We start from the raw sequence: 57,671 nt of genomic DNA, 5'->3' as shown, positions 1-57,671 counted from the left end.
TTAGTTGAAAGGTTGAATTTAGTCACTTTCATATGTCTGGTTGCCAAAAACACAAATAATGGTTTGCAAAAATAAGATTTCCAAACAAAAAGCGACTATCCGTTGATAATTCTTCTGTTTATTTTTTTATTTCTATCCGATTCTTTTTTCCCTTGATATGCAGAGAGATTTCAGCATCAGGTGATAACTCAAGATCTGTCCCGTTCAACTTTAAAAAATTATACCCCTGATTTTCCAGGTTAAACCTTATCTCCCAATCTTCCTGATCCTGGGAGATTTCAGCAATCAATCCTTCCGAAGATTGAGAATAAGTCACATTTAAAACATTTTCTCCAATAATTACATTTTCCAGACTTACCTTGTTCCAGGTTTCAGGTAACTGTGGCCGGATATTCACCATCTTAAGATGGGCCTGTGGCTGAATCCCAAAGAATTGAGTAATAATTGGAACTGCATAGGAATAAAGGTTCCATGCCTGGGTCATCATGCCATAGTCAGGTGAGACTTCATAAATTGATCCAGGCAAAGCAAACCCAAAAGACCTGGTAATTCTTTGAAGGTAATCCAATGCCTTATCCGGTCTTCCATAATTATTCTCTGCTATGGCTTGGACACCTGTGGGCAAAGTCATGACAGCCCCTGTATAAGAAAATACTTTGCTCCCTGCAAAAGACCCATCTTCCTTTTCTGCGGATTCATCGCGGTCGATCCCGGTCACAAAGACACCAAAAGGATTGACAAACCTACTTCCCTTATCCAATGCCCTTATGGCTTTTTCTTTATCTGCAATACCCATTTCCATGGGGGTATTCACTACCCAGTTATGAAAAATGACAAAGCCCTGTTTTTTGTCTTTGGGATACTTGCTGATTCTTTTTTTGGTGCTCAAAAGTTCTTCGACTGCCCAGGGCTTTTTCAGGGTATCTGCCCTGACAATGGCTGCATCAATCAAATGAAGCGCTTGAGAGGTGGTTCCGATAAAATCTGCAAAGGAATTGAATGCTTCCACCCAAAACTCCTCATTAATTTTTTGCGCTAATTTATCTGCAACCGCTCTGTATTCTTTTGCCTGCTCTTCTTCTCCCATGAAGGCTGCCATTTTTGAAGCATCATCAAAAGCCCTTTGTGTATAGGTGGCCACATCTATCATTTCAGATTCCAGGCCATGGATTTCCATCATGCCATAACCATCTGGGAATAGATTGCCATCTTCATCATTTTCTTCCATTAACCATTTGAGGCCCTTTTTTATGGTTGGATAATACCTGGCAAGGAATTCTTTGTCGCCAGTCCATTGAAAAACCCACCAAATCAGAGAAGCAAACTGTGGGGTCTCATTGATATTCCCCGGATTAAAAACCACTCCATTGGTGCTGACTTCATGGATAATTCTACCATTTCCATTGGATTCGGAAAGTTTGTGTATCAATTCGATGGTATTATAAACCAAATCCTTTCTCCCTGTAGCAATGGCGCCTTTGAGCGTATATTCATTGTCAACGCCAAACCACCAAGGGTAATCAGGCATACCCGCTCCCAATCCCCTTCCAAATTCAGGTACTTCTCTCACCAACCATTCTGTATTGTACTTGACCCATTCAAAGGCTTGTTCGAGTTTTTTATCTTCAATTGTCAATTTGGATTTCCCTGAAATCTGTTGGTAATGTTGGATCTTATCGTCTAAATAGTGCTCCGCATTGGCCCTTAACAGGTCAAAAGTTTTTTCAAGTTCCTGCTTCTTTTTGTAAGAGCCTGCTATAAAAAAACGTAGGGTTTGAGAACTCCCGGGATTTAACTTCAGACCATACAATAACTTTCCTGTTGAGCCTTTTCCACGGGGATCATAATTACAGTATGTAGAACTCTCCTTATCATATGCCTTGGGTTTTGAATTTGCCCCGAATAAAACATACCATTCATTCCCTTGGTCTTTGCCTCTCCAGGCCTGACGGGAGGCGTCAAATTCCAAAATATCCTCATGATCTACCATATTTGCGCGCTCTCCCAACCAAACAGGCATGAGGTCAGTATGGCCCGTAAACTCGAAATCAAAGTTTAGGGTTTTGTTATCCACATTTCTAAAAGTGAAATCTATGATAAGTCCTTCCTTACCATCTGGTACAAATTGAAATCGCTCAACCTCAATTCCGGGAATTGTGTTGAAAAAAAGGTGCTTGTTGCCTATTGGATAGTTGATAAAAAGATTTGCATTGTCTAAACAATACTGCTGGTTTTCCAATAATACTGCTGCTGTAAAACCATCCATCAATTTGATGGGATGGTTCCAAATACCTCCCATTTCCCCTTCCACATGCCAACCCAAATCAGGAAAACTTCCATCCTGATGACCAACCATATAAACCCTGTCTCCTGCAGCAAAAAATGGGGAGGACAAATATTCCTCATTGCCTTCTATCCCTTGTAAATCTACCAGCTTACCGCTAAGAGGAGAGATGGTTTCTTTACAGGAAAACAGCAGTAGAAATAAAAATAAAATCGGAATGTGTCTTACTTGAATCATGAAAGGACAGCTTTAAAATTAAAAACCCGTCTTCAAACTAAAGAAAAATTTTTAAAAACGAAAAAGATGCCTTTAGGCATCTTCCTGTTAGTTTTGTGCTGGTCTGGCAGGGACCAATAAAACATCCACCGCATTGGACTCCATGACAGTACCGTCTGCAAAAACAAATTCCATCCTTATCCGGTGTAGCCCTTGCAATTCAGGGTTTTGATTGAAATAAAAATACAACTTAGTGAAATTGGATTCATTGACATAAAAATCCAATAATTCCTGTTTGTTGATAAATTCTCCTACTCTGGTATTCGCTCTCGATGAGAATAAGATAATGGAAGAGAGATCATTTCCTGAACTTATTCCATTAAAGGAGAGATTGCTGAAAATTCTGATATCCCTGACCGGATTTTCGTTTAAATATTTTCCAAAACATCCCCTACCAATTTCCGGAAGGGTCCTGAAAAACTTGGAAAGCTGCATCTCCATTGTAAGAACTATGATCGGCAATTCTTGAGAATTGTCCCAAGGTTCTGTTTCCCCGATATTTGTCTCAGGGAACCACCTCCTAGGTTCAATTTTCATTTCATTGATGGTGAAAAAGCCATCATTACAGTCTTTTGAACAAGAACCACTGATCAAAAGCACCGCAATCAAGCATAAGGAAAGAAAGATTGACCGCTTGTTCATGTAATTATCTTTGTGGCAATATTAATTCATTACTTACCAAATTTCCAATTTCTTTCCATGTTATCAAATGAATCTTATTTTCTTTAAGCAGCTGCCTGACTTTTTCTCCGGTAAAAAAATCAAAATCTGCCTGTCTCCAGGCAGCATGCCAATGGGTAAATCGGGTAGTAATGGCACGCATCTCTTCATCATCATAAGCAATATGATTCAATAAAACAGTCACACCCGGTTGCAGGTTATTGAGCAATTGGGTATAAAAAGCATCCATTCCCATTTCGTCATAAGCTTGAGGAGTAGCTATAGCTGTATGGTCTATCAGAACAACTTTATCCATATCCACATCCTTAAACAATTCAGGGTTAGGCTTAATCACTGCATCTACAATCTGCTGGTTCATCATGGCAGGAATGCCATATTCCTGGGCCAATTTGAGATATGAAGCTACATATTCAGGTCTTCCATAGAAGACACAGCCCATATGGGAGTCCAGATGTGTCGGCCGGATTCCGATTTTCAAAGCCGCTTCAATCTGAGCCCTCATTTCTTTTTCAACCTCTTCAGGGGTAGCATTTTTGGCAACAGAAGCACAGTCTTTGTACATATAGCCATCCGGCCCAACCAAGCCAGGAACTTCTGATTTGGAAGCAATAGGTCCATATTTATAGGTATGCCATTCATTGGTAAGGGTAATATGGACTCCTATATCCAGACCAGGCATATCTTTGATCAATTCTGCCACCTCTGTAGACCAAGCACAGGGCATCATGATGCTCGTAGAATTGACCACCCCATTCTTTATCGCCTCTATGGTGGCACGGTTTTCCGAATTTGCCATTCCCAAATCATCGGCATGGATGATGAGGAGTTTGTCATTTTTGGAATAACCCAATCTTTCAGCCAAGGTTTGCTCTTGGGCTAAACAATATGTGCCGAGCAAACTTAATAGAAGGAGCGGTAGTTTTTTCATATAATAAATCATTTATTATTTGAATCCAGGATTGATGTCTTTCCAAGTTATCAACTTAATATTGTTTTCTTGAATCAATTTATTTGCTTTCTCACTTGTAAAAAATTCAAAATCATCGTTTCTCCAAGGAGAATGCCAATAATCGTGTCCCTCTGTGATAAGTTTCATCTCCTCATCATCAAATGCCGTGTGAATAAGTAAAACTGTAATTCCTGGTTTAAGATTATTAATGATGTCTGTGTAAAGTTGATCCATTCCTTTTTTTTCATAATCTTCTTCAGAAGCAATTAGGACCCTGTCTACATATGGGATATTTTCAATATCGATGCCTCTGAAATATTGTGGGTTCTTCTTGATCTTATTTTTGTAAATATCCCTACTTACCATAGGAACAACCCCATACTCAGCAGCAAGTTTCAGGTAGGAAGCTAAATACTCAATTCTACCTCTAAAAATACAACTCATATGGGCGTCTAAATGTGATATATTTATTCCAGCTGTCAATGCTGCCTCAATTTGGGCCCTTATTTCCAATTCCACCTCTTCAGGTGTGGCATTTTCCGAAAAACTTTTGCAGTCAGGATACATAAATCCTTCTTCATTAATAAGACTTGGTACTTCAGCCATTGGTGAAACAGTTCCCCATCGATAATTATACCATTCATTGGTAAATGTCAAATGAACACCAACATCCAGGTCAGGATAATCCTGAAGCAAAACTGCGGCATCCATAGCCCAGGAACAAGGCATCATAATAGCTGCAGAATTAACGACACCTTCCGTCATTGAAACAATCGTAGCCCTATTGTGTGATTTAGATAAGCCAAGGTCATCTGTGTGGATGATTAATAATTTATCTTTTGAAGAGTAACCGAGTTTTTCAAGTAAAGGATTGGTTGGATTACATTGAATAAAAATAAAAGCCAAAAGGACCGCAAAAGTCCTAGTAAAAAGCAGGGTTGTTTTTCTTTTTTTCATACAACTTGATGGTAAACAAAACATTTCCCTAATATAAAATATCTTTTAGAGAGCAGATGCAAAAAATTGACAACAACTTTAAAATACCAGAAATAATACTTAAGATTCTTAATATGTAAAACAATCAATTGACTATTTGTCCAGGTGAAAATATTTACCAACCCCAGGCAGGCCCGGGACTTTCCACCTCTTTGGTCAGATCAAACTTTACAGAGAAAAAGCGTTCTGAACCTATTCTTCTTAAATTATAGGTAAAGGAGGTTTCATCAATGGTTATCCACCAGACATTATTGGCAGCATAGGGAATCAGATCTGCTGTTTCCTGGTCAGCCGGGAAAAACTGGATACCTGCCATTCCGGTATTGGGAGCAATTCCTCCATATTGGGTGATTTCATCCTCTGACCCGTCCTCATGCCTATGGTCATGCTTCAATTTGATCCTATCATTTTCCAAAGTAAGGACCCAGGTCCTGGATTTATCTTCTCCCACAAAAAAAGGGATGTGGATAAAATTATCACCACAACCAACAACGTGCATAATCAAGCGCTTACCGGAAAAAGGATCATTTTCAGAAGGAGTCATGATCTCCCCCTCATAAGCTTTTCCACAATGCAGCTGTAAAGTCTGCCAAAAAACCTCATTAGGCTTCAATTCCTGTGCTTTGGTTTGAATTGCTATTAAAATCAGGGATATCACTAAAAGGTTTTTCATAATTTGAGTTGCTTCTGATATATGGGAATGTAAGAAAAGATAAATTATCGGAATCCCCAAACACTTTTATTTAACAAGCTGTTGGATTACCGCATGATGTTTAAAAGAGTTATAGTTTGGTTTAGGAATGATTTAAGGGTGCATGATCATGCACCCTTATTTAACGCGGCCCAAAAAGCCGAAGAAGTTATTCCCGTTTATTGTTTTGACCCCAGATCTTTTTCCAAAGTGGAACTGGCCCTTGAAAAGACGGGTAACCACAGGGCAAAGTTTCTTTTGGAAGCTGTGGATAACCTGCGCAAAAATCTTAGGGACCGAGGCGCTGACTTGCTTTTATTCCTGGGAAAGCCGGAAGAAATACTGGTGGATTTTGCTGCCAAAATTCAGGCTGATGCCATCTTTTTTTCTGAAGAAGTAACCTCAGAAGAAAAAAAAGTTGAGTCCAAATTGGAACAGCAGTCATGGAAACTTGGGATCAAAACCAGCTCCTATTGGCAAAGTACACTTTTCCACATTCTGGATCTTCCTTTTCCATTAAGTCAAACTCCTGAAGTCTTTACCCAATTCCGTAAAGAGTGTGAAAAATTTGGAAAGATCCAAAAAACATTGCCCTGTCCCACAAAAATACCTTTCCCAAATGAGACATTTGATACAATTGAATTGCCTAATTTATCCACATTTGGCCTGAAGGAACCTTTAAAATCCACTCGAGCGGTGTTGGAGTTCATAGGTGGTGAGACCGAAGGATTGGATAGACTTCAGGCCTATTTTTGGGATAGCGATCGATTGAAGGTATATAAAGAAACAAGAAACGGTTTATTGGGTTCAGACTATTCTAGCAAGTTTTCCCCATGGCTGGCCTTGGGCTGTCTCAGCCCAAGATTTATCTATGAAGAAGTCAAGCGGTATGAACAAGAGAGGACAAAGAACCAATCTACCTATTGGCTCATCTTTGAATTAATCTGGAGAGATTATTTCAGGTTTATTGCAAAAAAGCACGGGAATAAAATCTTTAAAGTTCAGGGCATTAAAAACAATGAGGATAACTGGATAAGGAATGAATCCCTATTCTGGAAATGGGCCCATGGAGAAACAGGTATTCCTTTCATAGATGCCAACATGAGGGAACTGAATGAAACTGGTTTTATGTCAAACAGGGGCAGGCAGAATGTGGCTTCTTTCTTGGTCAATGACCTGAACCTTGACTGGCGATGGGGAGCCATGTACTTTGAAAGCATGTTGATAGACTATGATGTCTGCAGCAACTGGGGTAACTGGATGTATGTAGCAGGAGTAGGCAATGACCCAAGAGAAAACCGTTATTTCAATATTCTAAGACAGGCGCAAAATTATGACAAGAAAGGGGATTATATCCGACATTGGATCCCGGAATTAGCCGCTATTCCGGGTTTTGATATCCATCAACCCTTTGAGTTATCCACAGCCAATTTGAAAACATTTGGAATTTCACTGGGCAGCACTTATCCACATCCAATGGTAAAATTCAAAGCCTGGGTTTAAAAGTTTTTCCAGAAAAAACGAATTCCCTTTCAATTTGGCACTCACAAGTCCCAAAGCAGCTTTAACCAGCTGCTTTTTTTGGTTATCTTTAGAGAAAACCACAAGATTGTTCAGATGAAAAATACCATCTTCCTTATTGCTTCATCAATACTTTTGATGGCCTGTACTCCATCAGAAGACCAAAGCTTAAATCTTCAAATAGGACATTTGGAAGCTTTTGCAGAAATGGTGGAAGCTGATGTAAAACCTATTGCCTTAAGTGAACCCATGTTCAAAGAAGAGGTGGATAAAATCTGGGAAAAAGCCCAGCAGATAGCTTCAAAGCATGGTGTTGGAGTTTTTCGGGAAACCAATCTAGTAGTTACCCAACTCTTTCCGGCAGGGATAGCACAAAATAAAGAAGTATTGATTTTTCATAAACCTGAGGCGCTACAAGCCTACAGAGACTTAAAAAAAACTGTACGGTCCGGGCAAAATGGTGAAGCTGAGGCCAGAAGATTTGGCCGTCTTTTAGGTTATCCTAGCCATTATATTAACCAGTTGCTTTCAAAAAATACTGATTTCAGAACTTTACCCGATTTTGGTCTTAAGGGCAGTAATGTATTTCTCTATTATCAAGATTTAGAGGGTGCCAAAAAGTTTTACGGAGAAACATTGGGGCTTGAAGTCCTATCCGATTACGGATTTGCAACGACAGTAAAAATCACAGAAAAAGCCTGGCTAACATTAGTCGATGCAGCCATCGGAAGGCATAAAGCCGATGAGCCCAAGACAGTGGCCATTGCCCTACTGACCAATAGACTTCCTGAATGGTATGCATATCTCCAGGAAAACAAAGTGCCAATTAAATATGAATACAAGCCCAGGGAAAACAATGCCCATGACGGATTTGTGGCTATAGATCCTGAAGGATACCTTCTCGAGTTTGAACAGTTCAAACAGCATCCTGAAAATGAAAAATTGATGCCACAATTGCCCCAATACGATGCGATCAGCGGGGCAACATCACAATGGTCAAAAAAAGAAGGGTTTTATGGAGCCGTTACGTGGTTGTATTATGAAGACATGCAAGAAGCCCAACGATTTTATGAGGAAAAAATTGGTTTCAAACTATTGGTAGATCAGGGTTGGGCAAAAGTCTACCAGATATCAGAAACAAGTTATTTGGGTTTGGTGGATGGCAGACGGGGTATGCATAGCTTCACGGACCTAAAAGGAACAAGCGTTTCCTTCATAGTCAAAGACCTTGAGGCTTGGTATGATTATGTCAAGCAACATCAGCCTTTCCCTGTGAAACAAGAAATTTATACTGGAAAAGAGGACCGCTATAAGGCTTTTGTAGGTCAGGATCCCGGTAAATACTTCCTGGAATTCAACCGGTTCTTGGAGCATCAAGACAACAAAGGGATAGATAAAATAATAAATAGTCTCGATTAATGTTGGGAATAATTTCCTAACAATTTCATCCTTTCAATGGCATTGACTTCAAATTTAGGTGAAAAATCATACCAAGTCCGAAATACGCCTTTCGAAATCTACCTTTTCTTTATTTTGCAACGTGCTTTAGGAATTTAATTACCATGCCCAAAGTCTTTTCCGGTTCCTCAAACATCCCCATGTGCCCTGTTCCAATGAGTTCATAATAGTGTGTGGCATAAGGTTGATGTTTTCTACTCGCTTCAATTTTGACGGCAGGGTCAAGCTCTCCTGCTATCATTAATTTCGGTAAAGGAAAAGTTTTCCACAATTCAAAACGGTCTTTTCTATCCCTCATGGCAGCCGTAAAGGCAATCATCCCATTTTGGGAGCTCTTTTTCCCGAATTGGATCAATCCAGCAATCTGATCTGCTTGCTCAGCCCTATGTTGATCTGAAAACAATGGAGGAACAAATGACTCTACAAACTTATCCACACCATGTTTTTTGATAAATTCAATGGTCTTGTTGCGGGTTTGTTTTTTCTCTTCATCATCAGGAAAAGCAGTTGAATGGAATAAGCCTATAGCCTTCAATCCATCCCACATCAATTCTGCCAAAGCCAAGGTCACATATCCACCTAAAGAATGACCAATGACAATAGGCTTGGTGATGTTATTTTCCTCCATCCAATCCTGAAGGAGAACAGCAGCCTCTTCCATCGAAATGTGGGGTTCAATCAAAGGACTTTCACCAAAGCCCGGAAGGTCCGGACAATATACGGTGTAGTTGGCCGATAAGTCTTCGGAAAAAGTTTTCCACATTTCCTTAGATTCGCAGAATCCATGGATCAAAATCAATGCCGGCCCTGAGCCTTGTTGGGTAAATGCAATCATGATGATGGGGCTTTGATATATAACAAACAATCAAAAATTGAAAAAGCCCTGCTGAATTACAACAGGGCTTCACCTAAATTTTTGAATTGTACTTTGATAAAAGCTTCTATCAATCTAATTACTTGTTGGGTAATTCAACCTCTGCAAATGCCCTGACGGCATTGGCGATTCCTTCCGGATCAAATCCACATTCTCTATGTAGCTCAATCTGCTCACCATGTTCAATGATGGCATCAGGAATACCCAATCTTTTCACTTGAGCCTGATAGCCATGATCAACCATCCATTCCAATACCGCAGACCCGAATCCACCCATCAAACAGCCGTCTTCAACAGTGATAACTTTCTTGTATTTACCAAACACCTCATGCAATAGCTCCTCATCCAAAGGCTTAACAAATCTCATGTCATAATGAGCAGGGTTGAGTCCCTCCTTGGCCAACTGCTCACAGGCGGTCACTGCATAGTTTCCAATGTGTCCAATAGTTAATATGGCCACTTCTTCCCCTTCCTTCACTATTCTTCCCTGCCCGATTGGAATTTGACGCATGGGTGTTCTCCATTCCGGCATTACACCTTGACCTCTTGGGTACCTGATGGAGAATGGGCCCTCAAATTTGGTAGCAGTATACATCAAATTTCTAAGCTCCTCTTCATTCATCGGTGCAGAAACGACCATATTTGGTACACACCTGAAATACGCAATATCATAAGCGCCATGATGGGTAGGCCCATCCGCACCGGCAAATCCTGCCCTGTCCAAACAGAAAACGACCTGTAGGTTCTGTAAAGCCACATCATGGATCACCTGATCATACGCCCTTTGCATGAAAGAGCTGTAAATATTACAGAAAGGAATTAAGCCTTGGGTCGCAAGACCTGCGGAGAAAGTTACTGCATGTTGCTCGGCAATACCCACATCAAAAGCCCTGTCCGGCATCTCCTTCATCATGATGTTCAGTGAAGAGCCGGAAGGCATGGCAGGGGTAATACCCATGATTTTATCATTTTCCTTTGCCAGTTCAACAATGGTATGGCCAAAGACATCCTGATATTTAGGAGCCTGAGGTGAAGTAGGCGTCTTTTTATAGATTTCACCGGTTACTTTATCGAAAAGTCCAGGTGCGTGCCAGGTGGTTTTATTACCTTTCTCTGCCGGTTCATAACCTTTACCTTTGACAGTTACACAATGTAGGATTTTTGGACCTGGAATATCCCTCAAATCATCAAGGATTTCCACCAAATGATTGACATCATGACCATCTACCGGTCCGAAATATCTCAGGTTTAGAGATTCAAATAAATTGCTTTGTTTTAAAACAGCGGACTTGATAGCCCCCTCCACTTTGGAAATCACCTCTTGGGCAGAAGCGCCGAATTTGCTGAATTTTCCCAACAGGTTCCAAACTTCATCTTTGACCTTGTTATAGGTATGGGAAGTAGTGATATCTGTCAAGTAATCCTTCAATGCCCCAACATTGGGGTCTATGGACATACAGTTGTCATTCAGAATAATCAGCAGGTTGGTATCTGAAACACCGGCATGGTTCATCGCTTCAAAGGCCATACCTCCTGTCATAGAACCATCTCCAATGACTGCTACATGCTGTTTTCTTTGCTCTCCTTTGTATTTGGAAGCAACAGCCATTCCAAGCGCTGCAGAAATGGAAGTACTGGAATGACCTACGCCAAAAGTATCATATTTGCTTTCTTTTCTTTTTGGGAAACCCGATATACCCCCATAAAGCCTGTTGGTGTGGAAATTATCCCTTCTTCCGGTTAAAATCTTATGGCCATAGGCCTGATGTCCAACATCCCAAACCAATTGGTCATCAGGCGTATTGAGCACATAATGCAATGCAACAGTAAGCTCGACCACACCCAAGCTGGCGCCAAAATGTCCTCCAAAAACCGAAACATTATCAATAATAAAATGCCTGAGTTCATCACAAATCTGAACCAATTGGTCTTTTGAAAACTTCTTCAGATCATCAGGAGAGTCGATCTGTGCAAGTAATTTACCGGGTTTTATTACCATTTGAGAAATGTTTCTTTTTAAAAGCATTCAACATTTGAATCCTGGAAATTGTTTTTAAGAAATGCAATCTTTTTGATATCGCTTTTTCACAAAGTCTTTTCAGTATCCGAATGCTTAATTTACCATTAATTAAATATCTTTGGGTTTAATTCCGTGGTAAAAATAGCATAAAAATTTTCAATCCAGTGAGTTTCGAGATCAAATTGCCTTTATTCGAAGGTCCCTTTGACCTGATGCTTTTCTTCATCGAAAGGGATGAGCTGGATATTTATGACATTCCCATTTCCAAAATCACCCAGGATTTTTTGGATTACATCCATCAATTGGAGAAAATGGAAATAGAAGTGGCCAGCGAGTTTATCCTCTTTGCTGCCACATTGATGAAAATCAAATCCAAAATGTTGCTCCCCCGTCCAGATCTTGATGAAAACGGTGAAGAAATTGACCCAAGGGAAGAACTGGTAAGGCACTTGCTGGAATACAAAAAGTACAAATCGGTGATCGGCGAACTCGCCCAGATGGAAGAGGAACGCCTTTCGAAAGAAAAGCGCGGAAATATTCTCTCAGAATTGAGGCAACTTTCAAAAGCAGATGACGTAGATTCTGAAATGCAGGACCTGGACCTCTATAAGCTGTTGAAAGTTTTCCAAAAAGTAATGTCCAAATATGCCTCAAGAACAGATGAAACAAAACATACAGTCATACAGTACCCCTATACCATCGAGCAACAGAAAGATTTCGTCATGGAAAAAATCAGCTTCAAGGACAGGGTACCCTTCTCTGACTTTATCACTTACAAGCCGGATAAAATCTTTGTGATTTACACCTTTTTGGCCATTTTGGAACTCTTGCAACTATCTCTTGTCACGATCACTATCGGTGAGGGATTCAACAATTTTTGGGTTGAAAAAATTGAAAAAGTGCCTGCGGCATAAGCTATGAAGTTAGATAACAAAAAGATTTTTGAGACCCTGAACCCCAACAAGGTGTGGGTACCGGTTCTGATCGGTGTGGGTATCGTCTTTCTGATGTTCTATCTGGATCCCAATGTCAATACGAAAACGCTTAAGGGGGTCTTTGATGCTTCTGCCTGGGGAATTTTCCTGGCGATTTTGGTTATTCTTGGCAGAGATGCCGGTTATATATACAGGATCAGGGAAATTACCGATCGACAGCTTACCTGGACCAGGGCTTTGTATGTGATTATCCTTTGGGAATTTGCTTCTGCCGTGACACCATCAGTGGTAGGGGGAACAGCAGTGGCTGTTTTTATTCTGAACAAAGAAGGCATCAAACTGGGAAAGGCAATCGCCTATGTCATGGTCACTGCTATTCTGGATAACCTATTTTTTGTAATAGGCGCACCCATTATTCTTTTCTTTGCCCAGGGAAATATTTTCCCTGCCAGCAGGGTAATGGAAATGAGATTAGGCCGAAGTCTGGAAGTGCTTTTTTGGACCAGTTATGCCCTTTACGCATTTTATTCCCTGGTCATGGCCGCAGCCTTATTTTATAGACCCCGCGTTTTCAAATGGGTTTTACTGAAAATTTATTCCGTTAAATGGCTGAGGAAATGGAAGTATTCTGCCAATGAATTTGGCAATCAGATCATTGAGGCTTCCAAAGAGTTGATCGGGAAAAATTACAGGTATTGGTTACCGATCATTGGGGCAACCATCTTTATCTGGAGCTCCAGATACCTTATGCTGAATGCCCTTATCGGTGCATATGATTCTTTGACCTTTTCAGAGCATATCATCGTTTTTGCCAGACAGGTCATCATGTGGATCGTGATGATGATTTCCCCTACACCTGGAAGTAGCGGCACAGCAGAGTTTTTCTTTGCACAGTTCTTCCAGCAGTTTTTGCATGGTTATACCTTCGTGACCAGTATCCTTTGGAGGTTACTATCTTATTATCCCTACCTTCTTTTGGGCGCTATTTTCTTGCCGCGCTGGGTCAAGCAGGTATTTTTCAAAAAGAAAGAAGAATAAATTCAAATCCTTATTTTTAGAATATGATGCAAAACCTTTCATTGGATCAATTGGTGGGTCTGGTACATGCAGAAAAGCATGGGCCGTTGGATGATATTGAAATTTCCCAGATAGCCATTGATTCAAGGAATATTCTTCAGCCTGAAAACACCCTTTTTGTAGCACTAAAAGGAGCAAAATTTGATGGACATGAATTTATCCCTGAACTGATGGATCAGGGGGTAAAAGCATTTTTGGTCCGGGACGATTTTGAACTCCCCTTTTCACTTACAGGTCAGGCCTGCCTCATCAAAGTCAAAAATACCCTAAAAGCCCTACAGGAATTGGCTGCTTACCAACGGACCCTATTTAAGGGCCCTTTGGTAGGCATTACTGGAAGCAATGGCAAAACTATCGTCAAGGAATGGCTGGGACAGGTCCTTTCCCAAAAATTTGCTGTGGCCAAGAGCCCTAAAAGTTATAACAGTCAGGTTGGGGTACCGCTTTCTCTTTTTGGAATTGATCCCGGGCATCAGGTGGCTGTAATGGAGGCCGGCATTTCAAAGCCCAATGAAATGGAGACCTTAACGGCCATGTTGATGCCACAATTGGGCATTTTCACCAATATCGGTACAGCCCATGAGGAAGGATTTGAATCCATGCAACAAAAACTGGAGGAAAAGGCCAAACTCTTTGTTTACAGCGATTTTATTATTTTCCGGAAAGAGCACATCCTGATATCGGATTACCTAAAAAAGAATTTTCCTTCTGACCGCTTAATTGAATGGTCCGACAATATTGGATCAGATTATTCCTTTACGGTCAAGAAAGAGGAACAAAGTTCAAAAATCCTTTTGATGAGACCTGACCTCCGTGTATTTACATTTCAGGTCCCCTTTTCGGATGAGGCTTCCCTGGAAAATATCCGGCATGTCATTACCGCAGCACTGACTTTGGGCATGGAACCCCAGGCCATTCAGGAAGGCCTAAAACACCTGAAAGCCATTGACATGCGGCTTACTTTGAAGCCTGGCTGCAACGAAAGTCTGATCATTGACGATACCTACAACAATGACCTGGCAGGATTGAGGCTTGCTTTGGATTTTATGGCAGCTCAAAGGCCTAAAAAAAGAAAGGTACTGATCATATCCGATCTCCTTCAGGTTGGAAATACCACTCAGGTTTATGCGGAAGTCGGCAGGTTATTGGAATTTTATGGCATTGATTACCTCATTGCAGTGGGAGAAGACATCCAAAGGCTAAAAGGAGAAAACCCTATTCAGCAGGAATTTTACAGCTCCACAGAAGAATTGCTCCAAAATCTTCAAACAGACGTCTTTGACAATGACCTTATCTTGGTCACCGGAGCAAGGAAATTTGGATTTGAGGCCATAGTTAACCGGTTGCAGCAAAGAATTCACGGGACAACCTTGGAGATCAACCTGAATTCCCTGACCAACAATTACAATTTTTACAAAAGCAGGCTAAAGCCCCAAACCAAAATTATGGTCATGGTAAAAGCTTTTGCCTATGGCGGGGGAGCTTCAGAAATTGCCAATCACCTGCAACAGCTCAAGGCCGATTATCTTGCTGTTGCCTACACAGATGAAGGGGTAGCGCTAAGGGAAGAGGGAATCAGGCTGCCCATTATGGTCCTGAATCCTGTGCAGGAATCTTTTATCCACCTGAAAGCGTACCAATTGGAACCGGTGGTTTACAGCCCGGGATTTTTCAGGGAACTTGCCAAATTCTGCGAGGTCCAGCAAACCCACATGAAAGTCCATTTGGATTTGGATACAGGCATGCACCGACTGGGATTTGAGGAAACTCACATGGATGAGCTTATCGGATTGATCAAAGCCAATCCGCAATTGGAAATTGCCAGCCTATACACCCACCTCGCTGCAGCAGATGAATCTGAACATGAGAATTATACCAGGGACCAATTCCAGGCCTTTGATCAGATGTGCGCAAAGATCATGGAAAATCTGGCTTATAAACCAATCCGTCATGCCCTTAATTCTGCTGGAATTGCAAAATATCCAGAACACCAATATGATATGGTCCGATTGGGGATTGGACTTTATGGCATAGAAGTTACTGGAAAATACGACAAGCAACTCAAGCCCATCAGTACCCTGAAAACTACCATTTCCCAGGTCAAAAACCTTAAAAAAGGCCAGACAATAGGATATAGCAGGAAAGGTATAATGCCAGAAGATGGGCAAATCGCCACTATTGCATTGGGGTATGCCGATGGATACGACCGAAGGTTCAGTAATGGGAGAGGATATGTTCTCATCAATGGCAAAAAAGCGCCTGTAATCGGAAACGTATGCATGGACATGACCATGATCAATGTCAGCGGCTTAAATGTCAAAGAAGGAGACGAAGTCATCATCTATGGACCGGGCATTTCTCTCAAAGAACTGGCAGAAAGAATAGGCACCATCCCCTATGAACTCCTGACCAATATCAGCAGCCGTGTGAAAAGGGTATATTATTTGGATTAAGATCCATGCAATTTCCCTTTTCAGAAGGGTGGTTTTCATTAACATGTTTATCTTTGTCCCCAACACTTATTTTCACATCAGACTATGCTACTTGTCAATACCATCAGGGATAATTTTGAGATAGTTTTGGAAGGTTTGCAAAAACGCAACTTCCCGAATGCCGAAGCAGTTCTGCATCAGGTTTTGGAATTTGATAAAAACAGGAAAGAAACACAGCTTAAGAGAGATAACCTTCAGGCCGAATCCAATAGCATTTCCAAGCAGATCGGCATACTGATGAAAGAAGGGAAAAAGGAAGAGGCAGAGAAAATCAGAACCAGGACCACGGAAATCAAAGAACAGATCAAAGCCTTAGAGGAAGAGTACACTACCTATGAGGAGGACCTCAGACAATTGCTCTACACCATTCCCAATGTTCCCCATTACTCTGTGCCGAAAGGAAAATCAGCTGAGGACAATGAAGTAGTCTTCCAACATGGGGAAATCCCGGTTTTACCGGAAGATAAACTCCCCCACTGGGAACTGATAAAAAAATACGACATCATTGATTTTGACCTGGGGGTAAAAATAACCGGAGCCGGATTTCCTGTCTACAAAGGAAGAGGAGCAAGATTGCAAAGGGCCTTGATCAATTTCTTTTTGGACGAAGCACTGCATGCAGGTTATACCGAAATACAGCCACCTATTTTGGTCAATGAAGATTCAGGCTATGGAACCGGACAGCTTCCAGACAAAGAGGGGCAAATGTATGAGGCAACGATGGACAAGCTGTACCTGATCCCTACCGCTGAAGTGCCGATTACCAACATTTACAGGGATGTCATCCTTAATGAACTGGAATTTCCCATTAAAAATGTAGGCTACACCCCATGTTTTAGGAGGGAAGCAGGTAGCTGGGGCGCTCATGTCCGTGGACTCAACAGGCTTCATCAATTTGACAAGGTGGAGATAGTTCAGATTGCCCATCCAGACAAATCATATGAAGCGTTGGAAGAAATGAGCACTTATGTTCAGGGCTTGTTGCAGAAACTTGAACTCCCTTACAGGGTTTTGAAGCTCTGCGGTGGGGATATGGGTTTCACTTCTGCCCTGACTTATGACATGGAAGTATTTTCTGCAGCACAGGAAAGATGGCTCGAAGTGAGTTCAGTAAGTAACTTTGAATCCTATCAGGCTAACAGGCTCAAATTGAGATTTAAAGGTGAAGACAAAAAGACCCAATTGGCCCATACCCTCAATGGAAGTGCCTTGGCCCTTCCGAGGATTGTAGCTGCCATTTTGGAAAATAACCAAACTGAAGAAGGTATAAAAATGCCTAAGGTACTGATACCCTATCTGGGATTTGATATCATTTGATTCCAAAAAAACGGGGCTTTCGAAATCGAAAGCCCCGTTTTTTTTACCATATATCCCCTTTGATGATCATTCGGTTTGGTTTCATGAACATTACCTTTTGATAATGCTCAATATTATACTGATGTATCAGCCAAAAAGAGGCATGCCATAACAAGACTCCCCTGGTTTCGGATTCATAAAATGGATTTTCTGTTTTCATATGAAAACTGATTTCCTTCACGTTTTCATCATAATACTGCACCACAATTTTTTTCACTTTCCCCTTTGCCCCTTCCTTTAATGTGTGGATCAGGTATCTCCGGCTGCGTTCAGTATCATAAGCATCCTTCAATGCCGGGCTATTGATATCTGCTTTGATAAAAAAATCCAGCTCCTTCATCAATTCATCTAAAGTGACGGGGCCTTCTGTTTTTTCAGTTTCACCGTTGATGGTCACTTCTTTGTAGAGTGTTTTCCCGTCAAGTTTGGCAGCATGTACTTCCACATATTCTTTGACAGGGAAATAGCTGGGTTCCTCACTTTTTCCTGAATCAGAAATATTATTACAGCCCCAGAACAAAGTGAGCAAAATAACACTGCTGATGAAATATTTCATTTTCATACGGATTTGGGTAATAAGCTTGTAAGTGGTCAGTTGTAAAACAAATGGCCGGTTCTGGAAAGTCCCAAAACCGGCTCTAAATATATGATCTATATTACTTCAAGAGAACATCTCCTGTCATTTCTTTTGGTATTTTTAGCCCCATAAGATGTAATATGGTAGGGGCAAGGTCGCCCAGTTTTCCATCTTTCACTTCCAACCTGTCCTGGTCATCGACCATAATGCATGGAGCGAGGTTCGTGGTATGGGCGGTATTCGGCGTGCCGTCTTCATTGATCATCACATCACTGTTGCCATGGTCAGCAATCACAATGGTGGTATAACCACTTTCCAGGGCCTGGGTGATGACCTCTTGAGCACATTTATCCACAGCTTCGCAGGCTTTGACTGCGGCTTCAAATACCCCTGTATGTCCGACCATGTCCGCATTCGCAAAATTCAGACAGATGAAATCCGCTTCCCTTTTCTTCAATTCCGGTTTGATCTTACTGGCAATTTCAAAAGCACTCATTTCAGGCTTAAGGTCATAAGTAGCCACTTTTGGGGAAGGACATAAAATCCTGCTTTCTCCTTCAAATTCCTTTTCCCTACCTCCTGAGAAAAAAAAGGTTACATGAGGGTATTTTTCAGTTTCAGCAATCCTGATCTGTTTTTTACCGTTAGCCTCCAGTACTTCTCCCAAGGTATTGTTCAGGTTATCCTTTTCAAAAATGACCTTCACGTCTTGGAAAGTATCGTCATAATTGGTAAAAGTGATGTAATGAAGTTTGAGTTTCTTCATTTTAAAATCCTCAAAATCCTGCTGAGTAAGTACCTGTGTAATCTCTCTTCCCCTATCAGTCCTGAAATTGAAGTTGACTACCACATCTCCCTCTTCGATGACTGCAAGGGGCTTATTATCCCCATTTGCCTGAATGATCGGCCTGATAAATTCATCGGTTACTCCATTGGAATAGGATTTTACCACGGATGCAATGATATCTTTAGATTTCTCTCCCTCTCCATGTACCAAGGCATCATAGGCCAGTTTCACCCTTTCCCATCTTTTATCCCTGTCCATGGCATAATACCTACCAACCACAGACGCGATACTGCCTACTGAATGCTGCAAATGCTCTTTCAGTTCATTGAGGAAATGTACCCCACTTTTGGGGTCGGTATCCCTACCATCCGTAAATGCATGGATATAAGCTTCTTTCAGGCCATTTGCTTTGGCAGCATCACAAAGTCCCTTGAGGTGATTGATATGGGCATGGACACCACCGTCAGACACCAAACCAATGAAGTGAACCTTTTTTTGATTGGCTTTGGCATATTCAAAAGCCTCCACCAAAATAGGATGGGCATTCAGTTCCCCATCGCTCACTGCTTTGTTGATTTTGACCAAATCCTGATAAACTACCCTACCGGCTCCTATATTCATGTGGCCGACCTCAGAATTGCCCATCTGTCCTTCAGGTAGGCCTACAGCCAATCCGGAAGCATCTAATTTGGAATGGGGATATTTAAGATATAAACTGTCTATAAAAGGAGTTTGGGCTTTATCAATGGCAGATACGGCTGGATTGGTCGCCAGTCCCCAACCATCCAAAATCATCAGTAATACTTTCTTTTCCATCATGTTGTTGTGCGGATTCATGCATCCTTTTTTACAAAGTGGCTGTAAAAATGCGGATTCTTTATCAGGTCAACAAAAAACACCGCATTAAAATTTCGAAAACAGAAAAAAACAGAAAAATATGCGGACTTTTAGCCAAAACTAATTTTTGGCTTAAAATTTGTTAAAATTATTCCCGATGAAAAAACTACTCTACATCGGCATACTTTTCTTAATTGTTTTAACTTACACCCAGGCTAAAACCACCACTACTCAAAGTAACTCCATTGAGGAAATTGTCGTGGTATTTCAGTCCGGGTCCAGTAAAGATCTGGCAAAATTCTTTGCCCAAGGGATAGATATCAATATCAATGGGAATCAAGGGGATTATTCCAAAAATCAGGCAGAAGTAGTGATGAGAGATTTTTTCAAAAAATTTCCTCCCATAGACTTTCAGTTGCTTCATAAAGGAAACAATTCCGAACAGATCATCTATTACATTGGAAGTTACAAATCAGAAGAAACAGCATTCCGTGTGTTTATCCGTGGCAGAAAAGAACAGAATGAAATTAAAGTTTACAGTTTGGACATTGTAAAAAACTAAGGGAATACTGATTTTTCCCTATTTTTGCCCTGTGAACAGACCTGCCTACCTTCATCCTGAAAAAATCCATCAGTTTATTGCACAAGCCCTCCAAGAAGATGTGGGTGATGGTGACCATTCTACATTGGGGTCAATCCCACACAATAGCATGGGACAAGCTCAACTGCTGATCAAAGAATCCGGAATAATTGCCGGTTTGGAATTGGCTGAGATGATTTTTAAACAATTTGATCCTTCCCTTCAGGTTGAATTGCTCCTTAAAGATGGGGACCAAGTCAAACCAGGAGATATCGGTCTTAGGGTTAAAGGTAAGGCAACTTCTATTTTGACCACCGAGCGCCTGGTATTAAATTGTATGCAAAGGATGAGCGGAATTGCCACAAAGACACACCGATTGACGCAACTCATGCACCATACCAAGGCCCGGCTGATGGATACCCGCAAAACCACACCCAATTTCAGGTTAATGGAAAAATGGGCTGTTTGGATAGGGGGAGGGGTCAATCACCGCTTTGCCTTATATGATATGGTGATGTTGAAGGATAACCATATTGACTTTGCAGGAGGGATCAAAAATGCCATTGAAAACACCAAAAGATACCTCACTGAAAAAAAGCTGAACCTAAAAATTGAAGTCGAAACCCGTACGCTCCAGGAAGTGGAAGAAGCGCTCCGTATTGGAGGGATAGACTATATCATGCTGGACAACATGGATTATGACACCATGCGAAGAGCGGTACAAATGGTAAATGGGAAATATCCCCTTGAAGCTTCAGGAGGAATCACCGAAGAAAACCTCAAAGAGGTGGCTGAATGTGGTGTGGACTTTATCTCCGTTGGAGCGCTGACACATCAGGTAAAAAGCTTGGATATCAGTTTGAAGGCCTACTGATCCATATTATACTTTTGAAAAATAAAAGCTGATCCCTGAACGGACCAGCTTTTTATTTTATAGCGTGATAGTGAATTAATCTTTTGGAGCAAAATCAGGATAAGCCTGCATGCTGTGCTCGTTGATATCCAAGCCTTCCAGTTCCTCCCTCTCTTCTACACGGATTCCAATACTTCTTTTCAAAGAGAAGAAAATCAGCCAGCTGGTCAAGAAACAGAAAGCACCTACCACTGCGATGCCAATCAACTGGGAAATCACTTGCTGAATTCCTGCAAGGTCTCCGAAAATACCAACTGCCAAGGTTCCCCAAATTCCACCCACCAAATGGACAGAAATGGCACCCACTGGATCGTCAATTTTGATACGGTCAAAGAACACAACGCCCAAAACTACCAAAATACCTCCCACAAAGCCAATGATGGCAGCCTCTCCAACACCCATCAGGTCAGCACCGGCAGTAATGCCTACCAAACCTGCCAAAATACCGTTCAGCACCATGGTAATATCATAAGTCCTGAATTTGATATATGAAGTGATCAAAGCACCAAATGCGCCCGCCGCTCCTGCGATGGCAGTGGTAACAAATACCAGGGACACTGTACCAGGGTCAGCACTCAGTACGGAACCTCCATTGAAGCCAAACCACCCAAACCAAAGCAAAAACACCCCGATGGTAGCCATAGGAATACTATGCCCCGGAATAGCCCTCATGCCATGCTCTGTATATTTTCCCAGTCTTGGTCCTAATAGGAACGCTCCTACCAGGGCACCCCAACCGCCTACGGAATGTACAATGGTAGATCCTGCAAAATCATAAAAGGGAGTATCCAAAGCATCAAGGAAACCTCCTCCCCATTTCCACATCCCAACGATGGGATAACAAATACCCACATAAAGGATGGAAAAGGTAATGAAGGGACCCAATTTGATCCGCTCCGCTACTGCACCCGAAACGATGGTAGCTGCGGTGGCAGCAAACATCGCCTGAAAGATGAAATCAGTAAAAAAGGTATAACCTTCGTTATAAGCAAAGGTATTCCAGCCTTCAGGCAAGGAAATCCCCACTCCTGTGAAACCAATAAACCCTCCGGCGAATCCTTCACCGGGATACATCAGGTTAAAGCCTATAAAGGCATAGGTAAGCAGGCCTATTGCGGGAATAATGGTATTTTTGAACAGGATATTGACAGTATTTTTTGCTCTGGTAAGCCCTGCCTCCAAACTGGCAAAGCCCAGGTGCATGATGAAAACCAAAATGGTGGCCACCATCATCCAGAGGTTATTGATAGTAAATAATTCTTGATTCATAGGTTTGAAAGATTAGATTTTTAAGATTTGAGATGAAGAGATTGGGTGCGAAAAGGGAAATCAAAGCGCCTCTTCTCCCGTATCATTGTTTCTGACACGATAAGCCTGAAGGGCTTCATAGACAAAGATTTTTCCATCGCCCACTTCACCGGTCCTTCCGGTAGTCAGGATACAATTGATGATGTCATCCACATGTTCATCAGCTGTGACTATCTCAATCTTGGTCCTTGGAATATAGGCAGGCTCATAAGCAATCCCCCTATACGTCTGTGGCTTGGCATGCTCCATCCCCATTCCCTTTACCTCGTAAAAGGTGAAGAATTTTACCCCCAGCCCGGCTATGCACTGGTGTATATCCTCAAATTTGGATGTTCTAATAATTGCTTCGATTTTTTTCATTTTAGACAATTTTACAACGGGTTTAATAGGAAATCTTCGCTAATCTAAGACAATTATTACCACAAATGCAAAAATGGATTCATTTTTTAACCGGTTTTTTGTGAAATTTTCTGTTTTTTTCATTTTTTGGTTGTTTTAACGAGCCCTGATTTAAATTTTCTTTGTTTAAAATTGATTATGCCCTTAATTTTTAAACCAGTAATCCTTTAAAACCGCATTTTTTAAATTTAATGCCACAATTCTTTTTGAAAAGATGGAAAAGCCTAATTTTGAGCCTCGTTTTGATTGAAAGAAAAATATGAACACTAAACCTACACTTTTGGTATTGGCTGCAGGTATGGGCAGCAGGTATGGGGGCAATAAGCAGATCGACGGTTTTGGACCCCATGGTGAAACAATTTTGGAATATTCCATTTATGATGCCATCCGTGCCGGTTTCGGCAAAGTGGTGCTGATCGTAAGGGAAGAAATCCTACAGATGGCAAAAGACTTGTTCCTTCCGAAATTGGAAGGAAAAATAGAAGTGGACTTTGTACTGCAATCCCTTGATAGCTTTGTTCCGGAAGCCTATAGAAACCCAAACAGGGTAAAACCTTACGGGACTGCCCACGCTGTGCTTTGTGCAAAAGACGCCATTTCCGAACCATTTGCTGTAATCAATGCAGATGATTTCTATGGCAGGGAAGCTTTTGAGGTATTGGGCAAATTCCTGACCAATGGTGTGCAGCCAAACCTTCATGCCATGGTGGGTTATGCAATAGAAAATGTACTCTCAGAAAACGGAACGGTCAGCAGGGGTGTCTGCACCATGAATGAGGCCAATCAATTGGTGGGTATGGTGGAGAGAACCTCCATTGCCAGAGAAGGGGACAAAATAGTGTCCCGTGGAGAAGGCGAAGAAATTGAAATCAAGCCAGGGACTCCGGTATCCATGAACTTCTGGGGATTCCATCCGGCAGTTTTTGGAGATATTCAGAGAATGTGGGATGAATTTTTACCTGCCAACAAAGAAAATATCAAATCTGAATTTTATATCCCTACCGTAGCCAACAACCTGATACAGGAAGGAAAAGCTGCTTTTGAAATTCTAGCAGGAGGTAAGACCTGGTTTGGGGTTACCTATACCGAGGACAGACCTGTTGTCATCGCAGCCTTAAAAAACATGCATGACTCCGGGGAATATCCTGAAAATCTGTGGGGGTAATAAAACTTTCTCATTTTCTAAGTCAGGGATTTAATGTCCTACCCAATACTTTTTAAGTTAAAGACCTGACTATAAACAACCTATTTCAGACTTTAGACTTTGGGGAAAACCCAAAGTCTAAAGTCTTTTTTTGTTGATTAAGAAAAATAGCTTCTTGAATACGGCCCAATTCCATAAGTGACCACCTAAAAAATACCTAACGTTAGGTATTTTTTAGGTGAAATAAAGCGGTTACATTTGAAAGTACTAAACTTTTAAAAAAATGAAAACACATCAAAACACATCAAAACACATCAAGTAAAATCTCTTTTATTTTTGGGGTTGCTTTTTCTCGTTTTAACATCTTGTTTCGAAAATGAAGAAAACTTTAATTTAGAGCGTCAAGGGAATGAAGATCTTGTAATAAAATACAACTTCAATTTAGAAGGAATCAAAAAAAATGTTTCTGAAGGGTTTAAAGTAAATGATTTAAATGAATTTGAAGATTTTTTAAGGCTTGTTTCAAATCAATCTTATGATTTGGAAAACTTGAAAAATCTTTATTCCCAGAATGGAATTGACTTGGAAAAAGCCATGTTCAAGTCATAAATGCAACGCCTAATTTTTTCATTAGACATTCGATAGGACTAAGATAATTAAACTTTCTTATTGGCCTGTTATTGATTTTGGTTTCTATATTTTGGATCTGTTCCCGAGAGATTTGATTGAGGTCAGTACCCTTTGGCAGGAAAGCCCTGATAAGTCCGATTCTGTTTTCCACTGTTCCTTTATCCTGTGAAGTGTATGGTCTTGTAAAGAATGTTGGGATATTGAATTTATCTCTGATTTTATAATGGTTTGCGAATGCCATATCATTATCGAAAGTGATTGATTTGAAGAACGAAGCACCAATTCTCTGTATTCTCTTTGCTATTTTCTGTTCAATGATATCTGCATTTTTACCATCAAGTTTCTCTATGGTAGTAACCAAGGTTGCCCTGTCCACCAGTACCAAAAGAGCTGATTTGTGGTTTTTCCCCATCATAAGGTCTACTTCAATATCTCCTATCCTTTGTCTTTTTTCAACTACAGGAGGCCTTTGGTCAATTGGAACTCTCTCCCTGATAATTCCTCTGGTATGCCTGTAATTACCTCTCTTACGCTTTCTTTTACCATGCCGGAGATTCTTGTAAAGCTCCCTGTCCCTTCGGTATCTCCAATGGCTACTTTTTTTGGCAGTAAATATCCAGTTGTAGAGTGTCTCATGACAAACCCCTTCTTTACCTTGTTTCTTCCAGGTGACCGATATTAGCTCTGGGCTCAATTTGTCAACAACAAGGAATTTGCGGGCCTCTTCTTTAAGGGACTCGGTAAATTTGATTCGCTTTCTCTTGAGTCTATGTCTTTCGTCTGTACGGTTCTGGGCAACTGCAGCCTTATATTCACCGCTATAACGGCCCCTCTTGCCGGTATTTCTTTGAAGTTCTCTGGATACAGTACTTTTGTTGACACCGATAATCGCAGCGATTTTGGTCTGGGAAGTTCCGTTTCTAAATAAAGCCTCTATTTGGTACCTTTGTTCCTGGCTGAGATGTTTAAATTTATTCATGACAACACTAAATTAATATTTTCAGCCTAAGGGAAGGAACCTAGGTTCCTTCCCTTAAACCCTTAGTGTTGCATTTATGACTTGAATATAGGAAATTCCTTTCTGAATATAATTCAATTAATCAATCAAGTGAAATTGATTTGTCATCTTCAAATAAGATTGAGTGTATTCAAAATGCTCAATCCGTATACGGACGGCTTAATTCAGGTAATCCTTTAGTTTATATTGACGTAACCTTTAATATAGGTTCAGGATCTAGCCTAATTGAAAATTTTCAAGCAACTTTGGGCGGATTAACTGTAGGTGTTTCTTAAGGAAGAAATAATTTTCAAAATTCACAAACTGCTGGATCCAATAATAATTATAATTATTCAGGAATTTATACTTTCACTTTAGTCTATTCCATTAATTATCCAAACATTGGAACTGTATATGTTACAGAAATCACAAATTGGAGAATCAGAGTTGATGGCTGTACAGGAACAACTCATTGGATCCAAATAATTGAATAAAACCCTTAAACTGAGAAAACAATGAAATTAACCATATTTACTTCTTCTTGGGATGTGATAGGTTTATCTATCCAGTTAATCAATCTCACTTTACTTATTTTAATTGCATATGGGATCTTCAAACTTTGGAAGAAATTAGTCAATAGTAAAAAGTTTTAATCAATAAAATTGAAATAGAATTTAAAAATTGGCTAAGTAGAATGGCCTAATCAAACTTTCATTTGGTTTGTTAAATCTGTAAAAAAGAGGCTGTCCCAAATATGGGTCAGCCTCTTTTTCTTCAACTAATTTAAACCAATCAAGGCCTCATAAGCCTCATCTCCCGGCCTAGGAGCATTCGGGCTAACGAGTTTGTTGTCTTTTCCGATAATCAGGTACCGGGGAATACCCCAAACTTTAAAATACCTCATGATATCTGCCTCAAAACCTTTTCCCGCAAACAAATGTACCCCTCTCATGGGGTTCTTGTCCAGGTAATTTTTCCAGGATTCAGGTTTCTCGTCAATTGAAATATACATCAGCACCACATCTTCCCGATTTCTTAATTTCTTTTCGAAATCAGGGGTTTTGGTTTTGAAGGTATTGATGCAAGGTCCGCACCAGGATGCCCAAAGATCCAAATAGATGATCTTGTCCTTAAATTCAGACAGCTTTCTTTCTTTGCCTTCCATATCAACAAAAGAAAAATCCTGCACCAATGCCCCTTCCCTTAGGTTTTCAAGGGAAGCAAGCGTAGTGTTCAAAGCCGGAAGAAAACGGGATGCAGGATACTCTTTTTTGAATCCGGCTGACATGGCCTCCAGTTCATCATAGCTTTCATTGAGCATGGCCATTTCATTGATGATAAATGCGGCATGGTAAAGCTCCTTGATGGGTTCTTCCTCCTTATAGATATAAGCTACCACTTCTTGGGTAGGCATGCCAAAGGGAATGTTCATGGCAGAATGAATGCCCATGATGATCGCCCTGGAAATATCCTCATTCAAAGAAGTAAGGTTTTTATCATATCCCATTTCATGCATAAATGTCCTGAAAAATACCAATCTTTCACTGACCTCCAACTCCTGGGCCCTATCAAGATAAAGCTCTCCCAACTGGATCATCATGGTCTGGGTAAACTTTGTTGCAGCATCTTTTTCTTCAGGACTTAACTTGTCAGCATATTTTGAATAGTGTGCCTGGAAATCCCTTTCCACATTTTTACAAAAATCCAGAAAAACACTTTGCTTTGGTGTTTCTTCCACATCATACAATACCGCTGATACCCTTCCATATAAATCGTTCTGGATCAGTTGCTGTATCCCGTTCATATATTCAAGGAAACCTGCAGAAGGCCCTTGGGCGTAAAGCTGGCCACCCACCAAAAGTGTAATCAGAAATAAAAGGATACGTTTCATGTTTTTTTTTGAAATAATAGTTGACAATTGATGAATTAACGCCCCAATATAACAAGAGGATATGTTTTTCTTGTTAATTTTGGAAATAGACCACAACATTCACAAAGACCGAAAACATGAAAAAGTTGTTTTTTTCCTCTTCTTCTTGGGGAATGGATGTAGCACTTCTTTTGCTAAGACTTGGCTCTTCCCTTATGATGATGACCCATGGATGGGCAAAAATTGCAGACTTTAGCGCTAGGCTGACCACATTTAGGGATCCTATCGGCCTAGGTCCCGCAATGTCCTTACAAGCCACCATATTCGCAGAATTTTTCTGTTCCATCCTGTTGGCATTGGGCTTTATGACCAGATTATCCTTAATTCCTTTGATCTTCACAATGACTGTGGTGAGCTTTATTGTGCATGCGGAAGATCCATTTGCCCAAAAGGAAAAAGCCTTGCTTTTCCTACTCATCTTTATCGTGCAATTCCTAATGGGAGCGGGTAAATATTCGGTGGACGCGCAGATTAGAAAAAGGAGAAACGGTTACTGATTCCAATCAGTAACTTTGCCTTTTTCGATCATAAAAAACTTACATTCAGCACCTATCTCTTTTAAGATCTGCTTGGATCTTTCGGGCCTTGCATCCGTGATAAACAATTGCCCAAAACGATGATCGGCTACCAATCCCATCATTTTTCTGATCCTGTCATCATCCAACTTGTCAAAGATATCATCCAAAAGCAGGATGGGTTTGGTCTTTTTGTGGCTTAGAAATATCTGGAACTGGGCAAGTTTAAGCGCAATTACAAAGGACTTCTGCTGGCCCTGGGAACCAAATTTTTTGATAGGGTATCCTTCAATTTCAAATACAAAATCATCCTTATGGATTCCCATATTGGTTCTTTTTAAGATCAGGTCTTTTTGGGCACTTGCTTTGAAATCCTTATCAAAATCCTCTGAAAGACATTGCGTTTCAAAGCTGATTTTGATATTTTCCCTATTTTCAGAAATCTCCGAATAGTATTCCGTCAGAAGAGGCTCGTATTCCTGTAAAAAAGCCTGCCTGTCCTTGGCTATCTGTTTGGAAAGCTGTATAATTTCTCTGTCATAAGGCTCAATAAAATTTTTGTCCCAAGTTCCCTTATCCGCGAATTGTTTGATCAGTGCGTTACGTTGCTTCAAAAAATGTTGGTAACGTATCAAATTATCAAGATATGTTTTATCCAACTGGCAAAGCATATTGTCAAAAAATCTGCGCCTTTCTTCGCTTCCATCCTTGATCAGCATGGTATCATCAGGGGCAATCATCACCACCGGAAGCAGACCTACGTGATCACTCATTTTATCGACAGCTTTTCCGTTTTGCAGGAGCTGCTTTCTTTTGCCACTTTCGAAAATGCACCTGATTTCCAATTCTTTACCCTCAAGCTCAAAATCACCAAAGACAGTAAAAAAGTCCTTTTCATGCAGGATATTGAGGTTGTCCACTCCGTTAAATGCACTCTTGGTCAGACAGAGATAATGAATGGCATCCAATAGGTTGGTCTTGCCGCTTCCATTAAGGCCTACAAAGCAATTGATCTCTTTGGAAAACTGCACCTCCGCTTTGGGATAATTTTTAAATTGTTGTAAGCGGATATTTTTGAGGTGCATCTTGCAGAATCTGTGAGGTTTTTGACTATTTTCGCGTTCGGCCTTAAAATTCAGCCCATTTGATTATATTTGGGGCCTAATTTAGCATATTTTACATTAAACGATATGGCAAAAAAGAGTTCAGCGACCAAAGCAAAAGCGAAATACTCTAAAGAAACTTACGCTTATTGGTACGAAAGCATGCTGTTGATGAGAAGGTTTGAAGAAAAAGCCGGACAACTTTATGGGCAGCAAAAAATCAGAGGATTCTGTCACTTATATATAGGTCAGGAAGCCTGTGCTTCCGGCGCCATCACCGCTCTTGAAAAAGACGACAAGTGGATTACCGCTTACAGAGACCATGCACATCCACTTGGATTGGGAACTGATCCAGGAGCAGTTATGGCCGAACTTTATGGCAAAGCCACAGGAACTACCAAAGGTAAAGGCGGTTCTATGCACATCTTTGACAAAGAGCGCAACTTCATGGGTGGCCATGGTATCGTAGGTGCTCAGGTGCCTATGGGCCTTGGTATCGGATTTGCCGAAAAATACAAGGGCACCAAAAACCTTTGCATCTGTTACATGGGTGACGGTGCCGTAAGACAAGGTGCTGTTCACGAGGCTTTCAACTTGGCCATGTTGTACAAAGTCCCTGTGATCTTTGTGATCGAAAACAATGGCTATGCCATGGGTACTTCAGTAGCAAGAACCTCCAATGTAACTGAACTCTATACCATTGGAGAGGCTTATGACATGCCTTCATTCCCTGTTGACGGTATGAATGTAGAAGCAGTTCATGAAGCAGTAGCAGAAGCAGCAGAGAGGGCAAGAAAAGGTGAAGGTCCTACCCTTCTGGAATTCAGAACCTACCGATATAAAGGACACTCGATGTCCGATCCTCAAAAATACAGAACCCGTGAGGAAGTTGAGGAATACAAGCAAAGGGATCCGATCGAGCAAGTAAAAGCTACCATTATGGAGAATAATATCCTGACGGAAGAAGAAATTGCCGAAATTGATGCAAGGGTGAAAAAACAAGTAGATGACGCCGTGAAATTCGCTGAGGAATCTCCTTGGCCTGACGGCATGGATGCCTTCAAGGATGTATATGTTCAAGAAGACTATCCTTTCGTAATGGAATAAAATATCAAAAAAATCAGCCATGAATAAGGTATGTCTGTTCATGGCTGGTTTTTTTGTTTCTATTTGTGAATTAATTAAAAGCCTTATATTTGCGGGCGAAAAATTTTATAGAATGGCTAAGAAACAAACGAAAAAAGCTCCTGAAGTAGAATACGAGCTTTTGGAAAAACCGGAAGAGATTGCAGGCAGGCTGGAAAGGGGTGAAGCATTCATCAAAAAGAACTCCAAAGTCTTCGGAGGTATCCTAATTGCGGTAATCCTGATTATCGCCGGTGTCCTTTATTTCCAGATTGATAAGCAGAACAAAAACAAAAAGGCCCAGGCAGAAATGTTCCAGGCTGTATATTATTTCGAACAGGACAGTACTGACCTTGCTTTGAACGGAGACGGTTCCAATGCAGGATTTCTTAGAATTGTAGACCAATACAGCGGAACAGCTGCGGCTAATCTGGCCCATTTCTACATTGGTTCCATTTATCTTTCTGAAGGTCAGTTTCAAAAAGCTGCCGACCATTTGAAAAAGTTCTCTGCTGATGATTATTTCGTTCAGGCCAGAGCTTATGCGCTTTTGGGTGATGCTTATTTGGAATTGGGAAATACAAAGGATGCCATCGCTGCTTACAAGAAAGCGGTAAATCATAAAGAAAATAAGCATTTTGCACCCCGATACCTGAACAAATTGGCTATTGCTTATGAAGAAGCAGGAGATATCGAAAATGCCATCAAAACCTACGGTATCATAGAGGACAAATACTACGAGTCTTTCGAATACACCAACGCTCGAAAGCATAAAGCGCGCTTGGAAGGCCTTGCCTCTAAGTAATGCTTTGTTGTACCCAAGCATTTAAGAAGAGTAAGGCCAAAAGTCTTACTCTTTTTTGTTTTCATACATCAATAAAAAAATATGGCAACTTCATTGAAAAGCTTGAGCCAGTATTCTGACAAAAACATACTGGACATTTCCCATAAAAAATTCGGAATCGTCGTTTCAGAATGGAATGACCAAGTGACCGAATCCTTATTTTCTGCTGCGGTAGATACTTTATTGAAACACGGTGCCAAAAAGGAAAACATTTTCAGAAAAAATGTCCCCGGATCCTTTGAATTAACTCTTGGGGCACAGTGGTTGGCCGAATTAGAAGAAATAGATGCCGTCATCTGCTTGGGATGTGTGATCCAAGGAGAAACCAGACATTTTGATTTCATCTGCGATGCAGTCGCACATGGAATTACCAATGTCAGTCTCAAATATAACAAACCAGTAATCTTTGGAGTTTTGACACCTAATACCATGCAACAGGCATTAGACAGGGCGGGTGGCAAGCACGGAAACAAAGGAGATGAAGCGGCTATTACCGCCATCAAAATGCTTGGATTTTAGAAAACTCAAACCTTACTGACCATATGAAAATCATGAAGTTCGGGGGTACCTCAGTAGGAAAACCCGAAAGAATGCATCAGGTCAAAGACCTGATTACCAGAGACAACGAAAAGAAAATCGTAGTGCTTTCTGCCCTTTCCGGTACGACAAATGCCCTGGTAAGTATCGGGGAAGCTTTGGCCGCTGCCAATAAAGATTTGGCCAAGGAAAGAATTGATGCTTTACATGCCCACTACCTGCAGTTCTATAAGGATTTGTTGAAAACAGAGGCTGCCAGGGCAAAAGCCGAGAAAATCATCAAAGAACACTTCGAGTTTCTCAATATCATCCTGAAAATTTCCTTCAATGAAGCCATCAATAGGGATATTTTGGCACAAGGAGAATTGCTTTCAACCAAACTTTTCTATACGCTTTTGCAGGAATTGGATATTCCGGCCGTTTTCCTTCCGGCCCTTGATTTCATGAGTATCGATGAAAACGCAGAGCCCGAACTGAAGAAAATTTCGGAGAAAATCAAAGTCATTCTGGCCAATTATCCGAATGATAGGATTTTCGTCACCCAAGGTTATATCTGTAAAAACCACAGAAATGAAGTGGACAACCTAAAAAGGGGCGGATCGGATTATTCTGCCTCCCTTATTGGAGCGGCGGTCAATGCCGATGTCGTTGAAATCTGGACAGATATCGATGGAATGCACAACAATGACCCGAGGGTGGTCGACAAAACCCGTCCCATTGCACAGCTATCTTTCGATGAAGCTGCTGAACTGGCTTACTTTGGCGCCAAAATATTGCATCCCGCATCCATTTGGCCTGCTCAATTGTACAACATTCCGGTGAAGCTACTCAACACCATGGAACCGGAGGCAGCCGGAACTACCATCACTGGAAAAGAACAGGGGACGGGGGTAAAAGCATTGGCTGCCAAAGACGGGATCACGGCCATTAAAATCAAATCCAGCAGGATGCTTCTTGCTTATGGTTTCCTGAGGAAGGTCTTCGAAGTGTTTGAAAAATACAAGACATCCATAGACATGATCACCACTTCTGAGGTGGCAGTATCGGTTACCATTGATGACCTCAGCCATCTCAGCGAGATTGTCAAAGAACTGGAGGCCTATGGAATGGTAGAAGTGGATAAAAACCAAACCATTATTTCTGTTGTAGGAAATATGATTGCGGAATCAAAAGGTACCTTGGCCAAAATCTTGAACTGTCTGGCTGATTTTCCTATCAGAATGGTATCCTACGGCGGAAGCAGACACAATGTTTCCTTACTGTTAGATGCCAAATATAAAAATGATGCCCTCAAGAGCCTCAATGAAGGGCTATTTGAATGGTAATGTCAACCCCTAAAAACTCATCCCAAAAAAGGATGAGTTTTTTTATTTTAATCCACAACAAATCTGGGAATATCCTGAGGTAGACGGGTTAGAAGCTCATAATTCACTTGTTGGGAGGATTCACCGAAGGAAGCCACAGAAAGCTCTTTTCCCCCTTGACAACCGATGATTACCGCTTCGTCCCCTTTTTGCACTTTTTCCAAATCTGTGACATCTACTGCGATGCTGTTCATGGTGACCGTACCCACTACGGGTACTATTACCCCGGAAATCAGGACCTTGCCCTGATTACTCAACAAACGGCTATACCCATGTCCATAACCAATGGGTACCAAAGCGATGGTCATGTCACGTGGTGCCATGTAGCTTGATCCGTAACCAATGAATTCGCCCATTTTGACAGACTTGGTGTTCATTATTGAACTTTTCCATGTGATCAGCCTTTTTAAAGGGTTTTTATCATTGTCCGGTAGGGATTGGAAGCGGTACATGTAGGTTTCCTGTGTGGGCCAAAAACCGTAAGCAGCAATCCCTATGCGCACCATGTCCATTTTAGTCTCAGGATATAACAGCGCAGCAGCAGAACAGGCAGTATGGTATTTCTCAAAGGTGATGTTTTGAGAATCAAAGCTCTTTTTAAATTGCTTAAACTGCTTGATCTGATTTCGTACCCTCACATAATTGGCTATGCTTTCCGCTCCGGCATAATGGGTGCAAAGCCCTTTCAGTTCAAGGAAAGGAGCATGTTCTTTCAGTTGATTGATCAGCCATTCCCTTTCCTCCCACTCAAATCCAGTCCTGTGAAAACCTGTTTCGACTTCTACATGGATTTTGGCCTTTTTACCCATAGTTTTGGCAACAGCTACCGCAGCTTCCAAGCGGTCAAAATCAAATACATAAAAATTAATTCCTTTCTGTATCAATTCCCCCAAATCCTCATTCATGAGCATTCCCATAATCATGATCTCACTCCCCATTTTACTGGCATGAAATACCCTCAGGGCTTCATCTGCAGAAAATGTGGAAAAGTGCCTCATCCCATTTTCCTCTGCCATAGGGACAATATTTTCTACGCCATGCCCATAGGCATTTCCCTTTACCACCAAAGACAGGGAAGTAGCGGCACCAATATCCTTTCTGATAAAATCAATGTTTTTTTTAAAAGCCGATCTACTGATCTCGATATAAGAAGTGTGTTGCATGAAGGCAAATTACATTTTCTGAATTTTTAACCTAATTTTTTATGAAAGAGTTGAATTAAGATTGAATTTTACGAATAACCCAAATGCACAATACCATCCAACTTAAATCTATTGTTAAAAAAACGTAAATTATGAATCAACCTAAATTAGAAGATGAATATGGTTATTTTCTATAGTCACTTTTTGTCTTGACACAAAAAGTAACCAAAAAAGTCAAGCCGACGGAATCCTATCAGCCCGCAAGGCCGGAGCCGGCCCGGTCCGTCGTCATTCGAACCCTGCCTATTGAGTCAATTTATGTTTCAATATTATGGGATTCTTTTAATACTGTCCACCACTATTTAAAGTTGACAACTAAACGTTACTTTGAAAACGTCTTAGAATTCGGATTTAAACATTGTGTTTATACCTGTCTCAGTGTGTTGATGAGTGGTTTTCCGAGTTCCGGAATGGAAATTTCAAACCTATCTCCATGTTGGACCTCGATACCATCTGCAAAGCTTACCACAGATGTGCCAAAATAGTGTACGTGCACATCTCCAGGCTGCCTAAACAAGTCATATTTGAAGTGATGGTGCTCCAGGTTAACGATATTGTGGCTCATATTGGCTTGGCCCGTAAGAAACTCTTTCTGCCATACCACCTTTTCCCCTCTTAGAATACGGCTTAAACCTACCAAATGATCCGGCAGCTCTGAAATCAGTATTTCAGGGCCATAAGCACTCATCCTTAATTTGGAATGTGCCAAATACAGGTAATTGATTTTCTCCATTTTATGGTCAGAAAACTCATTTCCTACTGCGAATCCAAGCCTAAATGGATTTCCATCCGGATCTATCACATACAGGCCTGCTAATTCAGGCTCCTCTCCCCCGTCAAGTGCAAAAGCCGGAGAAACCAATTCATGACCTGTGGGTACTACAGACAGTCCATTTCCCTTGTAAAACCACTCCGGTTGTACGCCTGGCTTCCCGTTTAACATTCTACCGTTTTCCAGTCCCATCCGGAACATCTTCATGGAATCTGTCAGCTCATCAGGGTCGCTTCCTTTCAATTTTTGGTGCATTTCATCACGGGAAGCAGCGGAACCCAAGTGGGTAAGGCCTGTTCCTGTGACCCAGCAACGATATGGGTCTGGATGCATAAGCGGCAATAATACTTGCTTGTGGTCCAAAAGGGGCTGGTAGCTTATGGTTACATCCCCTGCCAACATATCCACTAATTCTAAAAGTGTTTTCCCTGATTCAAATACCTTTTGCGTCAAAGCATAGGTGCTGGTCACCTCGTTTAAAAGCCTTAAGCGCTCACCTTCCACCAAGCCGACATGTGTGGAGTTATCTTTATTTCTAAACTGGACAATTCTCATGAGTAAAAGGGCATTGGATGTGAAATTTTTTGAATGCACTGCTAAAAGTTAGTACAGCAAGACCAAAAAGACAAATGGCACAAAAATTCCTTATTTAGAGAATAGAGTCTGTCAGACTCTTTACCCTTAATTTTCAAAAGAAGAATAAGGATCTCCAGCATACATTCAAGTTTTATGGAAAAATGATTATTATCATGGAGTAATTGGATCCCTATGAAAAAACTCCTCATTCTTGTATTGATTGTTTGGGCCTGCCAAGGCCCGGAAGTCGCTCCGCCAGCTCCGGTTTATCCGATTCCCTCAGAGCGCCAACTCGCCTGGCATGAGTTGGAATACTATGGCTTTGTGCATTTCAATATGAATACTTTTTCAGACATGGAATGGGGCATGGGAGATGAGGATCCCGCTGATTTTAACCCCACAGCTTTGGATACCCGCCAATGGGCCAAAGTAGCCAAAGAGGCGGGGATGAAAGGCATTATCATCACGGCCAAACACCATGATGGTTTTTGTCTCTGGCCTTCAGCTTTTACCGAACATTCCGTAAAGAACTCTCCCTGGAAAGATGGGAAAGGGGATTTGATTCAAGAATTGAGGGAGGCTTGTGATGAGTTTGGCCTAAAAATGGGGATTTATTATTCTCCATGGGACAGGAACCATGCAGATTATGGTACCCCAGAATATATTACCTACATGCGGAATCAGTTGAAAGAATTACTGACAAATTATGGTGAAATTTTCGAAGTATGGTTTGACGGGGCCAATGGCGGCACTGGTTATTATGGAGGTGCCAATGAAAACCGTTATGTGGATAAGTTGACTTATTATGACTGGCCCAATACTTATGCGCTTGTCAGGGAATTGCAGCCCGGTGCAGTGATGTTCAGCGATGGTGGACCTGATGTACGCTGGGTGGGCAATGAGGATGGCTATGCCTATGAAACCACCTGGTCCAATTTGATGCGGGACTCTGTCTATGCCGGTATGCCGGAATATCCTGAAAAATATGCGGCAGGACAGGAAAATGGCACCCATTGGGTGCCGGCTGAAGCCGATGTGTCCATCAGGCCGGGATGGTATTACCACGAATATGAAGACCATAAAGTAAAGACCCTTCCCCAATTGCTGGATATCTATTACAATAGTATTGGCAGAAATGCCGCTCTCTTGATCAATTTTCCTGTGGATAGACGAGGCTTGATTCATGAAAAAGATGTGGAACAAATCTTAAAGTTATCCACAAAAATCCAGGAAGATTTTGCAGTGGATTTGGCTCAGAAGGCGAAGTTAAGCGCCTCCAATGAAAGAGGCAGAGGCTTTGAAGTCAAACAGGTACTCCATAAGGATAAAAATAAGTATTGGGCTGCAGAAGATGGCGTTATCCACAATGAAATACTTATACAATTTCCTAAAAAACAAAGTATTAACAGGTTTATGGCCCAAGAGCACATTGCTTTGGGCCAAAGGGTGAAAGGCTTTACTTTGGAAGTAAAAACGGCTGATGGCTGGGAACTTATCCACAGGGGAACCACCATTGGTGCCAAGCGAATACTGAGATTTGAGGATGTGGCTACAGATGCTTTGAGGTTTACCATTACCGATGCAAAAGCAAGCCCTACCCTTTCCAGAATTGGGGTTTACCGTGCCCCTGCATTGCTGATCGAGCCTATATTGAAAAGGGATAAATCGGGAGCAGTGACTTTGAATGTTCCCGGAAGCAATGTGGATATTTATTATACCTTGGATGGCAGTGATCCGGGAATCAACAGCCCAAAATATCAGGGACCCTTCATGTTGGATCAAGCGGTACAAATAAGAGCAGTTAGCCATGATCCCGCTACGGGCCAACTGAGTGAGATATTGGTACAAGATCTGGACAAGCCTAAAGCAAAATGGAAAGTTATCCACACTGATGCCAATGCGGAAAAAGCCATTGATGAGGATCCCAACACCTTTTGGCAGAGCAATGGGAATGAGTTGACCGTAGATCTGGCTGAGGTGATGACTTTATATGGCTTTACTTATCTTCCTCCACAAAACAGGTTTATGAGGGGAGTGATCAATAGGTATGCTTTCCAGAGCAGTTTGGACGGCAGGACCTGGACAGATAGAGCCCTTGGGGAATTCTCAAATATTTACAACAATCCTATTGAGCAAACAATAAAATTTAATGGGGTGGAGGCAAGATATATCCGGCTAAAAGCATTGGGGACAACGGATGGGCAGAGGGCTTCCTTTGCAGAAATCGGTGTTATTACCAGGGATAATTAATTTCCAACTAAATTTACCTTAATTAGAACCCAAATTATAAATTAGAACTCAAACTAACTGAAAAAATTTTAGTGTTTCTTTTGTCCACCATTTCAATATTGATGCTTAATGATAATTTTAGAAATGTCCCAACCAAATGAATTAGTCTAGACCCCGAATGGGGTCAAACATTTGAATAGCCATGGGTGAAACCCATGGTTTGAAAATGGTTTTTTATAGTTAACGCCTGACCCTAAAGGGGTCAAACTCATATTGATCGAAATTTTTGATAATAAGGCTTTTATGTTCGACCCTTTTAGGGTCAGGAAAGCTTAATGCCTGAATTTTTGAATCCCCTGGTTTCACCAGGGGCTATTTAAAGTTCGATCCTTTCAGGATCATTACCTCTTTATTTCTATCTTCAAGTTAGTAAATTAATGTTACTTTGAATATTTCTTAAAATTCGTGATAAAATAACCGATTAAATTATTTTTCTAGGCATATCCTCATTCATCCCGCCTTGCGGACCATTTTCTGTGCTTTAACCCTCATCTTCATGCTGCGGCTAATTATTGTTTAAATCCTCTATCTGACTAAAAAAAATATGTATCCTTTTATCGGCGTTTATCCCATTTATATGTGATCAAAAAAAGTAGTCCGGAATCTTCAAATCTTTTCCCTCGATCGAATTCATTTAGACAATCATCATTCTTTTCCCCATTTTATCAGTGTTCATCCCGTTCATCCGTGGTTCATTTTTTAATCTTTATCCAATTTCATTTTTGGTTAAATAAATCAGTGGTTTGAAAAATCCCTAAAACGTTTTACCTTATTGCTCATTTAAAATCAATCCCTAATAACCTATCCATGAAAAGAAGAGATGCCCTTCGTAGTCTTGCTCTGATTACAGGCGGACTGGTCTTGGTACCTTCCTGTGATTTTTCCAAGGAAGATATCCTGGCTGCCTATAAAAACCTTCAGATTACCCCTAGCCTCAAGCAATTATTGGCCGGCATAGCCGACACCATCATTCCTCCGGGAAATATCAAAGGTGCAGCAGACCTGAGCGTGCAGGACTTTATCTTGGTCATGGTCAACGATTGCGTGGACGAAAATGGACAACAAGCCTTTATGAAAGGCCTGCAAGCCTTTGAAGGTTTTAGCAAGAAAACGAGCGGTAAAAACTTTTCTAAATTGACCAAAGAGGAAAAAGAAAACCTGATCCTGAGCGGTTTGTCCACGGAAGAGGAAAATGAAAAGGATATCAGGTCATTCCTGGAAACTACCAAACGTTTTACCATCCAAGGTTTCATGCTTTCTGAATACATTCAGACTGAAGTGAAACCCTATTCCTTGATTCCTGGTGATTACAAGGGAGAAGTACTGATTGCCGACATTAAAACAGAGAGAATCAATGGCTAATCTAAATATAGACGCAGTAAAAGAAAGAACTTTCCAGGCCATCGTCATAGGTTCTGGAATGAGTGGCAGCTGGGCAGCCAAAGAACTTTGCGAACATGGGGTCAAAACACTGGTCATTGAAAGGGGCCGGAATGTGAAACACATCAAAGACTACCCCACTACCAATATGCTTCCCTATGAATTTGAGCACCGGGGTCAGATTCCTTTGGAAGTTCAAAAGGAGAACCCTATTGTCAGTCGCTGCTATGCTTTCAGGGAAGATGCAGCACATTTCTTTGTCAAAGATAAAGAGCATCCCTATGTGCAGGAAAAGCCCTTTGATTGGATCAGAGGTTATCAGGTGGGTGGAAAATCCCTGCTTTGGGCAAGACAGGTACAGCGATGGTCAGATTTTGATTTTGAAGGTCCTGCGAGGGATGGCTTTGCAGTGGATTGGCCGATACGCTACAAGGACATTGCCCCTTGGTACAGCCACGTGGAAAAGTTTGCAGGTGTTTCCGGAAATAAAGACGGGCTGCCCCATTTACCTGATGGGGAGTTTCTCCCTGGATTTCCGCTCAATGTGGTGGAAAAGTATTTTCAGTACCAACTCAAAAAACATTATGGGGACTCCCGGCATATGATTTTGGCCCGATGCGCCCATATAACAGGAAATTTGGATTATTACGCGCAGCAAGGCAGGGCAAAATGCCAAAGCAGAAACCTCTGCCAGAGAGGTTGCCCGTTTGGGGGCTATTTCTCTGCCAATGCCTCCACCTTGCCTTGGGCTGAAAAGACGGGTAACATGACCTTAAGGACCAATGCGGTGGTGCATTCCATCATTTATGATGAAGCCAAAGGCAAAGCTACCGGGGTGCGTATTGTAGATACCCAGTCTAAAGAAATGGAAGAGTATTTTGCGGATGTGATTTTCGTGAACGGATCAGCCCTGAATACCAACTTGATCCTTTTGAATTCAACCTCTTACCGCTTCCCCAATGGACTGGGAAATGACAATGGTCTGTTGGGTAAATATGTGGCCTTCCACAATTATAGAGCTGGAATTTCAGCGGAATACCATGGCCACTTAGAATATACCACCCAGGGGGGAAGACCAACATCCGGTTATTTTCCAAGGTTCAGAAATGTCTTCAAACAGGAAACTGATTTCTTGAGGGGATATGCTGCAGGTTTTTCAGCATATAGAGGAACTTATGCTGACCAAAGTGGCATAGGAATGGAATTGAAAGAAAATCTTTTAAATCCAGACAAATACGGTCCATGGGGAATAAGCTCCCATATGATGGGCGAAACCATCCCTAAGGAAAGTAATTATGTAGCTTTGGATCCAAACCAGAAAGACGAATGGGGTATCCCATTGCTTAGGATCAATGTAGAATACGATGACAATGACGAAAAAATGGTGAAGGATTACCTGGAACAAATGACAGAAATGTTTGAAAAGGCAGGCTTCACCAATATCAAAACCCGTGATGACCGCAGAGCACCTGGCTTGGATATCCACGAAATGGGTGGAGTACGCATGGGCAGAGATCCAAAAACCTCCTTGCTCAATGCCAACCATCAATTGCATGCCGTACCGAATGTGTATGTCACAGATGGCGCCAGTATGACTTCCACCGCTACCCAAAACCCATCCCTGACCTATATGGCATTTGCGGCCAGGGCAGCACACCATGCGATGAAAACCTTTGGATAATGGTATCATTGAATCAACCTTCAAAGCCTGAAAGGAATGTTCCTCTCAGGCTTTTTGATTTTTTAAGAAAAGCGATGTTTTTAAAGTCCACAAATTATTTCAACATATGCACAACAATCACCAAGGCTATTACGTGATTTTTAAGTAGAAGTTAATTTGGCAAAAAATAGTTTACACATGTTTTGTTTCTGAAATTGAATTTATATTGATCTTTCATTTTGTGTTTTTGAGAATACTCACAGAACAAATGCTGAATAGGAAAGAAATTTTAAATATCACGCTCTAATGACAAAAAACCTTCTGTTGACATTTTTATTTTTTGCTTTGACATTTTTAGCTCAGGCACAAAAAATTACGGGGAAATTGTCAATTTATTTAGTCATGCATTCCCCTACGAGAAGATTTTTCTACATACAGACAAACCTTACTATATTCCAAGTGACACCATTTGGTTCAAGGCCTATGTCACCACTCCGGATAAAAATTTCAGGGAATCTGCCACACCTTCTGTTCCCCTGTATGTGGAATTGATCAAACCCAGTGTCATCCCCATTGCATCCAGGAAGATCATCAAATTAAAAGATGGAAGAGGTGCAGGGGATTTTGTCATACCCAGGGAACTTAAACCCGGAATATATAAACTGAGGGCCTACACTTCTTATTCTTTGAATTTTGGTGATCAGGCATTTTTTGAAAAAGAAATTTTTATTTCAGACAAAGGTCAAGCTTTTCATGGCAAAATGGAATTAACAGTGGAAAGCAAACTTTAAATCCAGATTTATAAAAGTGAAAAAAATTAGTTCAGCACAACTTGTCGATTAAATGTTTCGTATGTTTGTAAGGGTTTAAAATAAAATTCTATGCAACAGGGGAAAAAAACCTTTTTGATTTTGTCCATAACTGTCCTGTCTATGGTCTTTTCTTTTGCCCAGAGCCAAATGGACAAGCTGGTAGAGCGTATAGAAGCTTATCATCAAACCTATCCTTTTGAGAAGGTTTACCTGCATACAGATAAACCACATTATTTTCTCAATGATACCATCTGGATCAAGGCCTATGGCCTGATGGATGTAGGTCAGGAAAATCCTGCGAGAACCAATTCGGTACCTTTGTATGTGGAATTGTTACAAAGCGGATTACTGCCTTATGTATCCCGCATCATTATCAAATTGGAAGATGGATTAGGACAGGGAGATATAGTCCTGCCAAGGGACCTGAAGCCAGGTGTCTACACGCTAAGGGCTTACACAGAATGGATGAGAAACTTTGGTCAGGAAGCATTTTTTGAAAAAAATCTTTGGGTGGGTGAGTTTGGGGACGGCTGGACTTTTGTGGAAAAGCAACCGGAATTAAACTTGAATTTCTTTCCCGAAGGAGGCTATTTGGTGAGGGGCTTAGCTTCAAAAATCGGTTTCAAAGCTACTGATGCCATGGGTAAGGGAACGGATGTACAAGGTCTGATCCTCAACAGTAAAAAAGATACCCTCCTTCGGTTTGAATCTGCCCATATGGGCATGGGAAGCCTGGAGTTTACTCCCCAAGCAGGAGAAACTTACGAAGTATGGGCAAGGTCTTCCCAAGTTCCCTGGAAGAGGCTCAAGTTATCTGCGGTTCAGGACGAGGGCGTGGTAATGAAGATAGACCCTCTCTGGCAAGAAGATAAAGCCAAAATTCAGATCAGCCATAATTACCTGTTCCCTCCTCAGGATTGGTTAAAATTTCAAAGGATACTTTGAGAAGAGGGGATTTGGTAGAAGAGGCCCGGAATGGCTTTTTGTTTTTAACGTATTCAGAACCGTTTTTTGTAATATTCCACAAAGAAAGCGAAGAATTGAACTATCGAAAGCCATTATTGAATCAAAAAAAATCACCCAGAAGGGGGAACCTCATTTTTTCTACTTATGGCAATCCTTTACCCGTTCAAACTTCCAAATTCACTTTGACTGGCAAAGCACTAAGGTTATTTGAAGATGGCAGTTACTTCCACCCTTTTGACCTTTACTTAGACGGTTATATGGCTTGGGAAAAAATCGGGGATTTGATGCCGTATGATTATAAAGATCTAAGTAGTCAATGAGAGAAATTTTCGTCAGGCTGAGATTTTAAAATTTGGCATGCCTTTAAAAAATGGAAACAATGGTCAGTCTTTTAGAATCATTTTGACAATAATGGATAAATATATGCAGATAAAAATGTAAATTGATTTTGTCAATCAGGTAAAAAATTAACCTTTGTTTTTCCTAATTCCCCTTAATTTCAAAAATCATATGAAAACGTATTTTGTCATTGCTGCATTATTGATTTTTGCTGCATGTTCTCCTGCAACAAAAATTACCCGCTCCTGGAGTAGCCCCGAAAAAAGCAATTATGGTTATAACAACCTCTTCGTGGCAGTGGTCTTAAGTGATATTTCAAAAAGGCAAGTCATCGAAAATGACATTCAGAGTAAATTAAATAAGCTGGGAATAAACTCAACCACCAGCAATTCCACCATTCAGCCCAATTTCTGGATGAGTACGGACCTGGATAAAAACGCCATGATCAATGTCGTCAAACGAAGTCAGAAAGATGCCATCATGACGGTTTCTTTGATTGATGTACAGAATGAACAGCGGTATATTCCAGGTACGATGATGGCTGGTCCCATGGTGGGTCCGGGAGCCTGGGGTATGGGGGCTAACTTTGGAGGATTTTGGGGCTGGAATCATGGCATGATGATGACTCCGGGCCATGTGGTCAATGACCGAAAATATTTCATAGAAATCAATGTTTATGATACTGCATCAGAATTGATGATCTGGTCGGCACAATCCAAAACCCTCAATCCAAGATCTCTGGAAAAGTTCTCCTCTGAGTTTGCTGAGATTGTTATTGAAAGGATGTTAAAAGAAGGTGTTCTGGGAGTTTAATTTACAATTCTTGAAGGATTTAATGCTTGCCTAGAATTAAAATTGAGCTATCCAGACAAGTGAAGGCTAAAAACAAGTATTGGTAATAGTAAAAGAGGAAGAGGCTGTCTCATAAGTCAATGCTTTAAAAAATTGCCAAAATTTTATTTGGTTTGTAATCAATGAAATTTTGTATCTTAGAGCCTTCGTGGCATAATTAGCCACAAAGCCACTAAGTCACAAAGAAATTAACCATTAAACAGAATTTTGTTTGGTAAATAAATCTGAATATCAATTTATGATACAGCCTCTCCCTTTATCTTGTCTGGAATTTAAAATACCATCCCAAAGTCCATTTTCATTGATCAAACAAAGGAGGTCTTTTTTTCTGCCATTCGGTATGTTCTTGATAGGCACGACCCAATATGATCAATTTTTCTTCATCGAAGAGATTGGCCAAAAAAGTAATGGATACCGGGCTGCCATTACTGTTAAAGCCATTGGGCATACAGAGTGCAGGATGTCCGGTCAAGTTAGTTACCTGCAATTGATTCCCTCCATAGGATGGGGTGACAATCACATCATAATCAGAAAACAGGGCATGCATTTCCTCAATCAGGATATTGCGGAAGCGGTTGGCCTGAATGTACTCCACAGCCGGGATAAAGCGGGAAGAGCGGAACAGGTTTGGCCAGGCATTGCGGTGCTGGGCTACCAATAGATCGTCCAAGTCCAAGCGGGTCAGTTCATCAAAGGCCGCTGCCCCTTCTACATATAGCGAGATCAACATAGAGGGCACATCTACAGAAGTTTTCAGTTCTAAAGGGTGCAGCTCCACACCCATGGCCTTCAATTCTTCCACTACCCTTCTGTCCTGATCGGTTGCACGCTCTCCTTCAAAGAAAGGGGCAAAGTACCCAACTTTCAGGTCTTTAAAGGATTTTTTTGCATTGTAATTAAATGCCGCGGCAATGGTACTCTTATCCTTAGGATCAAAACCATTGATCACAGAAAGGACGATGGCATTGTCCAAGGCTGACCTGGACATCGGACCTATCTTATCCATACTCCAACTGAGGGCCATGGCACCATGTCGGCTTACCCTTCCAAAAGTAGGCCGTAAACCTGTCACCCCATTCCTTGTAGATGGAGATACAATACTACCCAATGTCTCTGTCCCAATGGCAAAAGGAACCAAGCCTGCACTGACTGCTGACCCAGAACCGGCAGATGATCCACTGGATCCCTGTTGCAGGTTCCAAGGATTCTTCGTCACCCCTCCATACCAAACATCGCCCATGGCCAAGGCTCCCAAGGTAAATTTCCCTACCAAAACCCCTCCTGCCGCTTCTAACTTTTCTACTACAGTGGCTGTCTCATCGATCACCTGATCCTTGTAAGGCATGGCACCCCAGGTAGTTTTAGTTCCCTTGACCGCCAGGAGGTCCTTGATGCCATAAGGAATTCCATGTAGCGGGCCTCTGTATTTACCAGCTGCCAACTCTGCATCCATTTTTTTGGCCTTTACAATAGCTTCCTCCTCCATCAGGGTAATGAGGCACTCCAAAGTATCTGCATATTTCTTGATCCGGTCCAGATAAATCCTTGTCAGCCTTTCGGAACTGATCTGTTTGTTTTTGATCAAAACAGACAATTCAGCCACGGAAAGAAAAGCGATATCATTTTCCTTTTCAGGAAGTCTTACCTGGGCCGGTAAACCCCAATCAAAGGCCCTTTGTTCTTGGGAAGGGATAAATCCATGTGGCAAAGGGTTAAAGTACAGGGCAGGTGAAGTGGCATTTTCTATTTTCTGCTCTCTCATCCGCTCAAAACTGTTGCGGTGATTCGTTAGGTTTTGGATCATGCTGTCCTTTTCTGCAGGAGTAAAGGCCAGCCCGATCAGGGTCTCAGCTCCTGAAATAGCAGCTGGGGTTATTTCTCCTGCTTTTTTTCCGGCTATGAAACCAATGGATAGAAGACCAGCTCCAAGGACAAATAATCCCAGCTTTGACTTGTTTTTGAATAGCATCATGTAGTTTTGTATTTAGACATTGAACCAATTGATTCAGCTAAAGTTATTTTCAGGAAGATATAAATTTCTACGAATGGACAAAAACAGCATTACACCAAGCTTCCCCATGCCGATGAGAGGGCTTCTTTTGCTTACAGGAATGTACAATATCGCTTGGGCTGCATTTTTCAAATACTTCGGTGAAGACTTTCTTAAATGGCTATCCATGGATAGCAACTGGACCGGAGCGATGCAAAGCAATTGGTTTGGAAGCATAGGCATGATATCGGCCTTCCTGGTTTTTTTGAGCGCATTCTATCCCATCAGCTGGAGATACCTGACCTGGGCAGGAATATTTGGAAGTTTGGCACTGGCAATATGGTTTGTGATTGGCTTTATTCCGGAACTGGGCTGGAATAAACGAACTATCTTCCAACTGGTATTCAATCAATTGATCTGGTTGATTCCCTTGACCATCATCAGCAAAAGGGCCATGGATGTGAAATCTTATCTGGAAAAAGAAAAATAATTTCCGGATTCATTGTGTGTCTTTCACATAATAAGTAAACTGCCTTTTCAATAATACCCTTGATGAAAAGACGAAAATTTATCCAACAAATAAGCCTGGCCTCTGCCACGTTGAGTATGGTTCCATCCCTCACATTTGCCAATGAAAATGCAGCCACCAGACTGGGTGTTGCCCTGTTTACCCTTCCAAAATCACTCTCTGATGATTTTGAAGGTACCCTAAAAATGATAGCTGAAATCGGTTACAAAGAACTTGAATTCTTTGGCCCTTACGAATTCAGTACAACCGCTGCCAAGGAAGGGTGGAAAATGGCCGCCAATGCCTTGGGTTTTTCAGGAAGTGGATATTTTGGAAACTCTCCAAAACAATTGAAGGAAATGTTGGATAAGTATGGGCTTTCCGCACCTTCCATTCATATTGACTTACCCACCTTGCAGGAAAATATGGAAGCAGTAGCTGAAGCCGCACATATTGTGGGGCACAAGTATGTAGGCATTGCCATGATTCCGGATGAGATGAGGAAAAATCTTGAGGACTACAAAAGGACCATTGATGTTTTCAATGAAGTCGGAGCAAGTGCCCGCAAACACGGACTGACTTTCTTCTACCATAACCACGGTTATGGCCATGCGCCTATGGAGGGTGTTATTCCTTTTCAAAGAATCCTGGATCAAACCGACCCTGAACTGGTCAAAATGCAGATGGATGTATTCTGGTTAACTGCTGCCAAAGCGAATCCTATCCAATACCTGGAAGAAAACCCGGGAAGATTTGTTTCCCTGCATGTCAAGGATATGAGGGAATTAAAGACCTTTGCAGGAGATGGTGGCAATATGGGAGAATGGATGGGACTTTTCCCTTATCTCGCCGATGCAGGTGCAGGGGTTTTGGACCTACAAAAAATCATGTCCACAGCAAAAAAATCAGGAGTCAAGCATTTCTTCTTGGAGAAAGACATGACTCCCGATCCATATTTATCAATCAAGAAAAGCTTTGAATACCTAAAAGGTTTAGAAAGCTGAAACTGGATTAAAGAAGTATGATCAACAGGATAAGGATGATGATCAAAGCACCGGTGGAAATATAAAGTCCACTGCCCCTCATCGTCTTGCTTTCCTTATTCAACTCCTTTACTTCATTCCTTAGTTCCTTTTTTTCGTCACGGCTCATTTCAGAAAAATCCATAGCATTGATCTCCATGATCCTTGCTTCTATTTCAGCAAATCTCTGGATTTCCGCTTCGGTGAATTCTGTTTTTTCCTTAGAAGCTTTTTCTTTGGCAAAAACTTGCTGACTACCAGCCAAGACCATGGCCGCAACAAGGGAAATGTTCAAAATTGTTTTTTTCATGGTTTCTATATTTAGTGGTTATTATTTCAAGCTACCGATCATATCTTCAGGTCTGACCCACTGATCAAACTGCTCATTGGTCAACAAACCTAAAGCCAAAGCCGCTTCTCTTAGAGAAGTACCTTCCTTGTGCGCTTTTTTGGCAATGGCTGCTGCATTTTCATAGCCAATATGCGGATTCAGGGCAGTCACCAACATCAGAGAATTTTCCAAGTGCTTCTTAATGAAGGGTGTATTGGGCTCGATTCCAATGGCACAATTGTCATTGAAAGACACACAGGCATCACCGATCAATCTGGCTGACTGAAGGAAGTTGGCAATGATCATTGGCTTGAACACATTCAGTTCAAAATGGCCATTGGATCCGCCCACAGTGATCGCCACATCGTTGCCCATTACCTGTGCCGCGACCATGGTCATAGCTTCTACCTGGGTTGGGTTGACTTTACCCGGCATGATGGAAGAGCCCGGCTCATTTTCAGGAATCAAAATCTCTCCGATCCCTGATCTTGGACCGGAGGACAACATACGGATATCATTGGCGATTTTCATCAAACTTACTGCCAACTGCTTCAAAGCACCGTGGGTTTCAACAATAGCATCATGAGCCGCCAAAGCCTCAAACTTATTGGGAGCAGTTATCATTGGCTGTCCCGAAAACTCTGCAATCTTTTTGGCTACCAATTCGGCATAGCCTTTTGGCGTATTGAGGCCGGTACCTACAGCTGTACCACCAAGGGCCAGCTCAGAAAGGTGCGGAAGGGTATTTTTCAAAGCTTTTAAACCGTGATCCAACTGGGCTACATAACCAGAAAACTCCTGCCCCAAGGTCAAAGGGGTAGCATCCATAAAGTGTGTCCTACCGATCTTCACCACGTCCATGAAAGCTTCCGATTTGGCCTTTAAAGTGTCTCTAAGCTTCTCGACTCCCGGAATGGTCGTCTCCACCACCATTTTGTAGGCTGCAATGTGCATGGCCGTGGGAAAGGTATCATTGGAAGACTGGGATTTATTGACATCATCATTGGGATGGATCAGCTTTTTGGCATCCTCCAAAGAACCGCCCAATAGGACATGTGCCCTGTAAGCAATCACCTCATTGGTGTTCATATTGGACTGGGTACCTGAACCCGTCTGCCAGATCACCAATGGGAACTGATCATCATGCTGGCCTGCCAGGATTTCATCACAAACTTTTGCGATGATATCCGCTTTGTCCTGTGCCAATACCCCTAACTCCGCATTGGCCAAGGCTGCTGATTTCTTCAAAATAGCGAAAGCCCTGATAATTTCGATGGGCATGCGGTTCCGCTCGCCACCGATTTTGAAATTATTGATCGATCTTTGGGTCTGTGCACCCCAGTATTTGTCAGCAGGAACCTCCACCGGCCCCATGGTATCCTTTTCGATTCTAAAGCTCATAGTATGATTTTTTGAACGTTTATTACGCCCGCTAAAATAAGGCCTGAAGGTCATAATACATAGCTATTTTCTATGAATATCCAAGAAGATAAGAAAAGGTCTTGTTTAAAATAAGGGCCATTAAAAATTAGCGGGAAATCAAAGGTTTAAGAGTTCGTGGAAAATTTCCTGAGAGATTTTGATCTTCCGCTTAAAATGGTTCCAGGCAAAGAGATAATTGCCTATGCCGACCGCCAAACTGATTCCTGAGAAAAGAAAATTACCCGCTACCATTGCAAAAAAGATTGCCAATATCAGGGTCATCACAGACCAAAATCCCAAGAAAAAGACCGATCCGGGAAATAGACTGTAGTGCAGAAACAGGATACAGCCCTTAGGCGTACTTTCCAGTTTTCCCTTGATCAGGGGCAAAAAACTATCCGCTTTGGTGATTACCAAGGAGAGCCTAAAACTGTCCCTTCCAAGCGTCCCGTTGAATTGATAACCCTTATTCTTTTCCAATTCATATTCCAAAAAATTGGCATCACGGGTCACCAGGTCCACGCGTTCCAATACCTCTTCCTTGGTCCATGAGGAGACCAATACTTCGCTATGGTTTGGGAAAAATGGCATGAGTAATTAACTGTTTCCCTTCTTTAAAGTTGTCAAGTCCAAATCAATCCCAAAAATGCAAAAATAAGGACCACCCAAAAAGTACCTATCCAAACGATTGGCCATTTGTTGGATAGAGTCATTTCCGTGGTCCTGCTTAAAATCTATTTTACCGCAATGCAGGAAATCTCGACGTTAACATCTTTGGGCAATCGGCTTACCTCCACAGTTTCTCTTGCCGGAGGATTCGATTTGAAATATTGCCCATAGGCCTCATTGATAGTCGCAAACTGCCCCATGTCTTTGATAAAAATGGTACATTTGACCACGTCGCCAAAACCATATCCTGCCTGCCTCAACACCGCTTCCAGGTTTTTCATGACCGCATGGGTTTCTTCTGTGATATTGTCGTTGATCAATTCACCGGTATCTGCATCCAGTGCAATTTGACCGGAAACATACAATGTATTGCCTGCTTTCACCGCCTGACTGTAAGGTCCGATTGGAGCAGGTGCTTCTTTTGAAAAGATGATTTCTTTACTCATGGTTATGATTTTTCCGCAAATTAAAGATTCATATTCCATCAGCCGAAAGGAAAACCGTTTTTTTCAAAGCTGAAAGGTTGTAAGTTTGGATATTTGTCAGTTCCATCAAGAATTTCCCTGCCGGTCTGATAAATCAAAACCATAAACTTGAACTCCATGAAAAATATACAGTACGAATATTCAGAAGCTTTTGCACGAAAAATGGACGAAATGGATTCTTTAAAAGGATTCCGATCAAAGTTCTATTTTCCACAGGTAAATGGACAGCAGGCCCTATATTTTTGCGGGAACAGCCTGGGACTACAGCCCAAGACAACAGAAGCTTATATCAAAAAAGAACTGGATAACTGGGCCAGGCTGGCTGTAGATGGACATTTCTATGGGGAAGACGCCTGGTACCATGTAAGAAAAAAATCCAAACCTGCTTTGGCGGCTATCGTAGGTGCCCATGAACATGAAGTGGTGGCAATGAATAACCTGACCTCCAACCTTCACTTTTTAATGGTTTCTTTTTACAGGCCTGATCAGAAAAGATATAAAATCATCACCGAAGCAGGCGCTTTTCCATCAGACATGTACATGCTGGAAACCCAGGTGAAGTTCCATGGATTGGACCCGGAAAAGTGCATCATTGAACTGGCTCCCAGAGCAGGGGAATATACCCTTCGAACAGAAGATATTCTTAAGGCAATTGAAGAGCATAAGGAAAACCTGGCCTTGGTGATGATGGCTGGATTACAATATTATACTGGCCAGGTTTTTGATATGGAAAAGATTACCCAAGCAGCCCATGAAGTGGGTGCTACGGCTGGGTTTGACCTGGCCCATGCAGCGGGCAATGTCCCTTTGAAGCTCCATGATTGGGGCGTGGACTTTGCTGCCTGGTGCAGTTACAAATACCTTAACTCTGGCCCTGGAAATATTTCAGGCATTTTCGTCCACGAAAGACATGCCGAAAGTCCTGAATTGCCAAGGTTTGCGGGTTGGTGGGGACATGATGAAGGGGAACGCTTTAGGATGGAAAAGGGCTTTAAGCCCATGTATGGAGCGGATGGTTGGCAGCTGGCCAATTCCAATGTAATCGCATTGGCAGCCCATCAGGCTTCTTTGGATATTTTCGAAGAAGCGGGAATGGAAAGGTTACGGGAAAAAAGTGAACTTTTGACCGGCTACCTGGAGTTTCTCATACAAGAAATAAGTGGTGAAAGTGGTGTATTAGAAATAATTACGCCAAAAAACCCCTTCGAAAGAGGATGTCAGCTATCTTTGCTGATCCATAAAGGGGGAAAAGCAGTTTTCGATGAATTCTATAAGCATGGTGTAGTAGGAGACTGGCGCAACCCAAATGTAATCAGAATTGCACCTACTCCTCTGTACAACAGCTTCTTAGATGTATATCAATTCGCAAAAATACTTGAACAATCCCTTCAAAAATTCGCTTAATATACCCAGGGATATATCTCTCAAACCATGAAAAAAAATGAAATCAGTATTTTGGGCGCAGGCCTTATTGGGTCCTTACTGAGTATTTATCTGAAAAAAAGAGGCCTTGACGTCCATATTTATGAAAAAAGGCCTGATAATAGAAAAGGAGAATATAAGGAAGAAGGAAGGTCCATCAATATGGCCCTCAGCGACAGAGGATGGAGAGCCCTCGAAAAAGTGGGGCTTCAGGATAAGGTGCTCCCCCTGACCATCCCCATGTACGGCAGGCAAGTTCATAATGAACATGGAAAAACCACATTTATTCCCTATGGCAAAGAAGGTCAGGCAATTTATTCTATTTCCAGGGGCAGGTTTAACCAATTGTTGATGGATGAGGCAGAAAAAGCCGGGGTAAACATTCACTTCGAACATAGAATTGAAGATGTAGACCTGAGAAATTTTGAAATTACTGTCAATAATCCTGAATCAGGTCTGGAAAAAATCAACTCCGATGTGATTCTTGGTGCCGACGGAGCCTATTCTTCTCTCAGAAATGCCATGTTGAAGCAGGTCCGATTCAATTACAAGCAGGAATACATTTCCCATGGATACAAGGAACTGAGTATCCCTCCTACAGCTGAGGGAGAATTTGCCATGGATCCCAATGCACTGCATATCTGGCCAAGGGGCTCATTCATGCTGATTGCCTTGCCCAATCCTGACAAGTCATTCACCTGCACTTTATTTCTACCTTTTGAAGGTGAAAGGGTATGCTTTGAAAATATTAGGGATGAGAAAGATGTCAAAGGAGTATTCCAAACCTATTTTGACGATGCCTATCAGCTGATGCCACAGCTGACAGAGCAATATTTCAACAATCCTACCTCTTCTCTGATCAACATTGAATGTTTCCCATGGATGCTCAATAAGGCACTTTTGATAGGTGACTCCTCACATGCAATGGTCCCCTTCTATGGACAGGGGATGAACTGCGGATTTGAGGACTGCATGATACTGGATGGCTTGATTGAAAAAATCGGAACCTCAGCCTGGGAACTGGTATTTGCCAAATTCCAAAAGATCAGAAAACCTGACACGGATGCCATCTGCCAGTTGGCATTGGAAAATTTCGAAGAAATGAAAGCTGACGTGGCAGATCCGAAATTTATCCTAAGGAAAAAGATAGAAGCAAAACTCCATGCCCTATATCCCAATGACTGGATCCCTCTCTATACAATGGTTACTTTCTCCTCCATGCCCTATTCCGAAGCTTATGCTTTGGGCAAGCTCCAACAAAAAATCATGGACAAGGTCATGGCGAACCCATTGATCACCCAAAACTGGGATAAGCTGGACTATGAGGACATCATCGACCAATTGGACAAAGCTAAAGCAGTCTGATTGATCTTCTGAAGATAAAATTAAAGGGAAGCAAGTTGTTGCTTCCCTTTTTTTTGAAAATTTCAGTCCCCAAAACATTTTATTTCCCCAGTTTGACCTTATACACTTTCACAAAATCCTCCTCTTCTTCTAGGTTAACGGGGGCCAAAAACCAAAGGTAACCATCGCGATAAAGCCACTGCCTTTCACTGAACTGCAAAGGAATCTCCAATTCAGTGAGCAGATTTCCATCAAGATCCATGACCAACATCCTGGGGTTATAGTCTTTTCTGGATTTGTCTGAAAATTCAACCCAGGCTAGGTTCTCATACTTGGCCTGTTCATGCTCAGGAATACCCGGGAAAAAGGAAACCAACACATATTGATCGGTCACTTTTAGGTTTTCTATTCTTCCTGAATACATATCAGGATTGATGATTCTAGGGTCAGCTTTTTTAAAATCCTCCCCTTGATTGAAGCTATAATCAGCAATACCGAATTCAACTCTTCTGACCTTTTCATAAGGAGGATTCAAGGAATGGATATTGAGCGCTGGCTCTATGCCCTGAACAAAATAAATCCGGTCATGAGCAACAGCCATTTTTGGAGTCAAATGCGAAATATCATGGGCCATGCCATTTCGGAAAACACTGTTTTCATCCAGCTTCATAAACTGTTCTACCTGTCTCTCTAAAGTGTCAAACCAGGCCAAAGATTGATAGTTTTCATAGAATTCCGTTGTATTTCTGGGATGTTCTCCCCTTCCTGCCCCTACGGTAAGGATTCTGTCACCTACCCAGAAAAATTCCATATCACTTGATGCCCTTCCTGAGAAAGCGGGTAATTTTGAAATTTTATGCCTCCCTCCAATCCTTAAATTCCCATCCATATCATAGGTATAAACCCCTTGGTTAGAAATGATGGTAAATGTCTTTCCGTCACTGGAAAACTTACCTGCCCCTAAAGGAAAAAAGCCATAGCTATCAGGAACATCACCCTGTTTGCTGAATTCCCGGATCATTTCCCCCTTCATATTGCCCAAGACCAATTGACCCTTTTGCTGATTATAAAACAAAAGTTGTCCTGTTGAAAGGTGAACATCCATGAGGTTAAGCAAACCGAGGTACGGAATCTGGATAGAATCCACTTTGATAAACTGAATGTCACCAGGATGAACTGATTGAAGTTTACTTTTTTCGGAACAAGCAAAAATGAGCATCAAAAGAATCAGAAAAGACAAGGGATTTGTTCTCATAATCGGGTTTTTAGATAAACTGATAATCACGGAGTTGAAAACCAAAGGATTAGCCAGAAACCTTTCCCCTACCTTGAGTAGAAGCCAAATAAGCCTTATAGGTAAAAATGAGAAAAATTCCATCATTTTTCACTATATTGATCTGAATTACAAGCGATTGTAACACAGTGCAAAATAAAAAAACTCCCTATGAATACTTCCACAAAAGCCTTCCTACTATTTTGTTTTCTTCTGTTGATATGGATAAACCATAGGTCTTTTGCCCAACAAAGAGCCCAAATTGACCAAAAAGTGGAAAAGTTTTTAACGGAAAAAAAACACCAATGGAGAGATCTTAATGTACCATTTGAAGATGGAAAAGTACTCCATGACCTCATTGTCGATAAGGGCTATACCTCGGCTGTGGAAGTCGGTACTTCCACCGGGCATTCCACGATTTGGATAGCCTGGGCACTTAGCAAAACAGGAGGGAAACTCATTACCATAGAAATTGATGAGAAGAGGCAAAAACAGGCCATAGCCAACCTAAAGGAAGTGGGTTTATTAGAATATGTTGATTTTAGACTGGGGGACGGCCATCAAATTGTCAAAGAATTGAAAGGCCCTATCGATTTTGTATTTCTGGATGCGGACAAAGATTGGTACAGTCAATATTTCAAGGATTTGGACAACAAAATTCCAAAAGGAGGTATGTTTACTGCTCATAATGTTCTGAACAATATCTCTGGAATAAGGGAATTTATGCGCTTAATCCAGGATAATCCCAGATACGAAACCAGGATTGATAGGTCAAGCAGTTCCGGTATTTCGATCAGTATAAAAAAATAATCCCGGAACAAAATCCATTGCTCCGGGAAATATCTTTGATGCGTTAAGCCTTATTCAGCCTTTTTTGTCCATTTGATGGTACATCCAATAGCCTTGGTGGTTTGGGTGGCTACCTTTCGTCCATTCATGATATCATCCATTGCATTTTCAACATACCTTTCAGTAACTGCAGCTGCATCTTGGTAATTGTTATCAATAGCTCCAATATATTTCACCACAAAATCATTCCCCTCCTTATTCAGAATATAGACATGTGGTGTTCGGGTTCCTCCGTAGGCTTTGATTACTTCCTGTGTCTTATCATATACATAAGCAAATGGGAATTTCTTTTCCTTTGCACGCTCTTTCATCTTATCAAAGCTGTCTCCTGGACTGACTTTATCGTCATTGGAATTAATGGCAATAAGGGGATAACCCATAGCAGCATATTTATTGTGAAGTTCGATCATCCGGTCTTCATAAGCGACCACATAAGGGCATGTATTGCATGAGAAAATGACAATAGCGCCCTTTGCATCCTTCAATCCATTCAATGAAACCCAAGATCCATCCACATTCAGAAGTTTGAAATCAGAGGCTTTATCCCCGATTTTATAACCTTGGCTATCCTGGGCCCAGGCAATATTCCCTGCAAGAACCATCGCACAAAACAGAAACAATCCGGTTAACTTTTTCATCATTTTACTTTTTTAATTGGTTAATCATTGTTTTCAATTCCTCATATGAAACTTCACCCTCATGGAAAGAGCGAATACCGTCCGGCCTGATAAACAAAGTAGCAGGAATCGCTCCTGACCATCCAGGATCTACTTTGTCTATCCACTTATTATAATCCACATCATTTAAGAGATAAACAGGAGAAGTAATATTCCTTCTCTTAATAAATTCTGTAACTCTCTCGGGTCTTCTTCCATCATCCATGGAAATAAAAATCAGTTCTATATCGGCATCTTCTGCCTGAACCTGTTGGAAATAGGGCATCTCTTTTACACATGGTGCACACCAAGTAGCCCAAAAATTAAAAACCCTGATCTTCCCTGTTTTTTCATCAGTCATCTTTTCAAACTCCGGAAAATCGATAATGGCAAAAAGAGGATCTTGTTCAGTGGGAGAATGATAATCTCCCTTGAACCACAACAAACAAAAAGCGAAAATTGATGGGATAAAAACCTTCATTTTTGATTGAACCTAATGTATTTAATTGTACCTTTTCTGTTTAAGAATTTTATTTTTCCAAGAAATATTGGATTTGTTATTTTCCGCTCAAACAAGCTGTCAAATACTTAAAGAACTACTTATAGAATTTTATTTGGACTGAAAGTCTAAATAAACTCAACAGTACTTCAACGAATTTCAGAAATGCATGTTCGACCGCTCATCAAAAACCCTCAAACCAGCCTAAAAAAGGCATAAAAATTTTTCTTGTTTTTTTATCCACATTTATCCACACTTATCCACATCACCAGCTGAAAAATAATTATTCTGCTGATTTTCAATCATTTAACCATATTAACAAAAAGGTGATTTTGTGGATATCTTCCTGTAAATGAGTTTTTTAATACAAAACATGTATGTATAGAAAGTGGAAAAATCAAGCTATCCAAATAAAATTTCAAAGATAGGATTCTTGGATTTATCTAATTATTGAAATACCGACAATCTCCAAATGAGAAGATTACAGGCAGTAAGCTGAAAGACAAAAAATCCCTAACCCCTTCAAAGAAATCATCTGCACCTCGGCTTAATCTTGGTGTTTTTTTCCTGTTTTTTATAAAAAAACGACAAAAAACTCCATTTTCTGCACTTTCCTTTTCAGCTCTTTCTAATTATTGTAAATTTTTATCCAAGGAAATAAGCACATCTAAAATGAGCTGAACTGCATCCACATAAAATTTCTGATCAATTCGGTCAAAAGTATCTGTCTCCTGATGATAATCCTCATGGTCTTCAACACCAAAGTAGATAAAGGGTATGCCTTTCAAATGAAATTGTGCATGATCAGAAGCAAGTGTCCAATCATCCCTTCCCGATTCTGGTTGATCGTGACCAAAAAGCAATTTAGGATTTCTGCCCGAAGAAACCTTCTCAATCAAGGGCTTCAGATGGGGATAATGATAGGTTCCCACCGCATACAGTTCCTGGTCAACATTTCTACTGATCATGTCCATATTGATATTGAGAACGATCTGCTCAAGAGGAAAAGGGAAATCTGCTACCAAAGCCTTGGCCCCTTGATGCCCCATTTCTTCTCCATCCAAGGCCACAAACATCATTGAATGTTTTGGCCTATGGGCTGAAAAATACCTGGCCAATGCCAAAACTGCTGCGGTGCCGGAGGCATTATCAT

Annotated in this window: 53 protein-coding genes (2 of these 53 only partly in view); 27 read left to right on the top strand and 26 right to left on the bottom strand. The window is 41.3% G+C overall.

Translation table 11 applies throughout. The features are described 5' to 3' along the window. From BC751_RS05430 to BC751_RS05405, 6 genes are all read right to left on the bottom strand, one after another. Positions 1–32, bottom strand: partial view of a hypothetical protein gene (locus tag BC751_RS05430; RefSeq protein WP_130274653.1) — the 5' end (the start) only. Its footprint begins 481 nt before the window's first position; 32 of the gene's 513 nt are visible here — the first part of the coding sequence; the start codon lies at positions 30–32; its stop codon lies off the left edge, out of view. A gap of 86 nt (positions 33–118) precedes the next feature. Beyond that, the gene (locus BC751_RS05425; protein ID WP_130274652.1) at positions 119–2,521 is read right to left on the bottom strand and encodes an alpha-L-rhamnosidase-related protein; all 2,403 of its coding nucleotides are present in this window, start codon (positions 2,519–2,521) and stop codon (positions 119–121) included. An 87-nt stretch (positions 2,522–2,608) separates the two neighbouring features. Continuing rightward, entirely contained in the window at positions 2,609–3,202 is a 594-nt protein-coding gene (locus BC751_RS05420; protein WP_130274651.1) for a hypothetical protein, read from the bottom strand. A gap of 4 nt (positions 3,203–3,206) precedes the next feature. Further along, a complete protein-coding gene (locus BC751_RS05415) occupies positions 3,207–4,169 on the bottom strand; it encodes a polysaccharide deacetylase family protein (RefSeq protein ID WP_130274650.1) in 963 nt (320 codons plus the stop codon). A 15-nt stretch (positions 4,170–4,184) separates the two neighbouring features. Next, on the bottom strand, positions 4,185–5,147 hold the full coding sequence (locus tag BC751_RS05410) for a polysaccharide deacetylase family protein (RefSeq protein WP_130274649.1): 963 nt from the start codon (positions 5,145–5,147) through the stop codon (positions 4,185–4,187). Between the two features lie 154 nt (positions 5,148–5,301). Then, on the bottom strand, positions 5,302–5,859 hold the full coding sequence (locus BC751_RS05405; protein WP_130274648.1) for a hypothetical protein: 558 nt from the start codon (positions 5,857–5,859) through the stop codon (positions 5,302–5,304). Positions 5,860–5,955: 96 nt separating this feature from the next. Here BC751_RS05405 and BC751_RS05400 point away from each other — a divergent pair, with 96 nt between their 5' ends. After that, positions 5,956–7,380, top strand: coding sequence for a DASH family cryptochrome (locus tag BC751_RS05400; RefSeq protein ID WP_130277504.1), 1,425 nt, complete (start codon positions 5,956–5,958; stop codon positions 7,378–7,380). Between the two features lie 114 nt (positions 7,381–7,494). After that, a complete protein-coding gene (locus tag BC751_RS05395; RefSeq protein WP_130274647.1) occupies positions 7,495–8,817 on the top strand; it encodes a VOC family protein in 1,323 nt (440 codons plus the stop codon). Positions 8,818–8,926: 109 nt separating this feature from the next. Here the strand turns inward: BC751_RS05395 and BC751_RS05390 are convergent, their stop codons facing one another. Beyond that, positions 8,927–9,691, bottom strand: coding sequence for an alpha/beta fold hydrolase (locus tag BC751_RS05390; RefSeq protein WP_130274646.1), 765 nt, complete (start codon positions 9,689–9,691; stop codon positions 8,927–8,929). A gap of 118 nt (positions 9,692–9,809) precedes the next feature. Beyond that, positions 9,810–11,729: a 1-deoxy-D-xylulose-5-phosphate synthase gene (dxs, locus tag BC751_RS05385; protein ID WP_130274645.1), complete on the bottom strand. Its 1,920-nt coding sequence runs from the start codon at positions 11,727–11,729 to the stop codon at positions 9,810–9,812. Positions 11,730–11,914: 185 nt separating this feature from the next. Between dxs and BC751_RS05380 the strand changes: the two genes are divergently transcribed. The 4 genes from BC751_RS05380 (at position 11,915) to serS (ending at position 17,571) form a co-directional block, all read left to right on the top strand. Beyond that, on the top strand, positions 11,915–12,664 hold the full coding sequence (locus BC751_RS05380; protein ID WP_130274644.1) for a segregation and condensation protein A: 750 nt from the start codon (positions 11,915–11,917) through the stop codon (positions 12,662–12,664). A gap of 3 nt (positions 12,665–12,667) precedes the next feature. Continuing rightward, the gene (locus BC751_RS05375; protein WP_130274643.1) at positions 12,668–13,723 is read left to right on the top strand and encodes a lysylphosphatidylglycerol synthase transmembrane domain-containing protein; all 1,056 of its coding nucleotides are present in this window, start codon (positions 12,668–12,670) and stop codon (positions 13,721–13,723) included. A 23-nt stretch (positions 13,724–13,746) separates the two neighbouring features. Beyond that, positions 13,747–16,215, top strand: a complete 2,469-nt coding sequence (locus BC751_RS05370; protein ID WP_130274642.1) for a bifunctional UDP-N-acetylmuramoyl-tripeptide:D-alanyl-D-alanine ligase/alanine racemase — start codon at positions 13,747–13,749, stop codon at positions 16,213–16,215. A gap of 84 nt (positions 16,216–16,299) precedes the next feature. Continuing rightward, a complete protein-coding gene (gene serS, locus BC751_RS05365) occupies positions 16,300–17,571 on the top strand; it encodes a serine--tRNA ligase (RefSeq protein WP_130274641.1) in 1,272 nt (423 codons plus the stop codon). A 43-nt stretch (positions 17,572–17,614) separates the two neighbouring features. On the opposite strand, the gene BC751_RS05360 is transcribed toward serS, so the two are convergent. Together BC751_RS05360 and gpmI are read right to left on the bottom strand one after the other, a co-directional pair. After that, positions 17,615–18,166 (bottom strand): hypothetical protein, encoded by a 552-nt coding sequence (locus BC751_RS05360; RefSeq protein ID WP_242617378.1) that lies wholly within the window; start codon positions 18,164–18,166, stop codon positions 17,615–17,617. Between the two features lie 100 nt (positions 18,167–18,266). After that, complete coding sequence (gene gpmI, locus BC751_RS05355; RefSeq protein ID WP_130277503.1) at positions 18,267–19,790, bottom strand: 2,3-bisphosphoglycerate-independent phosphoglycerate mutase; 1,524 nt, start codon at positions 19,788–19,790, stop codon at positions 18,267–18,269. Positions 19,791–19,968: 178 nt separating this feature from the next. On the opposite strand from gpmI, the gene BC751_RS05350 reads away from it, so the two are divergent. Together BC751_RS05350 and nadC are read left to right on the top strand one after the other, a co-directional pair. Beyond that, the gene (locus BC751_RS05350; protein WP_130274639.1) at positions 19,969–20,373 is read left to right on the top strand and encodes a DUF4783 domain-containing protein; all 405 of its coding nucleotides are present in this window, start codon (positions 19,969–19,971) and stop codon (positions 20,371–20,373) included. A gap of 31 nt (positions 20,374–20,404) precedes the next feature. Continuing rightward, on the top strand, positions 20,405–21,265 hold the full coding sequence (gene nadC, locus BC751_RS05345) for a carboxylating nicotinate-nucleotide diphosphorylase (RefSeq protein ID WP_130274638.1): 861 nt from the start codon (positions 20,405–20,407) through the stop codon (positions 21,263–21,265). Positions 21,266–21,340: 75 nt separating this feature from the next. Here nadC and BC751_RS05340 read toward each other — a convergent pair whose 3' ends face one another. Continuing rightward, positions 21,341–22,573, bottom strand: coding sequence for an ammonium transporter (locus BC751_RS05340; RefSeq protein WP_130274637.1), 1,233 nt, complete (start codon positions 22,571–22,573; stop codon positions 21,341–21,343). A 60-nt stretch (positions 22,574–22,633) separates the two neighbouring features. Further along, positions 22,634–22,972, bottom strand: a complete 339-nt coding sequence (locus BC751_RS05335) for a P-II family nitrogen regulator (RefSeq protein WP_130274636.1) — start codon at positions 22,970–22,972, stop codon at positions 22,634–22,636. Between the two features lie 298 nt (positions 22,973–23,270). Between BC751_RS05335 and BC751_RS05330 the strand changes: the two genes are divergently transcribed. Further along, a complete protein-coding gene (locus BC751_RS05330) occupies positions 23,271–24,176 on the top strand; it encodes a nucleotidyltransferase family protein (protein WP_130274635.1) in 906 nt (301 codons plus the stop codon). Positions 24,177–24,491: 315 nt separating this feature from the next. Then, on the top strand, positions 24,492–24,764 hold the full coding sequence (locus BC751_RS05325) for a hypothetical protein (RefSeq protein ID WP_130274634.1): 273 nt from the start codon (positions 24,492–24,494) through the stop codon (positions 24,762–24,764). On the opposite strand, the gene BC751_RS05320 is transcribed toward BC751_RS05325, so the two are convergent. Next, positions 24,754–25,764, bottom strand: a complete 1,011-nt coding sequence (locus BC751_RS05320) for an IS30 family transposase (protein WP_130273814.1) — start codon at positions 25,762–25,764, stop codon at positions 24,754–24,756. The two genes, BC751_RS05325 and BC751_RS05320, sit on opposite strands and share 11 nt — an antisense overlap. Positions 25,765–26,560: 796 nt before the next feature. After that, positions 26,561–27,673, bottom strand: a complete 1,113-nt coding sequence (locus BC751_RS05315; RefSeq protein ID WP_130274633.1) for a TlpA family protein disulfide reductase — start codon at positions 27,671–27,673, stop codon at positions 26,561–26,563. Positions 27,674–27,789: 116 nt separating this feature from the next. Here BC751_RS05315 and BC751_RS05310 point away from each other — a divergent pair, with 116 nt between their 5' ends. Beyond that, on the top strand, positions 27,790–28,209 hold the full coding sequence (locus BC751_RS05310; RefSeq protein ID WP_130274632.1) for a DoxX family protein: 420 nt from the start codon (positions 27,790–27,792) through the stop codon (positions 28,207–28,209). Here the strand turns inward: BC751_RS05310 and recF are convergent. Continuing rightward, entirely contained in the window at positions 28,203–29,312 is a 1,110-nt protein-coding gene (recF, locus tag BC751_RS05305; RefSeq protein WP_130274631.1) for a DNA replication/repair protein RecF, read from the bottom strand. The two genes, BC751_RS05310 and recF, sit on opposite strands and share 7 nt — an antisense overlap. A gap of 105 nt (positions 29,313–29,417) precedes the next feature. Here recF and pdhA point away from each other — a divergent pair, with 105 nt between their 5' ends. The 4 genes from pdhA to BC751_RS05285 all read left to right on the top strand — a co-directional run bounded on the left by pdhA (position 29,418) and on the right by BC751_RS05285 (position 33,161). Then, a complete protein-coding gene (gene pdhA / locus BC751_RS05300) occupies positions 29,418–30,437 on the top strand; it encodes a pyruvate dehydrogenase (acetyl-transferring) E1 component subunit alpha (protein ID WP_130274630.1) in 1,020 nt (339 codons plus the stop codon). Between the two features lie 112 nt (positions 30,438–30,549). After that, a complete protein-coding gene (locus BC751_RS05295; protein ID WP_165389801.1) occupies positions 30,550–31,260 on the top strand; it encodes a tetratricopeptide repeat protein in 711 nt (236 codons plus the stop codon). A gap of 81 nt (positions 31,261–31,341) precedes the next feature. Further along, positions 31,342–31,818, top strand: a complete 477-nt coding sequence (gene ribH / locus BC751_RS05290; protein WP_130274629.1) for a 6,7-dimethyl-8-ribityllumazine synthase — start codon at positions 31,342–31,344, stop codon at positions 31,816–31,818. Between the two features lie 23 nt (positions 31,819–31,841). Then, a complete protein-coding gene (locus tag BC751_RS05285) occupies positions 31,842–33,161 on the top strand; it encodes an aspartate kinase (protein WP_130274628.1) in 1,320 nt (439 codons plus the stop codon). Between the two features lie 47 nt (positions 33,162–33,208). On the opposite strand, the gene alr is transcribed toward BC751_RS05285, so the two are convergent. Both alr and araD1 read right to left on the bottom strand, forming a co-directional pair. After that, on the bottom strand, positions 33,209–34,363 hold the full coding sequence (alr, locus tag BC751_RS05280; protein WP_130274627.1) for an alanine racemase: 1,155 nt from the start codon (positions 34,361–34,363) through the stop codon (positions 33,209–33,211). Between the two features lie 403 nt (positions 34,364–34,766). After that, entirely contained in the window at positions 34,767–35,768 is a 1,002-nt protein-coding gene (araD1, locus tag BC751_RS05275; protein WP_242617377.1) for an AraD1 family protein, read from the bottom strand. Between the two features lie 174 nt (positions 35,769–35,942). On the opposite strand from araD1, the gene BC751_RS05270 reads away from it, so the two are divergent. The 7 genes from BC751_RS05270 to BC751_RS05240 all read left to right on the top strand — a co-directional run bounded on the left by BC751_RS05270 (position 35,943) and on the right by BC751_RS05240 (position 44,009). Then, complete coding sequence (locus BC751_RS05270) at positions 35,943–38,000, top strand: alpha-L-fucosidase (protein WP_130274626.1); 2,058 nt, start codon at positions 35,943–35,945, stop codon at positions 37,998–38,000. Positions 38,001–38,846: 846 nt separating this feature from the next. Beyond that, the gene (locus BC751_RS05265; RefSeq protein WP_130274625.1) at positions 38,847–39,401 is read left to right on the top strand and encodes a gluconate 2-dehydrogenase subunit 3 family protein; all 555 of its coding nucleotides are present in this window, start codon (positions 38,847–38,849) and stop codon (positions 39,399–39,401) included. Beyond that, entirely contained in the window at positions 39,394–41,100 is a 1,707-nt protein-coding gene (locus BC751_RS05260) for a GMC oxidoreductase (protein ID WP_130274624.1), read from the top strand. Before BC751_RS05265 ends, BC751_RS05260 begins: the two co-directional genes overlap by 8 nt. A 272-nt stretch (positions 41,101–41,372) precedes the next feature. Beyond that, positions 41,373–41,870, top strand: a complete 498-nt coding sequence (locus BC751_RS05255; RefSeq protein ID WP_130274623.1) for an MG2 domain-containing protein — start codon at positions 41,373–41,375, stop codon at positions 41,868–41,870. Between the two features lie 90 nt (positions 41,871–41,960). Next, the gene (locus tag BC751_RS05250; protein WP_207226840.1) at positions 41,961–42,836 is read left to right on the top strand and encodes an alpha-2-macroglobulin family protein; all 876 of its coding nucleotides are present in this window, start codon (positions 41,961–41,963) and stop codon (positions 42,834–42,836) included. Then, positions 42,833–43,177, top strand: a complete 345-nt coding sequence (locus BC751_RS05245; protein ID WP_130274622.1) for a hypothetical protein — start codon at positions 42,833–42,835, stop codon at positions 43,175–43,177. The genes BC751_RS05250 and BC751_RS05245 overlap by 4 nt, the downstream gene beginning before the upstream one ends. Before the next feature lie 190 nt (positions 43,178–43,367). Then, positions 43,368–44,009, top strand: a complete 642-nt coding sequence (locus BC751_RS05240) for a hypothetical protein (RefSeq protein ID WP_130274621.1) — start codon at positions 43,368–43,370, stop codon at positions 44,007–44,009. Positions 44,010–44,346: 337 nt separating this feature from the next. Here the strand turns inward: BC751_RS05240 and BC751_RS05235 are convergent, their stop codons facing one another. Beyond that, complete coding sequence (locus tag BC751_RS05235; RefSeq protein WP_130274620.1) at positions 44,347–46,020, bottom strand: amidase; 1,674 nt, start codon at positions 46,018–46,020, stop codon at positions 44,347–44,349. A 73-nt stretch (positions 46,021–46,093) separates the two neighbouring features. Between BC751_RS05235 and BC751_RS05230 the strand changes: the two genes are divergently transcribed. After that, on the top strand, positions 46,094–46,528 hold the full coding sequence (locus BC751_RS05230) for a hypothetical protein (protein WP_130274619.1): 435 nt from the start codon (positions 46,094–46,096) through the stop codon (positions 46,526–46,528). A gap of 62 nt (positions 46,529–46,590) precedes the next feature. After that, positions 46,591–47,550, top strand: coding sequence for a sugar phosphate isomerase/epimerase family protein (locus BC751_RS05225; protein ID WP_130274618.1), 960 nt, complete (start codon positions 46,591–46,593; stop codon positions 47,548–47,550). Between the two features lie 7 nt (positions 47,551–47,557). Here the strand turns inward: BC751_RS05225 and BC751_RS05220 are convergent, their stop codons facing one another. The 4 genes from BC751_RS05220 to BC751_RS05205 all read right to left on the bottom strand — a co-directional run bounded on the left by BC751_RS05220 (position 47,558) and on the right by BC751_RS05205 (position 50,436). After that, positions 47,558–47,878 carry a hypothetical protein gene (locus BC751_RS05220; RefSeq protein ID WP_130274617.1) on the bottom strand — a complete coding sequence of 107 codons (321 nt, stop codon included), beginning with the start codon at positions 47,876–47,878 and terminating at the stop codon, positions 47,558–47,560. A gap of 21 nt (positions 47,879–47,899) precedes the next feature. Beyond that, entirely contained in the window at positions 47,900–49,300 is a 1,401-nt protein-coding gene (fumC, locus tag BC751_RS05215; protein ID WP_130274616.1) for a class II fumarate hydratase, read from the bottom strand. A gap of 138 nt (positions 49,301–49,438) precedes the next feature. After that, on the bottom strand, positions 49,439–49,912 hold the full coding sequence (locus BC751_RS05210; RefSeq protein WP_130274615.1) for a hypothetical protein: 474 nt from the start codon (positions 49,910–49,912) through the stop codon (positions 49,439–49,441). Positions 49,913–50,055: 143 nt separating this feature from the next. Beyond that, positions 50,056–50,436 (bottom strand): RidA family protein, encoded by a 381-nt coding sequence (locus BC751_RS05205; protein ID WP_130274614.1) that lies wholly within the window; start codon positions 50,434–50,436, stop codon positions 50,056–50,058. Positions 50,437–50,592: 156 nt separating this feature from the next. On the opposite strand from BC751_RS05205, the gene kynU reads away from it, so the two are divergent. Both kynU and BC751_RS05195 read left to right on the top strand, forming a co-directional pair. Continuing rightward, on the top strand, positions 50,593–51,879 hold the full coding sequence (gene kynU / locus BC751_RS05200) for a kynureninase (RefSeq protein ID WP_130274613.1): 1,287 nt from the start codon (positions 50,593–50,595) through the stop codon (positions 51,877–51,879). Positions 51,880–51,906: 27 nt separating this feature from the next. Continuing rightward, the gene (locus BC751_RS05195) at positions 51,907–53,262 is read left to right on the top strand and encodes an FAD-dependent oxidoreductase (RefSeq protein WP_130274612.1); all 1,356 of its coding nucleotides are present in this window, start codon (positions 51,907–51,909) and stop codon (positions 53,260–53,262) included. A gap of 79 nt (positions 53,263–53,341) precedes the next feature. Here BC751_RS05195 and BC751_RS05190 read toward each other — a convergent pair whose 3' ends face one another. After that, positions 53,342–54,496 (bottom strand): hypothetical protein, encoded by a 1,155-nt coding sequence (locus tag BC751_RS05190; RefSeq protein WP_130274611.1) that lies wholly within the window; start codon positions 54,494–54,496, stop codon positions 53,342–53,344. 189 nt (positions 54,497–54,685) lie between these two features. On the opposite strand from BC751_RS05190, the gene BC751_RS05185 reads away from it, so the two are divergent. Continuing rightward, entirely contained in the window at positions 54,686–55,324 is a 639-nt protein-coding gene (locus BC751_RS05185) for an O-methyltransferase (RefSeq protein WP_130274610.1), read from the top strand. Between the two features lie 50 nt (positions 55,325–55,374). On the opposite strand, the gene BC751_RS05180 is transcribed toward BC751_RS05185, so the two are convergent. The 3 genes from BC751_RS05180 to BC751_RS05170 all read right to left on the bottom strand — a co-directional run. Then, positions 55,375–56,001: a thioredoxin family protein gene (locus BC751_RS05180; protein ID WP_130277500.1), complete on the bottom strand. Its 627-nt coding sequence runs from the start codon at positions 55,999–56,001 to the stop codon at positions 55,375–55,377. Positions 56,002–56,005: 4 nt separating this feature from the next. Next, positions 56,006–56,500, bottom strand: a complete 495-nt coding sequence (locus tag BC751_RS05175) for a TlpA family protein disulfide reductase (RefSeq protein ID WP_130274609.1) — start codon at positions 56,498–56,500, stop codon at positions 56,006–56,008. 650 nt (positions 56,501–57,150) lie between these two features. Next, a protein-coding gene (locus tag BC751_RS05170) for a M28 family peptidase (protein ID WP_130274608.1) crosses the window boundary here: on the bottom strand, positions 57,151–57,671 show its 3' portion. Its footprint extends 385 nt past the window's final position; the window shows 521 of its 906 coding nt (coding positions 386–906); its start codon lies beyond the right edge, outside the window — the gene reads right to left on this strand; the stop codon is at positions 57,151–57,153.

The organism is Cecembia calidifontis (genome assembly GCF_004216715.1).
In the GTDB taxonomy this organism is placed as follows: domain Bacteria; phylum Bacteroidota; class Bacteroidia; order Cytophagales; family Cyclobacteriaceae; genus Cecembia_A; species Cecembia_A calidifontis.
This window is presented reverse-complemented; position numbering and strand designations above follow the sequence as displayed.

What these genes read in the sequence shown, in the direction of transcription:
- BC751_RS05220 (WP_130274617.1), bottom strand. Translation starts at nt 47,878, where the DNA reads ATGAAAAAAACAATTTTGAACATTTCCCTTGTTGCGGCCATGGTCTTG.
- fumC (WP_130274616.1), bottom strand. Translation starts at nt 49,300, where the DNA reads ATGAGCTTTAGAATCGAAAAGGATACCATGGGGCCGGTGGAGGTTCCT.
- BC751_RS05425 (WP_130274652.1), bottom strand. Translation starts at nt 2,521, where the DNA reads ATGATTCAAGTAAGACACATTCCGATTTTATTTTTATTTCTACTGCTG.
- recF (WP_130274631.1), bottom strand. Translation starts at nt 29,312, where the DNA reads ATGCACCTCAAAAATATCCGCTTACAACAATTTAAAAATTATCCCAAA.
- pdhA (WP_130274630.1), top strand. Translation starts at nt 29,418, where the DNA reads ATGGCAAAAAAGAGTTCAGCGACCAAAGCAAAAGCGAAATACTCTAAA.
- ribH (WP_130274629.1), top strand. Translation starts at nt 31,342, where the DNA reads ATGGCAACTTCATTGAAAAGCTTGAGCCAGTATTCTGACAAAAACATA.
- BC751_RS05250 (WP_207226840.1), top strand. Translation starts at nt 41,961, where the DNA reads ATGCAACAGGGGAAAAAAACCTTTTTGATTTTGTCCATAACTGTCCTG.
- BC751_RS05195 (WP_130274612.1), top strand. Translation starts at nt 51,907, where the DNA reads ATGAAAAAAAATGAAATCAGTATTTTGGGCGCAGGCCTTATTGGGTCC.
- BC751_RS05410 (WP_130274649.1), bottom strand. Translation starts at nt 5,147, where the DNA reads ATGAAAAAAAGAAAAACAACCCTGCTTTTTACTAGGACTTTTGCGGTC.
- BC751_RS05395 (WP_130274647.1), top strand. Translation starts at nt 7,495, where the DNA reads ATGAAAAATACCATCTTCCTTATTGCTTCATCAATACTTTTGATGGCC.
- serS (WP_130274641.1), top strand. Translation starts at nt 16,300, where the DNA reads ATGCTACTTGTCAATACCATCAGGGATAATTTTGAGATAGTTTTGGAA.
- BC751_RS05370 (WP_130274642.1), top strand. Translation starts at nt 13,747, where the DNA reads ATGATGCAAAACCTTTCATTGGATCAATTGGTGGGTCTGGTACATGCA.
- BC751_RS05390 (WP_130274646.1), bottom strand. Translation starts at nt 9,691, where the DNA reads ATGATTGCATTTACCCAACAAGGCTCAGGGCCGGCATTGATTTTGATC.
- BC751_RS05400 (WP_130277504.1), top strand. Translation starts at nt 5,956, where the DNA reads ATGTTTAAAAGAGTTATAGTTTGGTTTAGGAATGATTTAAGGGTGCAT.
- BC751_RS05235 (WP_130274620.1), bottom strand. Translation starts at nt 46,020, where the DNA reads ATGATGCTATTCAAAAACAAGTCAAAGCTGGGATTATTTGTCCTTGGA.
- BC751_RS05180 (WP_130277500.1), bottom strand. Translation starts at nt 56,001, where the DNA reads ATGAAAAAGTTAACCGGATTGTTTCTGTTTTGTGCGATGGTTCTTGCA.
- BC751_RS05210 (WP_130274615.1), bottom strand. Translation starts at nt 49,912, where the DNA reads ATGCCATTTTTCCCAAACCATAGCGAAGTATTGGTCTCCTCATGGACC.
- BC751_RS05350 (WP_130274639.1), top strand. Translation starts at nt 19,969, where the DNA reads ATGAAAAAACTACTCTACATCGGCATACTTTTCTTAATTGTTTTAACT.
- BC751_RS05260 (WP_130274624.1), top strand. Translation starts at nt 39,394, where the DNA reads ATGGCTAATCTAAATATAGACGCAGTAAAAGAAAGAACTTTCCAGGCC.
- alr (WP_130274627.1), bottom strand. Translation starts at nt 34,363, where the DNA reads ATGCAACACACTTCTTATATCGAGATCAGTAGATCGGCTTTTAAAAAA.
- BC751_RS05185 (WP_130274610.1), top strand. Translation starts at nt 54,686, where the DNA reads ATGAATACTTCCACAAAAGCCTTCCTACTATTTTGTTTTCTTCTGTTG.
- BC751_RS05415 (WP_130274650.1), bottom strand. Translation starts at nt 4,169, where the DNA reads ATGAAAAAACTACCGCTCCTTCTATTAAGTTTGCTCGGCACATATTGT.
- BC751_RS05190 (WP_130274611.1), bottom strand. Translation starts at nt 54,496, where the DNA reads ATGAGAACAAATCCCTTGTCTTTTCTGATTCTTTTGATGCTCATTTTT.
- BC751_RS05230 (WP_130274619.1), top strand. Translation starts at nt 46,094, where the DNA reads ATGGACAAAAACAGCATTACACCAAGCTTCCCCATGCCGATGAGAGGG.
- BC751_RS05340 (WP_130274637.1), bottom strand. Translation starts at nt 22,573, where the DNA reads ATGAATCAAGAATTATTTACTATCAATAACCTCTGGATGATGGTGGCC.
- BC751_RS05175 (WP_130274609.1), bottom strand. Translation starts at nt 56,500, where the DNA reads ATGAAGGTTTTTATCCCATCAATTTTCGCTTTTTGTTTGTTGTGGTTC.
- BC751_RS05420 (WP_130274651.1), bottom strand. Translation starts at nt 3,202, where the DNA reads ATGAACAAGCGGTCAATCTTTCTTTCCTTATGCTTGATTGCGGTGCTT.
- BC751_RS05405 (WP_130274648.1), bottom strand. Translation starts at nt 5,859, where the DNA reads ATGAAAAACCTTTTAGTGATATCCCTGATTTTAATAGCAATTCAAACC.
- BC751_RS05225 (WP_130274618.1), top strand. Translation starts at nt 46,591, where the DNA reads ATGAAAAGACGAAAATTTATCCAACAAATAAGCCTGGCCTCTGCCACG.
- BC751_RS05295 (WP_165389801.1), top strand. Translation starts at nt 30,550, where the DNA reads ATGGCTAAGAAACAAACGAAAAAAGCTCCTGAAGTAGAATACGAGCTT.
- BC751_RS05360 (WP_242617378.1), bottom strand. Translation starts at nt 18,166, where the DNA reads ATGAAATATTTCATCAGCAGTGTTATTTTGCTCACTTTGTTCTGGGGC.
- BC751_RS05310 (WP_130274632.1), top strand. Translation starts at nt 27,790, where the DNA reads ATGAAAAAGTTGTTTTTTTCCTCTTCTTCTTGGGGAATGGATGTAGCA.
- gpmI (WP_130277503.1), bottom strand. Translation starts at nt 19,790, where the DNA reads ATGGAAAAGAAAGTATTACTGATGATTTTGGATGGTTGGGGACTGGCG.
- BC751_RS05265 (WP_130274625.1), top strand. Translation starts at nt 38,847, where the DNA reads ATGAAAAGAAGAGATGCCCTTCGTAGTCTTGCTCTGATTACAGGCGGA.
- kynU (WP_130274613.1), top strand. Translation starts at nt 50,593, where the DNA reads ATGAAAAATATACAGTACGAATATTCAGAAGCTTTTGCACGAAAAATG.
- BC751_RS05315 (WP_130274633.1), bottom strand. Translation starts at nt 27,673, where the DNA reads ATGAAACGTATCCTTTTATTTCTGATTACACTTTTGGTGGGTGGCCAG.
- BC751_RS05330 (WP_130274635.1), top strand. Translation starts at nt 23,271, where the DNA reads ATGAACACTAAACCTACACTTTTGGTATTGGCTGCAGGTATGGGCAGC.
- BC751_RS05205 (WP_130274614.1), bottom strand. Translation starts at nt 50,436, where the DNA reads ATGAGTAAAGAAATCATCTTTTCAAAAGAAGCACCTGCTCCAATCGGA.
- BC751_RS05375 (WP_130274643.1), top strand. Translation starts at nt 12,668, where the DNA reads ATGAAGTTAGATAACAAAAAGATTTTTGAGACCCTGAACCCCAACAAG.
- dxs (WP_130274645.1), bottom strand. Translation starts at nt 11,729, where the DNA reads ATGGTAATAAAACCCGGTAAATTACTTGCACAGATCGACTCTCCTGAT.
- BC751_RS05240 (WP_130274621.1), top strand. Translation starts at nt 43,368, where the DNA reads ATGAAAACGTATTTTGTCATTGCTGCATTATTGATTTTTGCTGCATGT.
- BC751_RS05270 (WP_130274626.1), top strand. Translation starts at nt 35,943, where the DNA reads ATGAAAAAACTCCTCATTCTTGTATTGATTGTTTGGGCCTGCCAAGGC.
- BC751_RS05335 (WP_130274636.1), bottom strand. Translation starts at nt 22,972, where the DNA reads ATGAAAAAAATCGAAGCAATTATTAGAACATCCAAATTTGAGGATATA.
- BC751_RS05320 (WP_130273814.1), bottom strand. Translation starts at nt 25,764, where the DNA reads ATGAATAAATTTAAACATCTCAGCCAGGAACAAAGGTACCAAATAGAG.
- BC751_RS05285 (WP_130274628.1), top strand. Translation starts at nt 31,842, where the DNA reads ATGAAAATCATGAAGTTCGGGGGTACCTCAGTAGGAAAACCCGAAAGA.